Origin of the sequence: Streptomyces sp. MI02-7b (assembly GCF_033793585.1) — a bacterium.
Taxonomy (GTDB): Bacteria; Actinomycetota; Actinomycetes; order Streptomycetales; family Streptomycetaceae; genus Actinacidiphila.
In genome coordinates, this window is sequence record NZ_JARAWX010000004.1 from 1 (window position 1) to 56,840 (window position 56,840).

Consider the following 56,840-nt stretch of genomic DNA (forward strand, 5'->3'; position numbering starts at 1 on the left):
GACGGACTGCACGGCGAAGTCCACGACGGTCGTGGTCCCGCCCCAGGCGGCGGCCCGCGTCCCGGTCTCGAAGGTGTCCGAGGCGAACGTCCCGCCGAAGGGCAGTTCCATGTGCGTGTGCGCGTCGACACCGCCGGGGATGACGTACTTCCCGGTCGCGTCGACGACGCGGTCGGCCGACTCCGTCCAGCCCCGCGCGGCATCGGACTCGTGGGCGGCGAGTGCGGCGACCCGGCCCCCCTCGACGAGCACGTCGGCGTGGATCTCGTCGGCGGCGGTGACGACCAGTCCGCCGCGGATGACGGTGCGGCTCATGCTCCCACTCCTTCCATGGCTGAGGGCGGGGTCGCCGGTGACCCGATGCCATGTCGGAACGGCTCTACGCACGTAGACCCCGGCCGTGGGAAGAACGTACGACCCGTCACCCACGGTGGCAATACCGCTGCGCCGATCGTCGGGCCCGAGCCTTCTTCCGGTGACCGCCCCCAAGGCGAACGCTCACAATATGCCATGAAACGGATGCGGGAGGCAGGACATGAGCGGACGCCGCGCCCGGGCCCCGGGTGGTGAGTCGACGTCACATCCGGTGCCGTCCGCGGCCGATGGGAAGAGGTCCGGGCGGCGGCACGCCGCCCGGACCGGGAACGGACGGGGCGTCAGGCCGCCCCGCCGGCCGTCTCGCTCTGGGCCTGCTTGAGCGCGGCTTCCAGGATGGACGCGCCCTCCTCGGCCTCGGCGACGGTCAGCGACAGCGGCGGGGCGATCCGCAGCGCGTCGCCGGCGCGGCCTCCCTTGCCGATGAGCAGACCGCCCTCGCGGGCCGCCTCCATGACGACCCCGGCGGCGGCCGCGTCGGCGAGTTCGACGCCGAGCATCAGCCCGCGGCCGCGGACCTCGCGGACCACCGGCAGCCCGGCGGAGATGGCCTCCAAGCGGGACTTCAGCAGCCCGCCGACCCGCCGGGCGTTGCCCTGCAGATCGTGGTCGAGGAGGTACTGGAGGTTGGCCAGCGCCCCGGCGGTGGTGATGGGGCTGCCGCCGAAGGTGGAGATGGAGTTGGCGGTCAGGCAGTCCATCACCTCGGCCCGGGCGACGACGCCGCCCATGGACAGGCCGTTGCCGACGCCCTTGGCGAAGGTGAGGATGTCCGGCGGGCCGGAGCCCTCGTGCGCCTGCCAGCCCCAGAAGTGGTCGCCGGTGCGGCCCCAGCCGGTCTGCACCTCGTCGGTGATCCAGAGGATGCCGTGCCGGTCGAGCACCTGCTTGAAGGCGGCCAGCAGTCCGTCCGGGCCCGAGGTGAAGCCGCCGACCCCCTGCACGGGTTCGGCGATGAGGGCGGCGACCCGGCCGTTGGCCTGGCCGAGCACGTCCTCCAGGTCCGCGACGCACGCGGCGATGAACTCCGCGTCCGACAGGTGCGCGTACGGGCCGCGGGTGCGGACGCCGCCGTGCACGTAGAGCGTCTGCAGCGGCGAGAGGCTGGTCGGCGACCACGCGGTGTTGCCGGTGATGCCGATCGCCGAGAAGGAGCGGCCGTGGTAGCTGTTGCGCAGGGCCAGGATCTGGTTGGACCCGCGCAGGGTCGTGGCCAGCAGCAGCGCGGTGTCGTTCGCCTCCGTGCCGGAGGTGGTGAAGAAGACCCGCGCGTCCGGGATGCCGGACAGGGCGGCGATGCGCTCGGCGAGCTCGACGGCCTGGGAGCTCAGGTAGAGCGTCGAGGAGTGCAGGATCCGCCCGGCCTGGTCGCGGACGGCGGCGGTGACCTCCGGCAGGGCGTGGGCGGTCATGGTGGTGAGGATGCCGCCGAAGAAGTCCAGGTACTGCCGGCCCTCGGCGTCCCAGACGTGCCGGCCCTCGCCGTGGGTGATCTCGATCGGGTCGGCGTAGTAGGTCGCCAGCCACTGGGGCATGACGGCCTTGTGGCGGGCGTGGAGTGCGGCGTGCTGCTGTGAGCGTTCGGTCATGGTCATATCAACGATCACGCCTCCGTGAGGGTGCCGTAGGCGTCCGGGCGGCGGTCCCGGTAGAAGGCCCACTGCTGGCGCACCTCGGGGATCAGGTCGAAGTCCAGGTCGCGGACGATCAGCTCCTCCTCCTTGCCGGAGGCGGGCTCGCCGACGAACTGGCCGCGCGGGTCGACGAAGTACGAAGTGCCGTAGAAGTCGTTGTCGCCGTACTCCGGCTCCTGGCCGACACGGTTGATGGCCGCGATGAAGTACTCGTTGGCGACGGCGGCCGCCGGCTGCTCCAGTTTCCAGAGGTAGGCCGACAGGCCGCGATGAGTGGCCGAGGGGTTGTAGACGAGCTGGGCTCCGGCGAGGCCGAGGGCGCGCCAGCCCTCGGGGAAGTGCCGGTCGTAGCAGATGTAGACGCCGACCTTGCCGACCGCGGTGTCGAAGACCGGCCAGCCCAGGTTGCCGGGCTTGAAGTAGAACTTCTCCCAGAAGCCCTTGACCTGCGGGATGTGGTGCTTGCGGTACTTGCCGAGGTAGGAGCCGTCGGCGTCGATCACCGCCGCGGTGTTGTAGTAGAACCCGTCCTGCTCGATCTCGTAGACGGGGACGACCATCACCATGCCGGTCTCGCGGGCGAGGGCCTGCATCCGCCGCACGGTCGGGCCGTCCGGCACCGGCTCGGCCCAGCGGTAGTTCCCGGCCTCCTGCACCTGGCAGAAGTACGGGGCGTTGAACACCTCCTGGAAGCCGATCACCTTGGCGCCCTGGGCGGCGGCCTCGCGGGCGTGCGCCTCGTGCTTGGCGATCATCGACTCGGTGTCGCCGGTCCACGTCGCCTGAACGAGCGCCGCTCGTACGACATTGGGCATGACAGCTCCTTTGACGCGGTGTCACACCGGACCGGCGGGCTCGTCTACGCACGTAGATCCGGCGGTGGGAAGAACGTAGAGCCCACTGCCCACTGTGGCAATACCGGCGCCTTTACTCAACGAAGCCCGTCAGATTTCACGGCCGGACAGACCCGCTCGGCGCAGTGCTGCGACCACGTCGCGCCGCCGCGAGGCCGACACCAGGCCCGCGGCCTCCAGCAGCGGGCCGGTCAGGTCGGGGCGTTCGGCGGCGATCGCCGCCGCCGTCTCCGGGGTCCTGGCGCGCACCAGGGCGACCAGCAGTGTCACCGCCCGGTCCCGCAGCCGCGCCTCGCACAGGACCGCGGCGGTGCCCGCGACCTCGGCGGCCGGGCGCGCGGCGGCCTGGTGCAGCAGCGTGCGGCAGTCCTCGGCCCGGCCCGCGGTGTCCAGTGCCCCCGCGACGGTCGCCAGGTGGTGCGGGGGCAGGGCGGCGAGCTCCCACAGCAGGGTGGCGACGTCGGCGGCGAGCCCTGCCTGCTCCAGCGCCGCCGCGAGCTCCGGGATCCGCTCCGCCGGTCCCGCGGCCGCCTGGCTCATCAGCACGTACGCCTCGCCGCTGCGGCCCGTGCGGCGCAGCTCCGCCATACGGGCGGCGGTCGCCCACGCCGCGGCCCGGTGCTCCCGTGCCTCGCGCGCCTCGGTGGCGCCGGACTCCTCCCGCCCGTCCGCCGGCGCCCGCTCCCCCGCGGCCCCCGCGAAACGGGCGCCGCGCGGTCCTGCGTGTGCCGCGTCCTCGGGCGGGGCCGCGACGGGCCGGGATTCCCCGGCGGCGGCCTCCGGCGCGCCGGCGAAGCGTGCCCCGCCGTAGCGGGCGCCACCGCGCCTGCCCTCCTTGCGGCCGCGGACGGGGGCCTGCGGGGCCGGCTCGGGCGCGGGACGCTCCTCGCCCGTACCGGGAGCGGGGGAGGGCGGGGGCGCCGGCGCGCGGAACCAGTCCTCGGGGGCGGCGGGGCGCGCCAGGACGGCGTCGAGTCGGGCCTGGAGCTCGGCGCAGCGGACGGCGGCGCGCTCGCGGTCGTCTCGGGCCCAGGCGAGTTCGCCCGCCGTCCGCTCGGCCCGGTCGTGGTCGTGTCCGGCGCGGTGCAGCGCGTCGTCGAGGTCGCGTTCGCGCAGCGTCGCGTACTGGCGCTCGCGGAGCATCAGGTCCAGCCGGGTCCGCAGGGTCTGCTCGCTGCCGGGTGCCGCGTCGTACGCGGCGACCGCGGCCGCGTGGAGGCGCCGGGCGGGTGCGAGGACGCCTTCGCCGACGTGTCCGCCGCGCACCGCCGCGACGTCGTGGATGAGGGCGCGCACGACGTCCCAGGGGGGCACGTCGGCCCCCTCGAAGTAGGCCCGGGCCGCCTCCGGGTCGCGCCGGGCGAAGACCGCGTACCAGCCGGGGGACGCCCCCAGCGCGGCCGCCAGCCCGCGGAACCAGTGCGTGAACTCTCCCGCCGCGTCGCCTGCCCGGGTGCTCGCCCCGCGTTCCACGTTCGCTCCTCCCTGCCCGCCGCCGGGCGGCGTAAGCGTGTGGTCCGCCTGGCATTCGACACCAGTCCTGTTACGGGAGCGCTACAGGGAGTTTTCACCCGGGGTGCGGCAGGAGCGCGGGCGCCCGCGCACGCCCCCCGCGTCGTGTCGCCGCCCGCCGTCATCTTCCCTACGGCGGGCGGCATGTGCTGTTGCGTCAGGTGTCAGTGACGGCTGCTCCGGACCACCATCGCGGATCCGCCGCCGCGGCGTACGGGCTCCGCGGCGGCCAGCCACCGGCCGTCCGGCAGCCGCTGAATGCCGGTCGCCGCGCCGATCTCGGCGCCCTCCACCAGGTTCTGTCCGAGCGCCTTCAGCTGCGCCGCCGCGGGACCGGCCAGGAATGCCGCCTCTGCCTGGGTCGTGGCCGTGTTGCGCTGGCTGGCGCGCGGGGCCGCGATGGCGTCGACGAGCGGCAGGCCCCGGTCGACGTGCTCGGTCAGCACCTGCAGGACGGTGGTGATGATCGTGGCGCCGCCCGGTGAGCCCAGCGCGAAGTCGACCTTGCCGTTCTTGAGCACGATCGTCGGCGAGATGGAGGAGCGCGGCCGCTTGCCGGGGCCGGGCAGGTTGGGGTCGTGGACCGCGGGGTTCGCCGGTACGAAGGAGAAGTCGGTCAGTTCGTTGTTGAGCAGGAAACCGCGGCCGGGCACGGTGATGGCGCTGCCGCCCGTCTGCTCGATGGTGAGGGTGTACGCGACGACGCCGCCCCACTTGTCGGCGACGGTCAGGTGCGTGGTGTTCTCGCCCTCGTAGGTGGTGGGGGCGGCTGTGCCGCCCGCGCCGCAGGTCGCGGGGTGCGCCGGGTCGCCGGGTGCGAGCGGGCTGGTCAGCACCGCGTCGTCCTTGATCAGGCAGGCGCGCGAGTCGGCGAACCGCTGGGACAGCAGCCCGGCGGTGGGGACCTTCTCGAAGGCCGGGTCACCGACCCAGCGCCCCCGGTCGGCGAACGAGATCCGGCTCGCCTCCAGGAAGCGGTGCAGGTACTGGGCGTCGGACAGCCGGGACAGGCTGCCGGTGCGCTCCAGGATGTTGAGCGCCTCGCCGACCGTGGTGCCGCCGGACGAGGAGGGTGCGATGCCGTACACGTCCAGCCCGCGGTAGGCGACACGGGTCGGCTTCTGCACCTCGGCCCGGTAGGCCGCGAGGTCGCGTGCCGTGAGGTCCCCCGGCCGCACGACGCGTGTGGCGGCCGGGTCGACGGGGGGCTTGCGCACCGTCTTGACGATGTCGGCGCCGATCTCGCCGTCGTAGACGGCCGAGATGCCCTTGTGGCCCAACTCCTCGTAGGTGCGGGCGAGATCGGGGTTCTTGAGGGTGGAGCCGACGGCCGGCAGCCGCCCGCCGGGCAGGAAGAGGGCGGCGGTGGCGGGGAAGTCCTTGAAGCGGGCGAGATTGCCCTCGGTCTGGCTGCGGAAGGTGGCGTCCACGGTGAAGCCGTCGCGCGCGATCCGCTCCGCGGGCTTCAGCACCTCGCCCAGGCTCCGGGTGCCCCAGGCGTCGAGCGCCGTGTCCCAGGTCGCGGACGTGCCGGGGACGCCGACGCTGAGACCGCTGGTGACGGCGGCGTCGAAGGGCAGCGGCTGGCCGTTCTCGACGAAGAGCCGGTCGGTGGCGCTGCGGGGCGCGGTCTCCCGGCCGTCGATGGTGTGGACCTTGCGGTCCCCGGGGCTGTAGTACACGAAGTAGCCGCCCCCGCCGATACCGGAGGAGTACGGCTCGGTGACGCCCAGCGCGGCCGCGGTGGCGACCGCGGCGTCCACGGCGTTCCCGCCGCGCCGCAGCACCTCGATGCCGGCGGCCGAGGCGTCGGGGTCGACGCTGGAGACGGCGCCGCCGTAGCCGACGGCGAGAGGTGCCTTGTCCGGTGGGCCGTGATGGGTTGGGCCGCCGGGCGGGGCCGCCGCGACCGACAGGGCCGCGGTGGCGGTGACGGTGAGCAGCGACAGGATCCGTGCGGCGTGACGACGCATACGTGGACCTCCACTAGGGCGACCGTTCAGGCAGCGTAACCCGACCCCGGGTTCCTCGTCAGGAACACCTCAACTACCATCGCGGCCCATGAGCGACGACGTGCGCAACATCGTGCTGGGTCTGGCCGCAAGCGGCCTGAGCGCCGCACTGGGGTGGTTCGTGCGCACCTATGTGTGGCGCCGCCGGCTCCGCCGCAAGCAGCGCTTCTTCGGGCTGCCCGCCGGTTCCGAGTGCCTGCTGGTGGTCAACCGTGATCCGGGCGCACGGGAGTGGAGCGTGGCGCGGCACGACGTCTTCGCGCTCATCGAGCTCTCCGCGCTGATCAAGGAGTGCCGGGCCAACGCCGAGATCCTGCCGCACGACACCGCCTGGCAGGGCTTCGGCGCGCGGACCGAGTTCTGCATCGGCGGTCCGGTCTCCAACCACCGCATGGCGGCCCACCTGCGGTCGATGCTGCCGGGCGTCGAGGTCGGCAGGGAGAAGTCCGGCCCGGACCAGGGCGCGCTGACCGTGGGCGGCGAGACCTACCGCATGGACAAGGGCACCACCGAGTACGTCCTGCTGGCCCGGCTCGCCGCCGACGAGAACACCGGCAACAGCCGCCCGGTCTTCCTGGCCTCGGGACAGCGCGCGGTCACCAACCAGGCGGCGGTGCGCTACCTGGCACGCCACTACGGCCGGCTCACCCGCAAGTACGGCGTCAACGGGACGTTCTGCCTGCTGCTGAAGGTCGTCAACTCGCAGGCGTACGGGCCGGACGTCGTGGAGATCGTCTCGGACGTGACCCGGGCCGCGGTCACCCCGGTCGTCCGCCCGGAGGCCACGGCCGCGGCCGCGGCGGCGACCGCGACCACGGAATGATCATGTGACCACCGGGCCGGCCGCGGGTGCGGCCGGTCTCACCCGCGGACGTGCAGCCGGTCCAGGACCGCGGCGGCCATCGCCTTCTCGCCGAGCGCGTTGGGATGGGCGGGGGCGGCCGGGGCGGCGGGGGTCAGCGGCTCGATCCAGCGCACACCGGGGGCGGTGCACATGTCGTGCCCGACCGTCGGCGTGTAGGTGTCCACATAGGTGGCCCGGGCGGCCTTCGCGCGCCGGGCGAGCATCGCGTTGAGGCGCTTCTCGGTGTCCCGGAGGTACGCGAAGTCCCCGTCGGCGAAGGGCACGGCCGGCCGGCAGCCGACGCCGCTGTCGGGGAGCAGGTCCGGGTAGCCGACGACCACCACGCGGGCGTGCGGGGCGCGCCGGTGGACGGCGTCGAGCACGGCGTCGATCTTCGGTGCGGTCGCGTCGATCGCCGCGCGCAGCTGGTCGCTGCCGCCGGAGGAGTAGTACCGCTGGCAGGGGTTGCCGGTGGGGTCGCCGAGCGCCGCCCCGGCGCAGGTGCGGATGATGCTCCCGAAGCCGACGTCATTGCCGCCGATCTGGACGGTGACCAGGGACGTCCGACGGGACAGGGCGTCCAGCTGCGGCGGGTTGGTGCCCTGGGCCTGCCACATCTCGGCGGTGGTGGCGCCGCCGCAGCTCACGTCGGTGAGGACCGCGCCGCGCAGTCGCCCGGCCACCAGCGAGGGATAATTGCGGTCGGAGCGGGCACAGTTGACGTCCACCTGCGTGGGGATCAGCGGCCCGGAGGTGTACGAGTCACCGAGCGCCACATAGGCGTCGCGGTGGCCGTGCCCGTGCCCCGGCCCGTGGCCGTGTCCGTGACCGGCGCCGCCGTGCGCGGCGGCCGGCACCGCGCTCCCGGCCGTGAGCAGAAGTGCGGCGGCGGCAGCCGCGACACCCAGGATCGACGCACGTCCGACAGCCATCGGGCCCTCCCCCTGTCAACGCTGACGGTCCAGATTCGGCGCGGGACGAGGCGAAAGTCAATGACTGTGCAGGAAGTGCACACCACGGTGACCGCCGTCCGCGGCCCACGGCGCCCGAGGCGCGTCGTGCCACGTCGCGGTCGCGCCGGAGCGCGGCACGGCGCCCGGTGCCCGGTGCCACGGCAGTGGCCGTAACGCCGACGCGACGGGACCCGGGCGCGACAGGGGGACGCGGGAGCGCCGGAGCTACTGGCTCCCCGCGGTGGCGTCGGCGTGTCCCTCCCCCAGGACCTGCCCGGCCAGCGCGTCCCGCTCGGGCTTGGGGATGGCGGTCCAGCGGGTGCCGCGGATCGCGCCCTCCAAGGCGAACAGGGTGTGGCTGCGCGCGTCCTCGGGAAGGTCTCCGCGGATCATCGCGAAGGCACGTCCCGCTCCGAGGCGCCGCAGCTCGTCGGCGTCCGTCACGCCGACCCGGCGGAGGCGCTCCGCCAGTACAGCTCCGATGTTGGGCATCTGCTGCAGGGAGTCCATGCCCACATCATGCACCTCCCGACGCCCCGTCAGACGGCGATCTCGGCCCAGACACGCTTGCCGGCCGGGAGAAGCTCGGTGCCCCAGCGGAAGCTGAGGGAGGAGACCGCCTGCAGACCGCTGCCGTTCTCCGGGCAGGTGGGGGGCGGCCCGACGAGCCTCAGGCAGGGCAGCGCACGCGAGCCGTCGCGCACCGACAGGTGCACCAGGGACAGCCGCCGCCACAGCGTGATACCCAGGTGGCGGCCACCGGCGTGCCGCACGGCGTTGCCGACCAGTTCGGCGAGAACGGCTTCGGCGGTGCCCAGCAGGTGCCCGAGGCCCCAGGTGTCGAGAGTCGCCGAGAGGATGCGCCGGGCGTGCACGGCCGCCAGGTCGTCGCACGGGAGGAAGACCTCGTCGAGGAACGTGCAGGCACGCGGCGCGCCGGGAGGCTCGGCCCGTCGCTCCCGGGTGTCCACGCGGTCCGGGGGCGTCGCGGCCGCCTCGTCCGGGCCGCAGGCGGGGGCGAGGCTCAGGGCGGGCGGTCTCGCGGCCGGGTTCTCCCGCATGTGTCCACCTCACAGGTCTCGTAGGTGGCGCCGAGCATTCCCGTGAAGCCGCTGTGCACGCGATACCCCCGCGCTATTCTCACCACGACATACCCGCTGGTAACGCCGGTGCTGCCGTGGCGTGGACGGGAGGCGTGGATGTCGGAACCGGGTTCCGGCGAAGGGGTCGGGATACCGTCCTGGGCGTGGGAGCGGGACGAGATACGGGAGGCGCTGCGCTCCCGTGACGCCGGGGCGATCCTCCGCTTCGCCCAGCAGTTCGGAGGCGCCAGCCAGTCCCGCATCGCCGCCGCGACGGGGCTGCTGCAGGGTCGGGTCAACGAGATCGTGCGCGGGCGCCGCTCGGTGGTGCGCCTCGACGTCTTCGAGCGGATCGCGCAGGGTCTGCGCATGCCGGACCCCGCGCGGATGCTCCTGGGGCTCGCCCCGCAGCGTTTCAGCGGTTACGGCACCGGCGATCTGACGGACCATCCGCGTGTCGCGGCCGTGGCCCTGACCAAGTCGGAGGCGGCGGCCGAGATCCGCGACGCGGCCGCGGGGGCGGAGTCGGTGGACGTGGTGGGGGTCAGGGCCCTGGGACTGGTCGCGCTCGGCGACTCGCTGCTGCGCGGCCCGCTGACGGGCGAGGGCCGAGCGGATGTGCCGCATCTGCGACTGCTTCTGCTCCATCCCGAGAGCCCCGCGGCGGCGCGCATCGCCGAGGAGGTCGGCGAGACGCCGCGGTTCTTCGTGTCGAGCCTGCGGTTCGCCGAGGACATGCTTGCCGCGCTCGCCGAAGAGGGAACGATTCGCCTGGAGGTGTACCGCTACCGGACCACGCCGGTGTGGCGGCTGGTCCGGCTCGACGGCCTCACCTACGTCTCGGTCATCGGACGGCCCGGCGACGCGCGCGGCTCGATGGTCTACCGGCTCTCCGCCACCCCGCCGGGCTCGGTCCTCTACGGCTTCGACCGCTTCTTCGAGGCCATGCTCGGCGAGGCGGAACGCGTCATCTGACCTTGGGGTCGGCGGCCTACGGCTCCGAGGCCTCCGCGTACACCTGCGACAGTTCGGGGGTGCCGCTCTCGGCCCAGTCGTGGCCGGCCTCGACGACGTCCAGCTCGCGTCCCGAGGCGAGCATGACCACGGGGCGGCCGTTGGGCCAGATCTGCCAGGCGGCGCCAGGCACCGTGCGCACGATGACCGTGCCGAGGTAGAGCCCGGCGTCATTGCCGAGCCAGGAGAGCTCGTCGGGGTCGTCGCGCCAGCGCGGCTGCAACTGGTCGACCCTCCCCAGCGACGCCGGAGTGTCGTCGAGCGCGACCCCCTCGGACTCGGCACGGGCGCGCAACAGCTCGCATTCGGCGAGCAGTTCACCGACGCCCTCGGGGTCGTCCACGACCGGCCCCGTCAGGGCCGTGCCCACGACCTCACCGTACTTTTTGCGCCACTTGTCGAGGAACGAGATCTCCATGCAGGTCAGCGTATGCCGTCCGCACGAAAAGCCGGATGGTGACGTCGTACGCCTTCCTCAAAGTCTCGTGCACAGTCTGTGTCGAGTGCTCCCCTCGCGCGCACCGGCCCCAGGAGTGTTCGGCCGGATGCCCCGTATCGGACTCGGTCGGGTGATTCCCGCGGCGCCGCCCCCGGGCGGTGGCCCGTGCGCGGCCGGGCAGGAGCGGCAACGGCAAGCTGTATACGTTCCGTTGCCGCACAATACATAGCGTGAAGCCGCCCGGTGCGAGAAGGAGCACGGGATGTCTGATGAACGGGAGGCCGCCCTGCGGACGGCCGACCGCGCCTGGCGCCTGCTCGAGGAACTGGCGGAACGCGCGCCGGGAGCGGTGCGCCTGACCCCCGGCGCCGACGAGGGCGAGATCGACGGCTGGGGCGTGCCGCTGCCGCCCGAGGTGCGCCGCCTGGTGGGGCGGGTCCGCGCGGTCAGGATCGGCGGGCTGGAGGAGTACCGGCTCGCGCCGGAACGGGGGCTGGCCACGGGCGGCTGGGCGGTGGGGCCGCCCGGCTCGGCGCATCTGCTGCACGAGGCGGGCGAGGACACGCTCTTCGTCGACGTGGACGCGGGCACCGGCGCCTGGGGGCGGGTGTTCGCCACGACCGGGGTGTTCCAGGAGACCTGGGCCTATGTGGCGCCGTCCCTGGTCGCCTGGGTGACCACGCTCGCGTGCGCGGGGCTGGCGGCGCTGGAGCGCACGGGGACTCAGATCCTGGAAGGCCATGGCCCCTCGGCCGACAACGCCACCGTGCTGGAACGGCTGGCCGAGACCTCGCACGTGGTCTCCTACCGGCCCGACCTGCGCGGCGTCCCGGTCGCCGCGGCCCGCCGCGGCGCCGACCCGGAACTGGCCGCCGCCCTGGCCGGACTGCCGGACGAGGCGCTGGTGGTGGACCTGCGCGAGGTGGCCGCCCCGGCCACCCTCCACCTGCCCTGCCCGCCCGGGCCGCGCGGTGGCTGGGTGGAGTTCCAGCGCCGGCACGGCGGCCGCTTCGCGGTCGGGATGCCCCGCAGCGCTCAGACGTCGAGGTCGACGACCACCGGGGCGTGGTCGGAGGCGCCCTTGCCCTTGCGCTCCTCGCGGTCGACGTAGGCGTCGCTCACGGCCTTGGTGAAGGGCTGGTTCGCGTAGACCAGGTCGATGCGCATGCCGCGGTTCTTGGGGAAGGCCAGCTGGCGGTAGTCCCAATAGGTGTAGGGGCGGTCGTACTTGAGGGGACGGGGCACCACGTCGCTCAGTCCCGCCTCGCGCAGGCTCGCCAGCGCCTCCCGCTCGGCCGGCGTGACGTGCGTCATCCCCTCGAAGACGGTGGGGTCCCACACGTCCTCGTCGGTGGGGGCCACGTTGTAGTCGCCGAGGACGGCGAAGGGGCGCTCGGCCGCCGCGTCCTCGGCGACGGCGGTACGCAGCGCCTCGAACCAGCGGAGCTTGTAGGCGTAGTGGTCGTGGCCGACCTCGCGGCCGTTGGGCACGTACACCGACCACACGCGGACCGCGCCGCAGGTGGCCGACACCGCGCGGGGCTCCTCGACGTCCTCGTACAGCGGTCCGCCGGGCAGGCCGACGACGACGTCCTCCAGGCCGACACGGGAGAGCAGCGCCACCCCGTTCCACCGGCCGGTGGCGTTGACGGCGGTCTCGTAACCGAGGGCGCGCAGCTCGTCGAAGGGGAACTGCGCCTCGGCGCACTTGGTCTCCTGGACGCACAGCACGTCCGGGGTGCTGTCCTCCAGCCAGGCGAGCAGCCGCGGCAGGCGGGCGGTGATGGAGTTGACGTTCCAGGTGGCGATGCGCATGGCACCGAATCTACCGCCCGCCTCCGACAACCGGCCCCGCCCGCCTCCGCGCGGGGCGTCAGCCCAGCTCGACGCTGTCGCCGGGGGCCAGCCTGCCGTGCTCGGCACCGGCCACACCGGGGCCGTCGGGACCGAGCAGCCGGCCGTAGAGGGTCGCGGCCACATCGGTCAGCAAACCGTCGTGCACGTCGATGGCCCGGGCCGGCTTGAGCTCGCGCAGGTAGTCGATCACCTCGGAGACCTTGCTCCAGGGTGCCTGCACCGGCAGCAGCACCGTCTCGACGGAACGGCCCGGGACGGTGAGGGCGTCACCGGGGTGGAAGACGGACCCGTCGACCAGGAAGCCGACGTTGGTGATCCGCGGGATGTCGGGGTGGATCACCGCGTGGAGCTGTCCGTGCACCTCGATGTCGAAGCCCGCCGCGCTGAAGGTGTCCCCCTCGCCGACGGTGTGCACCCGGCCGGGGAACGCGGCGGAGACCTGGTCCGCGACGCTCTTCAGCGTCCAGACCTCGGCTGCGGGGTTGGACTCCAGAGCGGCGCGCAGTTGCTCCTCGGTGAAGTGGTCGGCGTGCTCGTGGGTGACGAGGACCGCCTCCGCCCCGGCCGCGGCCTGCGGCTCGGTGAAGGCCCCGGGGTCGATGACGAGCGCGCGCCCGTCCTTCTCCAGCCGGACGCAGGCGTGGCCCCTCTTCGTCAGTTTCATGACTCTCCTCCGCGGCGGTGATCCTTTGCATGGCCATCATGGCCGAGGCCGGGCGCACCGTCCTGGTGCGGGAAGTACCGGGATACGGGCGCCGCGCGCGGTCTCACTCCCCCGGGTGAGTCTCCTCCCGGATCACCTGGCGCGCCACCGTGAAGGCGGCGCCGGCGGCCGGAACCCCGCAGTGCACGGCGGTCTGGAGCAGCACTTCCTCGATCTCGGCGGGGCTCAGCCCGTTGCGCAGCGCCGCCCTGATGTGCGCGGCCAGGTCGTCGTGGTGACCGCCGGCCACCAGCGCGGTCAGGCTCACCACGCTGCGGGTGCGGCGGTCGAGCCCGGGCCGGTTCCAGACCTCGCCCCAGGCATAGCGGGTGACGAAGTCCTCGAAGTCCACGCCGAAACCGTCGGCCTGCTGCGCGGCCCGGTCGACGTGGGCGTCGCCCAGCACCTCGCGGCGGATGCGGTCGCCCTCGTCGTAGGCGCCGGGCCGGACGCCCGCGGCGGCCGCCGATCCGGCGAAGGGTGCCACCGGGGAGGGCGCCCCGGACAGCGGCGTGGTCATGGGCGCGACGGGCGCGGTGGGGGCCGGCGCCATGGTGTACGTGCCGGTCGGCTCGGACCACGGAGCCTCGAAGTGGCGGACCAGCAGTTCGGTCACCGCCGCGGGCTGCTCGACCGGCACCAGGTGCGAGGCGCCGGGGACGACCGCAAGCCGCGCGTCGGTGATCCCGGCCACCAGCGCCCTGGCGTCCGCCGGGGGCGTGACCGGGTCCTCGGAGCCGTTCAGCACGAGCGCCGGGACGGCGATCCGGTCCAGGTCGGCGCGGACGTCGTGGGAGGCGAGGGCCTCGCAGGCGGCGACGTAGCACTCGGGGTCGGTACTGCGCACCATCTGCACGGCCCAGTCGACGATGGCCGTCTGCGCGGTGCGGAAGCCGGGGGCGAACCAGCGCTCCGGGGCACTCTGGGCGATCTGGTCCAGCCCGTTGGCCCGGACGATCACGCCGCGCTGACGCCAGGCGTCGGGGGTGCCGTAGCGGGCGGCCGAGGAGATCAGCGCGAGGGCGGCCACACGGTGCGGGGCGCGCAGCGCCAGCTGGGTCCCGATGGCACCGCCGAAGGAGCAACCCGCGTAGCCGAAGCGCTCGATCCCGGCCTGGTCGAGAGTGCGCAGGAGCCGGTCGGCCAGTTCGGCGGTCGAGGCCGAGGGATCCGCGGGCGCGCCGCCGTGCCCCGGCAGGTCGTACCGCAGGACGCGCCATTGGCGCGTCAGCTCGGGCACCTGCCGGTCCCACATGTGCCAGGTGGTGCCGAGTGAGGGGCCGAGTACGAGGACCGGGGCGTCCTCGGGGCCGTCGAAGCGGTACTGGAGGGTCTTCGGGGTCTGCTCGTCGCTCACACTTGTCACGCTATCGAGCGAACGGCCGGGCGGTGCCACCGCCCCCCGCCCGGCCGATCCGGCACGGGCGTCAGGCGAAGTCCATGGTCGAGACGACGTAGACCACGGGCGCGTCCGGGCTCGTCAGGTCGACCGTGATGTCGTGGTCGGGCTTGTCGCCGTGCTGCTGGAGCCGCACCCCGGCCCAGTGCTGGCCGGAGCCGAAGGCCCAGCGCACGGTGCGCGCCTGCTTGGGGCTCACCGTCACCTCGCCGTCCTTGAGCGCGGCCCGGCTGCTCCCCACCTGGGCCAGGAACGTGTCGAGGCCGCCCTGGCTGGTGGTGAACTGCACATAGAGCGAGCTGGCCGCCCAGTTGTTGGTCTCCAGGTAGGCCACGGGGCGCGACCTGGCGGGAATCGGCACCTGGTAGATGCGGCGCTGCACCTTGGTGGGCCACAGGTAGGTGAGCGTGGTGGCCGCCGCCTGCTTCTGCTTCTGCTCGCCGCCGTCGCGGCTCTGCTCCGCGGAGATGATCACGTAGAAGATGGGCACGAGGACCAGCAGCGGGACGACCGTCCACTGCACCCAGCGGGGCGGCTTCCTCATGGGGGGACTGCTCACTTGCCGACAACCTTCGCGTAGCGCTCGTACCGCTCGACCCGGCGGCGGTTCGCACGCCGGAAGCGACGGGCGACCAGCCGTGCCAGGTCCGCGGCACCGACCATCCCGGCCTCGGGGCCGAGCTGGGCCTTGACGATACGCGCTTCGGGCCGGTAGCCGCGCCCGGTCAGGTGCCGCCGGAACGCGTCCCGGGCGGGGGCGATCAGCAGATCGTCGGCCGCGCTGACGCCGCCGCCGATGACGAAGCAGGAAGGGTCCAGGGCAGCGGCGAGATTGGCGATGCCGACGCCCAGCCACTGGCCGATCTCCTGGAAGAGCTCGACGCACATCGCGTCACCCTCACGGGCGAGCTCCGTGATGAGCGGACCGGTGATCTCCCGCACCTGGCCGCCGACCCGGTCGATGATCCCGTAGGCGACCGGCGAGTCCGCGGCCGCCAGCTCGCGGGCCTCGCGCACCAGGGCGTTGCCCGAGCTGTACTGCTCCCAGCAGCCGCGGTTGCCGCAGGCGCAGCGGTGGCCGCCCGGCACCACCTGCATGTGGCCGAATTCGCCCGCCACCCCGTAGCGGCCGCGCTTGACGTGGCCGTCCTCCAGGATGGCGCCGCCGATGCCGGTGCCGAGCGTGATCATGACGAGGTCGTTCTCGCCCCGGCCCGCGCCGAAGCGCCATTCCGCCCAGGCGGCGGTGTTGGCGTCGTTGTCCACCATGACCGGGACGCGGAGGCGCTCGGTGAGGCGGTCCTTGAGCGGCTCGTCCCGCCAGGCCAGGTGCGGCGCGAAGAGCACCCGGGAGCGGTCGGCGTCCACCCAGCCCGCCGCGCCGATGCCGACGGCGTGCACATCGTGGCGCTCGGACAGGTCCAGGACGAGCTCGGTGATGGTGTCCTCGACGACCTTCGGGCTCTTGCTCTTGTCCGGGGTCTCCGTGCGCAGCTTCTCCAGGATGTTGCCGTCCGCGTCGACGACGCCGGCCATCACCTTTGTGCCGCCGATGTCGATGCCGACGGTCGGCACCCGCGGGGCGGTGAGGTGCGAACGCCGCTCACGGCGGCCCACGGTGCTCAGGAGGGTGGAACTGCTGGAGGAACGCGCGGAACCTCCGCGGTAGGTGCGCTCACGGTACGTGCTCATCTGTTCACCGCCGCGGTTCCGGTCCGGGGCTGCTGCTCGGTCGCTCGCAAGGCTCGTCTCTCCGGCGGTCGGGGCTGGGTCCTCAGTGATTCTAAGTGCGGGCCCTCGACGCCCCCGGGGGGCCGCCCCTCGCGCCGCGCGACAAGGTGCTTCTGCCCCGCCGGTGCCCTGCCACTGCACCGGCGGGCGGGACGTCCGTCAGCCGGTGGCGCGGCGCAGCTCGTGGGTGAGGGCTTCGAGGTCGCTGCCCCCGGCCATCTCGCGGGTCAGGTCGTCCAGGGAGATGCCGTCCCTGGTGTACGCGCCGGACACCGCGCCGCGGCGCAGGAGGACGAAGCGGTCGCCGACGAGGTGGGCGTGGTGCGGGTTGTGCGTGATGAGCACCACGCCGAGGCCCGCGTCCCGCGCCGCGGCGACGTACTTGAGCACGACACCGGACTGCTTGACGCCGAGCGCCGCCGTGGGCTCGTCCAGGATCAGCACCTTCGCGCCGAAGTGGACGGCGCGCGCGATGGCGACGGACTGCCGCTGGCCGCCGGAGAGCGTGCCGATGGGCCGGTCCACGTCGGTCAGGTCGATGCCCATGCGCAGCAGTTCCGCGCGGGTGGTGGCGCGCATCATGGCGACGTCGAGCCGCTTGAAGGGGCCGCGCCCGACGCGCGGCTCCGAGCCGAGGAAGAAGTTGCGCCAGACCGGCATGAGCGGGACGACGGCGAGGTCCTGGTGGACCGTGGCGATGCCGCGGTCCAGCGCCTCGCGGGGCGAGGTGTGGCGGACCGCCTCGCCCTCGATCTCGTAGGTGCCGGTGTCGTGCGGGTGGAGCCCCGCGATGATCTTGATGAGGGTGGACTTGCCCGCGCCGTTGTCGCCGAGGACGCAGGTGATCTCCCCGGCGTGGACCTCCAGGGACACGTCCTCCAGCGCGCGGACGCTGCCGTACGACTTGCCGACACCGGTCAGCTTCACCAGGGCCGTCACTTGGCCGCCTCCGCCCGCTTGCGCACCCACGCGTTCAGCAGCGTCGCCAGCAGCAGCATGGCGCCGAGGAAGAACTTGAACCAGTCCGGGTTCCACTGCGCGTACACGATGCCCTTGCTGGTCATGCCGAAGATGAACGCGCCGACCGCCGACCCGATGGCCGAGCCGTGGCCGCCGGTCATCAGGCAACCGCCGATGACCGCGGCGATGATGTACAGGAACTCGTTGCCGACGCCTTCCCCCGACTGCACCACGTCGAAGGAGAACAGCAGGTGCTGCCCGGAGATCCACGCGCAAAGGGCGACGGCCGTGTACAGCCCGATCTTGGTGCGGGCGACGGGGACGCCGACCGCGCGGGCGGCGTCGGGGTTGCCGCCCGAGGCGAAGATCCAGTTGCCCGCGCGGGTGCGCAGCAGCACCCAGGTCGCGAGGGCCACCAGCGCGACCCACCAGGCGATGGTGACCTGGAGGTCCACGTCGCCGATGGTCAGGTGCGAGGCGAACAGGGCCCGGGCGGAAGAGAAGCCCTCCATGTCGGCGATGGACTTGGTGCTGACCGTGCCGTCGATGAGCTTGGTCAGGCCCAGGTTGGCGCCCGTGAGCATCAGGAAGGTGCCGAGCGTGACGATGAAGCTCGGCAGCTTCGTGCGCACGAGCAGGACGCCGTTGAGGAAGCCGATGGCGAGGGTGACGAGCAGCGAGACGGCGACGCCGACCCAGACGTTGGCCGTCATCTGGTAGCTGAACATCGACGACACCAGGGCGGAGCTGGTGACCAGGACACCCGCCGACAGGTCGAACTCGCCGCCGATCATCAGCAGCGCGACCGGGACCGCCATGATCCCGATGGTGGACGCGGCGTACAGGATGGTGCCGACGCTCTCGGGCCGCACAAAGGAGTCGGCGGACACCGCGAAGAACACGAAGACCGCGGCGGCGCCGACGACCGCGCCCAGTTCGGGGCGGCCCAGCAGGCGGTGGGTCAGCCGGCGCGGCGGCAGGAGGGTTTCCGCGCTCACCTGGTGCCCCGCTTCGCGTAGTCCTCCAGGGCCGCCGCGTCGTCCTTGGTGACGATCTGCGGGCCGGTGAGGACCGGCTTGCCGCCGCCGAGGACGTCGGCGTTGTAGCGGTGGAGCCACAGCAGGTCGATCGCCTCGTAGCCCTGCAGATAGGGCTGCTGGTCGACGGCGAAACCGATGGTGCCCGCCTTCAGTGCGGCGGCGACCTGGGCGTTGAGGTCGAAGGTGTCGACCTCCGCCCGGCTGCCCGCCTGCTCCTTGGCCTTGGCGGCGGTGGCGGCGAAGGGCGCGCCCAGGGTGACGAGGGCGTCCACCGAGGGGTCGGACTGGAGCTTGGCCTGGAGGGCGGACTGGACGTCGGGCATGTTGGTGCCGTTGACGTACAGGTTCTCCGTGGTGCCCTTGAAGGTGGTCTTCACACCCGCGCAGCGCTGCTCGTGGCCGACGTTGCCCTGCTCGTGCAGGACGCACAGGACGTGCTTCTTGCCGCGGCCGTTGAGCTCGTCGCCGACGGCCTCGCCGGCGATCGTCTCGTCCTGACCGATGTGGGCGAGGGCGCCGTACTCCTTGGACTCGGCAGAGCCGGAGTTGATGGTGACGACCGGGATCCCGGCCTTCTCCGCCTTCAGGACGACGTCCTTCATGGCCTCCGGCTTGGCGAGCGTGACGACCAGGCCGTCGACGCGCTGGTCGATGGCCGTCTGGACGAGCTGCGCCTGGTCCTTGCCCTGGTCGCTGTTGGAGTACAGGAAGGTGATGTTGTCCTTGGCGGCGGCCTGCTTGGCGCCCTTCTGGACGATGTCCCAGAAGGTGTCGCCGGCTCCCGCGTGGGTGACCATGGCGATCTTCCACCGCGGGGTGTCGACGGCCGAGCCATTGGCCCGCGCCTCCTTGGCACGCTGCTCCGCGCGCAGGCCGCCGGTGCTGCTGCAGCCCGCTATCGTCGCGCCGATGGCCACGGTCAGTAGCGCGCCGAGCACGCGCCTGCCGATGTTCGCCCTCTCCACCTGGGTGCCTTCCCTGCCGATCCTGGAAAGGACCCAGTATCCGTCACTCGGAGCAATGCTCTGCCCCAAGGGTGACGGACGACTCAGGCGCGCACGAGGAGCTGGAACTCGAATGCGTAGCGGGAGGCGCGGTAGATGTGCGTGCCGTACTCGACGGCCCGCCCGGTGTCGTCGTACGTCGTGCGGCTCATGGTCAGCAGCGCGGCGCCCGGGTCCTCCCCCAGCAGTTCGCCCTCCTCCACGGTCGCGGAACGGGCGCCGACGGACTGACGGGCACTGTGCAGGGTGATGCCGGCGGCCCGCATCATGCGGTACAGACCGGTCGCCTCCAGCCTGGCGGTGTCCAGGTCGATGAGCCCTGGCGGCAGGTAGTTGCACATGTGGGCCATCGGCTCGCCATGGGTGAGCCGCAGCCGGTGCAGGACGCGGACCTCGCTTCCCTCGGCGATGCCGAGGGCGGCGGCGACCTCGGCGGAGGCGGCCACGGCGTCGTTGCGCAGCACCCGGGTCGCGGGGCTCTGACCGGCGGCCTGGAGGTCGTCGAAGAGGCTGCTCAGCTCCAGGGGGCGCTTGACCTGGCTGTGCACGACCTGGGTACCCACACCGCGGCGGCGCACCAGCAGTCCCTTGTCGACCAGGGACTGGATGGCCTGGCGGACGGTCGGCCGCGACAGGCCGAGGCGTCCGGCGAGTTCGATCTCGTTGCCGAGCAGGCTGCCCGGGGCGAGCCGGCCGTGCTCGATGGCGCCCTCCAGCTGCTGAGCGAGCTGGTAGTACAGCGGCACCGGGCTCGAGCGGTCCACTTCGAACTCGAGCGGCGCGGACTCTGCTTTGGACACAGAGGGAGCGTATCCGCCGGTCTCGACCTCAGGAAACTCTGACATCACATTGTCCGAACATTTGAGTCCCGCGCCTTCTGGAAGGGCCCGTGGCCAGGGCGGCCACCGACCGGTGGTGTGCGGTGGGTGTGCCGGTGACCGGCGCGCGCCGGCCGTCGGCGCGCGCCGGCCGACGTCACAGGTGGCGGCGGCGGTCGGCGAGCCGGCTCTCGTAGTTCTTGCGGGCCGCCACGGCGGACTCGCGCGTCGCGGTCTCGGCGACCGGGACGTCCCACCACGCCTGCGCGCCGGGTGCGGTCGGCGCCGGGTCGGTCTCGACGTACACGCATGTCGGCCGGTCCGAGGCGCGTGCGGCGGCCAGGGCCTCACGCAGCTCGCGCACCGTTCCGGCCCGCAGGACGTCCAGGCCGAGGCTCGCGGCGTTGGCGGCGAGGTCCACCGGGAGCGGGTCGCCGGTGAAGGTGCCGTCGGCGGCGCGGTACCGGTAGGCGGTACCGAAGCGCTCTCCGCCGACCTCGGAGGACAGCCCTCCGATGGAGGCGTAGCCGTGGTTCTGGATGAGGACCAGGTTGATGTTGACGCCCTCCTGGACGGCGGTGACGATCTCGGTCGGCATCATCAGGTACGTGCCGTCGCCGACGAGCGCCCAGACCGGCCGGTCGGGAGCGGCCATGCGGACGCCGATGCCGGCCGGGATCTCGTAGCCCATGCAGGAGTAGCCGTACTCCAGGTGGTACTGGCGCGGGGAGCGGGCGCGCCAGAGCTTGTGGAGGTCGCCGGGCAGGGAGCCCGCGGCGTTGATGACGACGTCCTCGTCGCCGACGACGGAGTCCAGGGCACCGAGCAACTGGGTCTGGGTGGGCCGGACGGAGTCGTCGGGCGCGGCATAGGCGGCGTCGACGACGCGCTCCCAGCGCTCCTTGCCCGCGCGGTACTCGTCCTCGTACTCGGCGTCCACCCGGTGGCCCGCCAGCGCCTCGGTGAGGGCCTCCAGGGACGCGCGGGCGTCGCCGACGAGGGTGCGGGCGCCCAGCTTGTGGGCGTCGAAGCCGGTGATGTTGAGGTTGAGGAAGCGCACCCCGGGGGTCGCGAAGAGCGTCGAGGAGGCGGTGGTGAAGTCGGTGTAGCGGGTGCCGACCCCGATGACCAGGTCCGCGGTGCGGGCGAGGTCGTCGGCGACGGCCGTGCCGGTGTGGCCGATCCCGCCGAGGTCGGCGGGGTGGTCGTGGCGCAGCGAGCCCTTGCCGGCCTGGGTGGACGCGACGGGGATGCCAGTGGCGTCGGCCAGCGCCTTGAGGGCCGCCTCGGCCTCGCTGTGGTGGACACCTCCGCCCGCGACGATCAGCGGCCGCCGGGCCCCGCGCACCGCCTGGACGGCGGCCGCCAGTTCGGCGTCCTCAGGGGCCGGCCGGCGGACGTGCCAGACCCGCTCGGCGAAGAACTCCTCGGGCCAGTCGTACGCCTCGGCCTGGACGTCCTGCGGCAGGGCGAGCGTGACGGCGCCGGTCTCGGCGGGGTCGGCGAGCACCCGCGCGGCCTGCAGCGCGGCCGGGATCAGCGCCTCGGGCCGGGTGACCCGGTCGAAGTACCGGGAGACCGGGCGCAGCGCGTCGTTGACGGACACGTCGCCGGACCACGGGTGTTCCAGCTGCTGGAGCACCGGGTCCGGGACGCGGTTGGCGAAGGTGTCCCCCGGCAGCAGCAGCACGGGCAGCCGGTTGATCGTGGCCAGCGCGGCGCCGGTGACGAGGTTGGTGGCGCCGGGGCCGATGGAGGTGGTGACGGCCTGCGCCGACAGCCGGTTGAGCTGCCGGGCCCAGCCGACGGCGGCGTGCACCATGGACTGCTCGTTGCGGCCCTGGTGATACGGCATCACGTCCTGGTGCTCCAGGAGCGCCTGGCCGATGCCGGCCACATTGCCGTGGCCGAAGATGCCCCAGGTGCCGGCGATCAGCCGGTGGCGGGCCCCGTCGCGCTCGGTGTACTGCGCGGACAGGAAGCGCACCAGGGCCTGGGCGACCGTGAGGCGGCGGACGGACTGGGTCATCGGGACCTCTCGGAGGCTCGGTCTTCGGCGGGGGCCGCGTACAGGGGCAGTCTCGGATCGACGGGCTGCTCGGGCCAGGTGGCGCGGATCCAGGCGTGGTCGGGATGGTCGCAGATCAGCCAGGCGCGCTCGTCACCCGGGCCCGCCATGACGTTGAGGTAGTACATGTCGTGGCCCGGTACGGCCATGGAGGGGCCGTGCCAGCCGTCGGGGATGAGGACGACGTCGCCGTCGCGGACCTCGGCCAGCACATCGGTGTTGCGGCCGTTGCCCGAGGGCGAGACCCGCTGGTAGCCGATGCCCTCCCTGCCGTGCGCCGGCGCGATCTCGAAGTAGTAGATCTCTTCCAGCCGGGACTCGCCCTCCCGGTCCTCGTCGTGCTTGTGCGGCGGGAAGGAGGACCAGTTGCCGCCCGGCGTCAGCACCTCGACCGCGATCAGCCGGTCGCACTCGAACACGCCGGCGGCACCGAAGTTGTTGACCTGGCGGCTGCAGTTGCCGCTGCCGCGCAGTTCGACGGGGACGGCGGAGGCGGGGCCGTACCGGGCGGGCAGCCGGCGTCCGCAGCGCGCGCCGGTCAGCGCGAAACGGCCGCCGCGCTCGCTCACGAGGAGCACGCGTGCGTCACGGGGTACGTACGCGAAGTCGCTGACGCCGGCGAAGACGCTCTCGCGGCCCGCGAGCCGGAAGCTCTCGCCGTCCGCGTCGACGGTGCAGGATCCGGACAGCGGGAGCACGATCCACTCGCTGTCGCCGGTGGCGAACTCGTGCCGTCCGCCGGGCGGCAGTTCCAGGACGCGCAGCGACGAGTGGGTCCAGCCGGCGCGTTCCGGGTGGACGGCGACGGTGTACGGGCCGGCGGCGGCCTCGCCCGCGGCCAGATGGTTCTCGGTGCCGGTCATCTCGTGCGGCTCGCCTCTCTCGCGGTTCGTCCCGGTCCTCACAGCAGGCCCACGGCGGTGTCGACGGCCGTCTCCACGCTGCCCTCCGCCGGGTAGAGCAGCGACCGGCCCACCACCAGTCCCTGGACGGTGGGCAGTTGCAGCGCCTTGCGCCACTTGTCGTACAGCACGTCCTGGTCCTTGCCCACCTCGCCGCCGAGCAGGACGGCGGGAAGGGTGGAGGTCTCCATGACGGCCGCCATGTCGTCCACGTTCTCCGTGACCGGGACCTTGAGCCAGGTGTAGGCCGAGGTGCCGCCGAGTCCGGAGGCGATGGCTATGGACGTGGTGACGGCCGGTGCGCTCAGGTCGTTGCGCACCCGGTTGCCGGCGCGGCGGGACATGAACGGCTCGACGAAGACGGGGAGCCGGCGCTCGGCCATGTCGTCGATGGCGCGGGCGGTGGAGACCATGGTGGTCAGCGAGCCGCTGTCCTCGTAGCTGATGCGCAGCAGGAGTTTGCCGGCGTCGAAACCGAGCCGGGCGATGTCCTGGGCGCGGTGGCCGGTGAAGCGGTCGTCGAGCTCGAAGGAGGCGCCCGCCAGGCCGCCGCGGTTCATCGAACCCATGACGACCTTGCCCTCCAGCGCGCCGAGCAGCAGCAGGTCCTCCAGGACGTCGGCGGTGCCGAGGACGCCGTCCACCCCGGGGCGGGAGAGCGCGGTGCACAGGCGCTCCAGCAGGTCCGCGCGGTTGGCCATGGCGAACTCGCGGTCACCGACGGCCAGGGCGCCCCGGGCCGGGTGGTCGGCGGCGACGATCATCAGCCGGCCGCTGTCCCCTATCAGGGGACGGCGGACACGGCGGGCGGCCGCCTCGGCGATCGCCTCGGGGTGCCGGGTCCGCACCTTCACCAGGTCGGAGATGCTGATGCTCAAGGGGAGCTCGCTTTCGGGCTTTCAGGTGGGGGCTGGCCGCTCAGCGGCGGTCGAGGAGGTCGCGCACCTCGGACCCGGTGGGCATGGCGGAGGAGCAGGCGAGACGGGAGGCGACGATCGCGCCGGCCGCGTTGGCGTGGCGCATGATCTCCTCCAGGTCCCAGCCGGCCAGCAGCCCGTGGCACAGCGCGCCACCGAACGCGTCACCGGCGCCGAGGCCGTTGACCACCTCGACCGGGACGGGCGGCACCTCGGCCGAGGTGCCGTCGCGGTGCACGGCGAGCACGCCCTTGGGGCCCTGCTTGACGACGGCCAGTTCGACGCCCGCCTCCAGCAACGCCTCGGCGGCGGCGCGGGGTTCGCGGACACCGGTGGCCACCTCGCACTCGTCGAGGTTGCCGACGGCCACGGTGGCGTGGGCGAGCGCCCGCGCGTAGTAGGGCCGTGCCTCGGCGGGTTCCCTCCAGAACATCGGGCGCCAGTCGAGGTCGAAGACGGTGCTGCCGTTCCCGGCGCGGGCCTCCAGCGCGGCGAACGTGGCGGCGCGGCTGGGCTCCTCGCACAGTCCCGTCCCGGTCATCCAGAAGATGCGGGTGGCGCGGATCGCGTCGAGGTCCAGTTCCTCGGGGCGGATCTCCAGGTCGGGGGCCTTGGGCAGCCGGTAGAAGTAGAGCGGGAAGTCGTCGGGCGGGAAGATCTCGCAGAACGTGACGGGGGTCGGCAGACCGGCGACCGGGGTCACGAAGCGGTCGTCGACACCGAACTCCTTCAGCGCCTTGTGGCAGTACGCGCCGAACGGGTCGTCCCCGGTGCGGGTGATGACGGCGGTGGAGCGGCCGAGCCGGGCGGCGGCGACCGCCACGTTGGTCGCCGAGCCGCCGAGGAACTTGCCGAACGTCTCGACCTCGGGCAGCGGCACCCCCGTCTGCAGCGGGTAGATGTCCACCCCGATCCGGCCCATCGTGATCAGGTCGTACGGCTCGGTCATGGGCAGGGCTCCTCGTCGTCTCGCGAGCGGACCGCTCCGCGGCCCCCTCAGGTCTAACCGCGAGACCGGGGAGATGTCAACACTATGTCCTTACATACGAACGTTCAGACCGCGGGCTCGCACACGAGGCCGGTCAAGGTCGTTACGGTGTCGTTACGTCGAGATGAATGGATGTCTTAACAAAGCCTTGACAGCGCCTCCGGCGAGGGGTTTGCTCCCGTCAGCAACGCCACGGGAAACACAGGTCGGTCCCCTTCTCCCTCCCACCGCAGTGAGGTGCAGGAACATGGAACGCTCTCGTACCACCCGCAGGATCTCCGCCATCGCGGCCGTCTCCGCCGCGGCGGTCCTCCTCGCAGCCGGCTGTTCCAGCAGCTCGGGCGGCAAGAAGGCCGAGGAGTCCGCCGACAACGCCGCCGTCGGCAAGGCGGACACCCCCCGCATGAAGATCGCGATGGTCACCCACGCCGCCCCGGGCGACACCTTCTGGGACCTGATCCGCAAGGGCGCCCAGGCCGCGGCCGCCAAGGACAACGTCGAACTCGTCTACTCCGCCGATCCCAATGCCGCCACGCAGGCCAACCTCATCCAGAACGCCATCGACCAGAAGGTCGACGGCATCGCCGTCACCCTCGCCAAGCCGGACGCCATGAAGTCCGCGGTCGCCAAGGCGGAGCAGGCCGGCATACCCGTCGTCGGCTTCAACGCGGGCCTGGACGACTGGAAGGACCAGGGGCTGCTGGAGTTCTTCGGGCAGGACGAGAGCGTCGCCGGCGAGGCCCTCGGCAACAAGCTCAACGACCTCGGTGCCAAGCACAACGTCTGCGTCATCCACGAACAGGGCCACGTCGCCCTGGAGGCGCGCTGCGCCGGCGTGAAGAAGACCTTCAAGGGCACGACGGAGAACCTGTACGTCAACGGCACGGACATGCCGTCGGTCAAGGCCACCATCACCGCGAAGCTCAAGCAGGGCTCCGACATCGACTACGTGGTGGCCCTGGGCGCGCCGTTCGCGCTCACCGCCGTCCAGTCGGTCGCGGACGCCGGCAGCAAGGCCAAGGTCGCCACCTTCGACCTCAACAAGGACCTGGTCAAGGCCGTCCAGGACGGCGACGTGCAGTTCGCCGTCGACCAGCAGCCGTACCTGCAGGGCTACCTGTCGGTGGACTCGCTGTGGCTGTACAAGACCAACGGCAACTTCAGCGGCGGCGGCGTCTCCCCGGTCCTGACCGGCCCCGCGTTCGTCGACAAGGACAACGTCGAGTCGGTGGCGGGCTTCGCCGCGAAGGGCACCCGGTGATGCCGGTGTCCCCCGCGGCCGCCTCCGCCGCATCCCCTTCCTCTGCGGACGGCCGGACCAGCGAGCGCTCCCTGCCGCGCAGGGCCCTGGCCCGGCCGGAGATCGGCGCGCTGATCGCCGCCGTCGGCGTCTACCTGTTCTTCTTCGCGGTCGCGCCGTCGTTCCGCGAGGCGAGCTCCCTGGCGACGGTGCTCTACCAGGCGTCGGTGATGGGCATCATGGCGCTCCCGGTGGCCCTGCTGATGATCGGCGGGGAGTTCGACCTGTCGGCCGGTGTCGCGGTCACCACCTCCGCGCTGACGGCGAGCATGTTCAGTTTCCAGCTGAGCATGAACGTGTGGACCGGGGTCGTCGTGGCGCTGGTGGTCTCACTGGCCGTCGGCGCGCTCAACGGCTACCTGCTGATCAAGACCGGCCTGCCCAGCTTCCTGATCACCCTTGCCACCTTCCTGATGCTCCAGGGCCTCAATTTAGCCGTCACGAAGATCTTCACGGGGAACGTCGCCACCGACTCCATCAGCGACATGGACGGGTTCGACCAGGCCAGGAAGCTCTTCGCCTCCGAGATCGGCATCGGCGGCGTGCAGGTGAAGGTCACCGTGCTGTGGTGGCTGGGCTTCGCGGCGCTGGCCACCTGGGTGCTGCTGCGGACGAAGTTCGGCAACTGGACGTTCGCGGTCGGCGGCAACGCGGACAGCGCGCGTGCGGTCGGCGTGCCGGTGAACCTCACCAAGATCGCCCTGTTCATGGCAGTCGGCTTCGGCGCCTGGTTCACCGGCATGCACCTGCTCTTCTCGTTCAACGCGGTGCAGTCGGGCGAGGGCGTCGGCAACGAGTTCCTGTACATCATCGCGGCGGTCATCGGAGGGTGTCTGCTGACCGGCGGCTACGGCTCCGCGATCGGCTCGGTGATCGGCGCCTTCATCTTCGGGATGGTCTCGCAGGGCATCGTGTACGCCAACTGGAACCCCGACTGGTTCAAGTTCTTCCTCGGCGTGATGCTCCTGATCGCGACCCTCGTCAATCTGTGGGTCCGCCGCACGGCGACCAGGAGGTGAGGACCCCATGACCACCGAAGCGACCACGAAGGAACACGCCACCGGCACGCCGGTCGTCGAGCTGACCGGCGTGGGCAAGAGCTACGGCAACGTCCGCGCCCTGCACGGGGTCGACCTGGCCGTCCGGCCAGGGCAGGTGACCTGTGTGCTCGGCGACAACGGGGCCGGCAAGTCCACTCTGATCAAGATCGTCTCCGGGCTGCACCAGCACACCGAGGGCGAGTTCCGCATCGACGGCACGCCCGTACGGCTGAACACCCCCCGCGAGGCGCTGGACCGCGGGATCGCCACCGTCTACCAGGACCTGGCCACCGTCCCGCTGATGCCCGTGTGGCGGAACTTCTTCCTCGGCTCGGAACTGACCCGCGGCCCCTGGCCGGTGCGCCGCCTGGACATCTCCGCGATGAAGCGGACCGCGGACGAGGAACTGCGGGCGATGGGCATCGTCCTGGACGACCTCGACCAGTCCATCGGCACCCTGTCGGGCGGGCAGCGGCAGTCCGTCGCCATCGCGCGCGCCGTCCACTTCGGCGCGCGGGTGCTGATCCTGGACGAGCCGACCGCGGCGCTCGGCGTGAAGCAGTCGGGCGTCGTCCTCAAGTACATCGCCGCCGCCCGCGACCGGGGCCTCGGTGTCATCTTCATCACGCACAACCCGCACCACGCCTACATGGTCGGGGACCACTTCACGGTGCTCCGGCTGGGCACCCTGGAGCTCAGCGCGAGCCGTTCCGAGGTCACCTTGGACGAGTTGACCCACCACATGGCCGGAGGCGCCGAGCTGGCCGCACTCAAGCACGAGCTGTCCCAGGTGCGCGGCGTCGACGTGGAGGAACTGCCGGGAGTGGAGTACCTGAAGACCGTGAAGGGTCCGGAGGACGCCTGAGCCGGGTCCGGGAGAGCCCCACGAAGCCCTGGAAGGGTGGCCCACCGTGCGGGGGGCCGCCCTTCCGCCGCCGAGGGGTGGCCCGGCAGCCCGTCCCCTGCCTGACATGACGTCCATATGTCAGGACTAACTCTTGACGGTAGCCCCGTCGGCCAGCGAAGCTGCCAGCGGGACCGCGGGCTTCGCGGGCATCCGCACCGTCGCCGCACCGAGCACCACTTCCGAACCACCCGACCGGTCACCGCCGACCGGTGAGAGGAGCCCTCCTCATGACCGCCGCCTCCCCCGCCCTGGACCGGATCCGCGTCGGGTCCGCGCCCGATTCGTGGGGCGTCTGGTTCCCCGACGACCCGCAGCAGGTGCCGTGGCAGCGCTTCCTCGACGAGGTCGCCCGGTCGGGGTACGAGTGGATCGAGCTCGGCCCGTACGGCTACCTGCCGACCGACCCCGCCCGGCTCACCGAGGAGACCTCCGCCCGCGGCCTGAAGGTCTCCGCCGGCACCGTCTTTACCTCCCTGCACCGCGGCCCGTCGGTCTGGGACGCCACCTGGGAGCACGTCGGCCAGGTCGCCGCCCTCACGCAGGCCATGGGCGCCCGGCACCTCGTGGTGATCCCGTCCTTCTGGCGGGACGACAAGACCGCCGAGATCATCGAGCCGCACGAGCTCACCGCAGAGCAGTGGGGGCACCTCGCCTCCGGCATGGAGCGGCTCGGGCGCCAGGTCCGGGACACCTACGGCCTCGACATCGTCGTGCACCCGCACGCCGACACCCACATCGACACCGAGGAGCACGTCGCCCGCTTCCTCGACTCGACCGACTCCGGCCTGGTCAACCTCTGCCTGGACACCGGCCACTACGCCTACTGCGGCGGAGACAGCGTCAAGCTGATCGAGACCTACGGCGAGCGCATCGGGTACCTGCACCTGAAGCAGGTCGACCCGGAGATCCTGGCCGACGTCATCAAGAACGAGGTGCCCTTCGGGCCTGCCGTCCAGCGCGGCGTCATGTGCGAGCCGCCGGCGGGCGTCCCGGCCCTGGAACCGGTGCTGGCCGCCGCGCAGGGTCTGGGCGTCGACCTGTTCGCCATCGTCGAGCAGGACATGTACCCCTGCGAGCCCGACCGGCCGCTGCCCATCGCCCAGCGCACCCGCGCGTTCCTCCGCTCCTGCGGCGCCTGACGCCCCGCGCACGAAAGGGATGACACGCATCATGACGCAGCACGCACCCCTCGGTATCGCGGTCGTCGGGACCGGCAAGATGGGCGCCGACCACGTACGCCGCATCAACGACGTGATCAGCGGGGCCCGGGTGACGGCCGTCGTGGACGTCGACGCCGAGCGGGTCAAGGCCATCGCCGCCGGCATCGAGGGCTGCACGGCCTACACCGACCCGGCCGCCGCCATGGCCGCCGACGACGTCGACGCCGTCCTCATCGCCTCCCCCGGCTTCGCCCACGAGGCGGCGCTGCTGGCCGCCTTCACGCACGACCTGCCCGTGCTGTGCGAGAAGCCGCTCACCCCGGACGCCGCCTCGGCACTGCGCGTCCTGGAGGCCGAGCAGAAGCTGGGGCACCGACGGGTGCAGGTCGGTTTCATGCGGCGCTACGACGCCGAGTACCTGAAGCTCAAGGCCCTTCTCGACAGCGGTGAACTGGGCCGCCCGCTGATGGTGCACAACCGGCACCGCAACGCGAGCGTCCCGCCCGGCTACATGAACGCCAACCTCATCAACGACTCGGTCGTGCACGAGATGGACGTGACTCGCTGGCTGCTCGGCCAGGAGATCACCGCCGTCACCGTGCTGCGCCCCCGCCCGTCGTCGAACGCGCCCGAGGGCCTGGACGACCCGCAGTTCGTGGTCTTCGAGACCGACGGCGGCGCGATCGTCGACGTCGAGATCAACGTCAACTGCGGCTTCGGCTACCAGGTGCAGGCCGAGGCCGTGTGCGAGCGCGGCAGCGCGCGCATCGGCGAGGCCCACGACCTGCTCGTCAACACCGCGGGCCGCTGGGGCGGCAGCATCGCCCAGGACTTCGTGGAGCGTTTCGTCGACGCCTACGACCGCGAGGTGCAGGCCTGGGTGGACGCCACCCGGCGCGGCGAGGTCACCGGGCCGAGCGCCTGGGACGGCTACGCGGCCGCGGCGGTCTGCGAGGCCGGCGTGCGGTCGCAGAACGAGGGCGGCCGGGTCGAGGTCGAGTTGATCGAGCGCCCCGCTTTCTACCGCTGAGGGGCGGCGGCGCGTCCCGGCCGATCCGGATCGGGCGCGGGCGCGGCGGTTCCTCCCTGGCCGCCGCACCCGCGCCGCACCTCCCGTCTGTCCCCCGGAAGAAAGGCTCCCCGCTCATGCGCGTCGTCCTCGTCGGTGTCGGGCGTCTCGGGTCCTTCCACGCCGCGACCCTGCACGGGCACCCCGACGTCACCGAGCTCGTCGTCGCCGACGCCGACACGGCGCGCGCCGCGGCGACGGCCGACCGGCTCGGCCCCGGCGCCCGTGCCGCGTGCTCCGTGGACGAGGCGTTCGCCGCGGGCGCCGACGCCGTCGTCATCGCCTCCGCCACCGCCGCCCACGCGGAGCTCATCTCGCGCGCGGTGCGCGCCGGGCTCCCCACGTACTGCGAGAAGCCCATCGCCCTGGACCTGGCCTCGACGGTCGCCGCGCTGCGCGAGGTGGAGGAGGCGGGCACCGTCCTGCAGATGGGCTTCCAGCGCCGCTTCGACCCCGGCTACCGCGCCGCCCGCGAGGCCGTGCGGGCGGGCCGGCTCGGCCGGCTGCACACGGTACGCGCCATGACCTCCGACATGGCGCCGCCTCCGCCGGAATTCGTACCACTGTCCGGCGGCCTTTACCGTGACTGCCTCATCCACGACTTCGACGCCACCAGGTGGGTGACGGGACGTGAGGTCGACGAGGTGTACGCCGTGGGCGCCAACGGCGGGGCCGCCTTCTTCCGCGAGGCGGGCGACGTCGACACCGCCGCGGCACTGCTGACGCTCGACGACGGCACCTTGGTGACGGCGACGTCCACGCGCTACAACGGCGCCGGTTACGACATCCGCATGGAACTCGCCGGGTCGCTGGACCAGATCGCGGTCGGTGTGGGCGCCCGTACGCCGGTCACCTCGGTCGAGCCGGGCGCCGCACCGGGCGTGCCGGAGCCGTGGACCGGATTCGTCGACCGCTTCGGGGACGCCTACCGGGCCGAGATCGACGCCTTTGTACGGGTCGTCGCCGGGAAGGCCGTGAATCCGTGCGACGGGCGGGAGGCGCTGGCGGCACTCCTGGTGGCGGAGGCCTGCGAGGTCTCGCGTGCCGAGCGGCGCCCCGTCGCGATCGCGGAGATCGCCGAACTGGCCGCCGCCGGCGGGCCGGCCGCCTGAGGCACCCCGGTCCCGTGTCACCCGCCCGGGCGGGCCGGGTGGCGTCATCGGCCGCGACGGTGCTTGCTGGTCGTAGGTCGTTGCCGGGGTGCGTGCGTGCATGAAGGGCTCAGATGTCAGATACGGTCCGGGCCCTTCGCACACCACGTGCCGCCGGAGCGGTGGGCATCGCGTTCGCGATCCTGCTCGGCGCGGCCATCGTCCTGGTCCGGGTCGGGATCCCGGAGGGGCAGCACTACGCGGCGGGCGGCGGGCCGCTGGACGGCACCTCACGCCGGACGGTGCGTACCGCGCTCGCTCTCATCCCCTTCGCCGGGATCTTCTTCCTGTGGTTCATCGGGGCGGTGCGCGCGCACGTGGGGGACGCCGAGGACAGGTTCCTCGCCACCGTGTTCCAGGGCAGCGGGCTGATCTTCGTGGCGACCCTCTTCGGCGCCGCGGCCTGCGCCGGCAGCCTGCTGGCGACGGCCGACGCCGGGACGATGGGCGGCCCGCGACAACCCCAGTTGTGGTACTTCGGCGGGCACTTCACGTACAGCCTGCTGACGACGTTCGCGATGCGGATGGCCGCCGTGTTCGTGCTGTCCGCCTCCACCGTCGCGCTGCGCCTGGGCACCTTCCCGCGCTGGCTGGCGCTGCTGGGCTACCTGGTCGGCCTGACGCTGCTCTTCGTGGTGCCCAGCGTGGCGTGGGCGGAACTGATCTTCCCCATCTGGGCGTTCGTGGTGAGCCTGCACATCCTGGTGGCCGGCTTCCGGCGGGAGGCGCGGGCGCGGCTCGACGGCCAGGGCGAGCGGGACGGCCGGGACGACATCACAACGGCCCGCTGAGGACACGGGCGGGGCGCGGGCCGGGGCGGGGCAGGGCAGGGCGCGGCGCAGGCCGGGCGGGTGCGTGGGCCGGGCTAACGGCTTGAGGCCGGCACACGGATGCGGGCAGCATGCGGTGCGTGGCTCCTGTGACGATTCCCGCGTCCCTGCCCTTCGTGCGCAGCGTGAACGGTCTGCCCGGCGGCGCGCAGTGGCTGGCGCGGCTGCCCGCCCTCATCGAAGACGTCCGCGAGCGCTGGGCGCTGCGGCTCGGGCAGCCCTTCGGCGGCGGAAGCTGCTCGTGGGCGGCCGAGGCCTGGCTGCCGGACGGGGAGCCGGCCGTCATCAAGGTGGGCTGGCCCCATCCGGAGGCGGAGGGCGAGGCGGCCGCCCTGCGGCTGTGGGACGGGCGGGGTGCGGTACGGGTGCACCGGTACGACGCGGGGCGGCACGCCCTGCTGCTGGAGCGCTGCGTACCCGGCGGCGGGCTCGGGGAGGCGGACGCCCTCACGCCCGAGGAGCGCCTGCTGACCGGCGCCGGGGTCCTGGCCGAACTGTGGCGGGCGGCCGCGACGGTGGACAGCGGGTTCGACCGGCTGGCGGACGTCACGGCGGGCTGGGCCGTCCTCGTCGAGGAGCGGATGACGCGGCATCGGCCGCCCTTCGACCCTGGCCTGGTCGCCCTCGGCGTCCGGCTGCTGCGCGAACTGCCCCGTACCGCGGCCCGGGAGGTGGTCGTCCACGGTGACTTCAACCCCGGCAATGTGCTGGCCGCGACACGCCGGCCCTGGCTCGCGATCGACCCGAAGCCGATGACCGGCGACCCCGCCTACGACCCGTGGCCGTTGCTGGAGCAGATCGACCACCCCTTCGCGCATCCCGCTCCGGGGCGGGTGCTGGCCAGGCGGTTCGCCCTGGTCGGCGACGCGCTCGGGGAGGACACGGCCCGGCTGGCGGCGTGGGCGGTGGCCCGGCGGGTGGAGACCGCGCTGTGGCTGACCGAGCACGGCCGCCCCGGGGACTGTGTCGGCGTGATGCGGGAGGCGCGGACGCTGGCGGACCTCGCGGGGCTGTGAGTCCGCCCGGTCATGCGGTGGTGCGCCGCAGCAGGAGGGTGACGAAGCCGAACGTGCCCCGGTAGCCGTGCAGCCACTCCGTGCGGTGCCGGGCGGCCGCGTCGAGCGCCTGGCCACTGTCGGGGTCGGCGGGGTGGTCGAGCGCCCAGGCGGCCAGGGAGCCGGTCCAGGACCACTCGTACGCGTCCCACTCCTGCCGTGTGCTGATGTGGCCGTACACGGGGGTCCAGCCGTCGGCGACGACACGGTCGACGGTGGTGGGCAGGTCGTCGAAGTCGCCCAGCATCTCCACGAGGGCGGGCGTGGGTTCCTCCTCCCAGAAACCGTCGCCGACGAGGACGTGGCCACCGGGAGCCAGGTGCTCGCGGACGGCGGACAAGGTCGCGGCCAGGCCGCCGAAGGCGTGGGTGGCACCCACGCTGAGAACCAGGTCGAAGGGCGAGGCGGAGGTGTGGAGGCGGGCGTCCTGCTCGTGCAGGACCATACGGCCGGCGACGTCGAGGGCGGCCGCCGTCCGGGCCGCCGTGTCGAGGGCCGCCGCATCGATGTCGACACCCTCCGCCGTCACCTTCGGGTGGTCGGCCAGGGCGCGCAGCAGCCAGGCTCCTTCGCCGCAGCCGAGGTCCAGTACGCGTTCGTCGCCCCGGCGCAGCGCGCGGTCGAGCAGGCCGCGCACGGAGGCGTCGTCGAGCGGCGCGGCTACGGGATGGTCGCTGTGGGCGATGCGGGAAATCCGTCGGCGGTCCATCGGCGCAGCCTTCCAGGCCCGCCGTGTCACCGCATCCGGTTAATTCCCGCCGCGCGGGCAACGCGACGGAGCGGAATCGTGGTGTGCCATTTCAGAGGGGGTCGGAGGACCCAGGAGGGAACGAACAGCCCGTAGGGATCAAAGGGGCAGAGGGACAAAGGGGGGACGACGGACATGGCGAACACGATCGATGCCGGGACGGACGCGTACCGCTCCGCGGGGCGGGAGTCCCGGAGCCACCGCGGACGCTCAGCCGAAGCGCACCGGCAGGCGGCGGACACCGCGGATGAGCATGCCCGGCAGCCACTGGAGGGCATCCGGTTCGATGTCCAGTGCGAGGCCGGGGCAGCGTTCGAGCAGGGAGCCGATGGCGATGCGGCCTTCGAGGCGGGCCAGGGGCGCGCCCAGGCAGTGGTGGAGGCCGTGGCCGAAGGCGACGTGACCACGCGCGTCACGGCGGATGTCGAAGCGGTCGGGCTCGCTGAAGCGGTCCGGATCGCGATCGGCCGAGGCGAGGGCGACGAGCACGGGCTCCCGGGCCGGGAGGACGGTGCCGGCGATCTCCACGGGCTCGGTGGTGAAGCGGTAGGTGGCGGTCTCGACGGGGCCGTCCCAGCGGAGCATCTCCTCGACCGCGCCCTCCAGGAGCCCCTGGTCGGCACGGAGAAGGGCGAGTTGGTCCGGGTGGGTGAGCAGGGCGCGGACGCCGTTGGAGATGAGGTTGACCGTCGTCTCGTGGCCCGCCACGAGCAGCAGGAAGGCCATGCCGCTGAGCTCCGACCGGGACAGCCGGTCCCCGTCCTCGGCGACGGTGCGGATCAGGGCGCTCATCAGGTCGTCGCCGGGCGCGCAGCGCTTGTCCTCGATCAGCTCGTCCAGATAGGACGCAAGTTGCTCGAACGCTGCTCGCTCGGCCTCGGGACCGGTCGGCGCGACCACTTCGTTCGACCACGCGCGGAACGCCGCGCGGTCCAGGTCCGGGATGCCCAGCAGCTCGCAGATGACGGTGATCGGCAGCGGATAGGCCAGGGCCTCGACGAGATCCGCCCGGGTGCCGGGCCCGCTGAGCACGGCGTCCAGCAGGCCGTCGGTGATCTCCTGCACCCGGGGGGCCAGTTGATCGATCCGCCGGGCGGTGAACTCGCGGGCGACGAGCTTGCGCAGCCGTGTGTGCTCGGGCGGATCGGAGGCGAGCATGTGCCGCCCCATGAGCTCCTCGTCGTAGGAGAGCCAGCCGAGCGCGCGGGCGTCCTTGGCCAGGCGGGGGTCGGTCAGCGCCGCCCGTGCCTGGTCGTGGCCGACGATCAGCCACAGCTCGCCCTCGGGTGTGCGCACGCGGTGCACCGGGCCGAGCTCGCGGAGCCGGGCGTAGACCGGGTAGGGGTCGGCGGTGAATTCCGCGCCGAGGGCCGTCAGGTCAACCGTGTCCATCCCTGCACGGTAACCCGGGGGCCACCCGCTCCGGGCGGTGCCCGGCGGTCCGGCGCCGTTTCCCGGCCACGGCCGTCCGCGGCGGCTTCGGGGACCATCGCGCCGCGGGCACCTACGGGAGCGCTGCTTCGTTGGCCCCATTGCCCACGCCGACGCGTGAACAGAGAAACCGAGGAGTTACCCCGTGGCCTTCTGGGACCGGCTCAAAGACACCACTGCCACCCTGCAGACACAGCTTGTCGCCAAGAAGAACGACCTCAAGAGCGGCGCTTTCCGCGACGCGAGCATGGCGATGTGCGCCCTGGTCGCCGCGGCCGACGGCACCATCGACCCGTCGGAACGGGCGCGGGTCGCCCAGCTCATCACCACCAACGAGGTGCTGCAGAACTTCCCGGCGGCCGACCTGCAGCGGCGCTTCGACGACTACCTGAACAAGCTCACCGCCGACTTCGAGTTCGGCAAGGTCAGCGTGCTCCAGGAAGTCGCCAAGGCCAAGAAGAAGCCGGCCGAGGCGCGTGCCGTCGTCCAGATCGGCATCGTCATCGGCGGCGCCGACGGCAACTTCGACAAGACCGAGCAGGGCGTCGTCCGCGAGGCCTGCTACGCGCTGGACCTGGCCCCCGCGGAGTTCGATCTGTAGCAGGCGGCTCCCAGGCCGTGCCCACCGCCGCCACGGCGGGCCGGCCGGGTGTCAGACGATCACGGCGAGGACTGCCCCGAGGGCGCCGAGCGCACCCAGCACCAGGAGGGTCAGCACGAAGCCCGTCCTGCCGAGCGCGTCCGTCATGCGCCTGACGGAACCCTCCAGGAACGACTGCCCGTTCTGCCGGTCCCACTTCGCGTGGACGGGCCGGCCGACCCGCGCGCCGAGCGCGTGCAGGGGACGTACCGCCAGCAGGGACTCACTGCCGAGCAGGGAGGTGACGATCAGGAGCGGCCGGGCGCCGGAACCGACCAGACGGGCCCCGTCCAGGCCGGACCCGGGCTGTGCGCAGCGGTGTTCGAGGTCCGCGAGCATGCCGGCGGCCGCCACGCGGCCGGCCGGGGAGTCGGGGAGGAGCCGGATCTCGTTCGGGCCCGGCAGCGGCACCGCCTCCGGCGCGCACGCGCGGGCGCGTTCCAGCAGGGCGTCCCAGCCGGAGGCGTCGACGTCGAAGCCCGCGGTGCCCGCCGGGTGGCCGTGGGCCACGGGCAGGTCCCGGTCCATGCCGCCGGTGAGGAACAGCCGGGCGACCGCGAGCAGTTCGGGCGGCGGCTGTCCCTTGTTCCCCACCCCGGGGCCGGTACCGAGCAGCAGCAGCCGGATGGGACGGCGCATGTGGTCGCCGGAGTCGTCCCCGGTGCGCAGCCCGGTCAGCAGAAGGACCCACAGGGGCCGGCCGCCCGCGCCGTCCTTGAGGGCGTACAGGAGGAGGGACGACTTGGTGTCGTCGACGAGGTCGTTGACGGAGCGGCCGGCGCAGCCGCGCAGCAGCACCTCGGGGTCGGCGCCCGGGGCCCCGCCCGCGGGCAGCCAGGTGTAGCCCTGCTCGGGGAGCCGGCCGCGCGAGTGGAAGGACCAGGCGACGGTCACGCCCGGCCCCTGGCGGCCACGGCGGCCGGGCTCAGGTGCGGGTGCTCCTGGACCACGTGGACCCCGTCGCGTTCGGAGCCCGCCTTCGCGAACGCCGCGACGGCCTCCTGGAGAGCGAGGTCCGTGCCGAACACCTCGTCGACCGCCTCCCGCCAGAACCCGCGCCTGCGGCGGTACTCCCCGAGGACGAAGCGCAGCGCGTACCGCAGCGGCTGGTCGGTGTCCACGGGGCGGTACGGGGCGCCCGGAGTACGGCTGCGGTAGTGGAACTGCACGCCGCCGCCCGGTGTTTCCTTGATCGTGGAGAAGACGATGGAGCCGGTGGTCTGCACGGGCGTGATGACGCAGCCCACGCGCGGGCGGACATCGGCGTGGGCGATGTAGTCCAGCAGCGGGCGGTAGCCCTCGCGCACCCGTTCCATCAGGGCCTCGGTCCCCTGGCGGGTGGCGACCCAGCGCTCGCACTTCAGCGGCACGATGATCAGCAGGCGCGGCCGCTGCTCGTCCTCGACGAGCAGTTCCTTGATCCGCTCGTACATCAGGTGCGGGAGGTTGATGCGCTGGTGGTACTCGCCGTCCAGAGCCATGAGCGCGGGCGTGTCGACGGCGAGGACCACGACGGGGCTGTCGTGGAGCGAGGCCCGCACCTTGCGCCCCACCGGGCTGCTGTCGAGGTCCCGCAGCACCTCGCCCGCGTAGTCGGTGAAGCACATCCGGAAACGCGGCTTGCGGCCCTTGCGGCCGACCGCGATCTCGTAGCGGTGGACGTCGGTGGTCGTGGTCTGCTCGATGCCGCCGCGGACCTGCACGGAGCGGGAGAGCGACTCCAGCACCGAGACCGCGTCGGTGAGCTTGGCGGCGGTCTCCCCCACCGGGGTGAGGTCGAGGTCCGTGGCCCCGGTGACCGAGGGGTACTGGACGTACATGGAGGCCAGCAGGGACGTCTTGCCCGCTCCTGAGGGGCCGAGCATGCCGACGTCGAGTACGTGGCGGCCGGACTCGATCATGCCGCGGCCTCCTTCCCGGCGGCCGCGCCGCCCCCGGTACCGGCGGTGGTGCGGGACCCCAGCGACCGGACGGCCTCGGACCAGCGCCGCAGGTGCGCCGCGTCCTCGGCGAGGGCCGCGAACCGGCCGGGCCAGATCTCGGCCCGTACGTCCTGGTAGAACACCCGCCACTCCTCCTTGGTCCCGGCCGCCGAGATCACCCGGTCGTGGAACTCCTCCACCAGGGAGAAGACCGCCGCGCTCGGTTCGGCGAGCACCTTGTTCAGCTCGCCGCGGCAGGCGAACAGTGCCTCGTCGTAGGCGACTTCCAGCATCTCCCGTACTTCCTGACCGCTGGGCGCCCGGTCGTGCGGGAAGGGCATGGTGGGGCTGTCGGCGTGCAGCCCGTCCAGGCAGGTGCGCACCCGGTGCTGGAGCATGCCGCGGTACGACAGCTCGAAGCCGGCCAGCAGTTCCAGCGCGTAGCGGATCTCGCTGCCGCCTTCCTGCCGCACGCGGGGGATGCGCTCGGCGGTGCGCAGCAGGAACTCCCGGCCCTCCGCCCCGCCGAGTCCGGCCAGACCGCCCAGGCTGCCCGGACCGCGCAGCACACCGGCGACCTCCTCCTGCATGCGGCCGGTGCGGGCGTGCAGGGCGACGTCGCACTCCAGGAAGCGCCGGGAGAGCCGGGCGCGGGACTCGTTGAGGTACTTGGCGTAGGCGACGCTGAGGCCGCCCTCGGCGTCGGCGCGCGCGGTCAGCTGGGCGACCGTGGGGTGGCCGGGGTCGTTCTGCGCGGCGTCGAGGATCTCCTCGACGGCGTCGGCGAGCAGGCCGTCGGTCAGGTCGCGGTCCTCGCGCAGGCTCCGTACGAGAGCGGCCAGGGCGTTGGCCATCTGCTCGTAGGTCTGCTCGAACAGGCCGTTGAAGGGCAGGAACCAGATCTCCGATGGCTGGGCCAGGTCGGCGAGCCGGCCCGCCCGGTCGGCCAGCCGTGCGGTGCGCTCACGCAGTTCGGCCAGTTTCTCCGCGCGTTCGGCCAGGTGCTGCTCGTCCAGCTCGTCGAGGTGGGCCACGAGGTGGTCGAGCACGCCGTCGGTCATGGCGGCGACCTCCTCCGGCCGGGCGCAGTCCACGATGTGCGCCGCGGCGACCTGGAAGCGGGAGGCCGGCAGCCACTCGTCGACCATCTTGCGGGCGTTGGCCGTGTTGTCGCCCGCGGGTCCGGTGACCCGGTTGACCACCAGGAAGGAGCAGCGCGCGAGTTCGGCGCCGGGCAGCCCGTCGCGGACGTGGTCGTAGAGCTGGTGGTCGTAGGTGTCGACGCCGTCGCCGAGCGGGTCGGGGCGGCGGACGAAGACCACCACGTCGATCTCGTCCCGCAGCGCGCCCACGATGCGCTGCGCGTCCTGAAGATTGGTGTCGCCGAGGCCCGGGAGGTCGATCAGCGACAAACCGGTCCAGTCCTGCTGCGCGAAGTGCGTGGTGATGCGGACGTGCCGGACCGCGCGGAAGGCGTGGTAGCGCTGCTCGTCCTGCTCGTCGGACTGGGCGACGAACTCGCGGATGCGCTCCGGGCCGATGGGATGGGGCGAGCTCGTCGTCAGGTAGTGGCGGTACTCCGGCAGCGCGGTGTGGAAGGCCGCCAGGTGCCCGTAGCGGCTGCCCTCGACGGCGCTGTCGCCCTCGGGCGCCGGGGGGAGGGGGCGGGCGAACTCCGTCAGGGTGGTGGGGGCGGGGCCCAGGCCGAGTTCGGCGTAGTAGGGCGCGATCACCTCGTGGAGGAAGGAGCGTTCGGTGTGCAGGAAGACCTGTGCCCGGGTGGGCGCGCCGTCCTCGTGGCGCAGCACGCTGGTCACGCCGGTGCAGAAGCCGCCGTCACCCGTGGGCACTTCCCGGTCCGACAGTCCGGTCAGGCTCCTGATCATGCGGCTCTTGCCCTGCCGGGCCCGCCCGATGACGCCCACGTTGAGGGTGGCGCGGCGGAAGCGCGACGCCGCGGCCTCCATCACGGCCGCCTCGGTGGGCAGTTCCTCCAGGAGGTCGCCCAGTTCGGCGCCGAGGGCCAGCAACCGGTCCTGTGCCTCGTCGGGCACCAGGGCCAGCATCTCGGTGCGGAGCGCGTCGAGTTCGCGCAGCCGGTCGAGCGTGTCCGTCGCCCACGCGTGGGCGCCGTCCAGCCACTCGGCCCGCCGGGCCCGCCGGAGCCGGATCTCCTCGATCCGTTCGGCACGTGACATCGTCTCCCCCGTCCCTGGACGCCTGCTCCCCTGCTCCCCCGGACGCTGCCGATGATGTCACCGAGGCAGCGGAAGCGTCCGGTGTTTGCCGGAGCCGATCGCGCGGGGCGACGGGAGCGGCGCCACCACTGGACGGTTTCCCGGCGCACACCGCGTGGACCGGACGTGCGTGGCCGCGGGGTGAGGGCCGACCGGTGGACAACGGCCTTCAGGCGTCCGGACCAGGGAGGAGACCGGGACGGCGCGACGAACGCCGCCGGATCATGACCACGCGCGCCGCATGACGGCCGCCCCGGCGGGAATTGCCCCCCACGGCTGCTACAACCCTGGGCGAACACCGCGTGTCTTCTGGGTGACAGAACACCGGGCGTTTCCGGCAGGACACCACCGACCGCGGGCGATCGACGCGGACGCGAGAAACGCCGGGGCAATCCGGGAGACCAAGGAGGTTCTTCGGTGCGTCACATCAAGAGCGCGGCCCTCATGGCCGCAGGACTCCTCGCCCTCGGCGGCGGCGCCCTGTTCACGGCACCCGCCGCACAGGCGGACGTGCCCTTCCCGTCGATCGGATGGCAGCAGCACAACTGCGACTTCGACGGCAACGGACACGACGACGTGCTGATCGGCGCGCCCGGCGCCACCGTGTCCGGGGCCAAGGGCGCCGGGTACGTCACCGTGCAGTACAGCGGGTCGGGTGGCCTCAGCACCACCAGGAGATCCGTCCTCAGCCAGAACACCTCGGGCGTCGCGGGCGCCGCCGAGGCCGGTGACGGCTTCGGACGGGCCGTGGCCACCGGCGACCTGGACAACGACGGCTACGACGACGCGATCGTCGGCATTCCCGGCGAGGACGTCGGCACGCTCACCGACGCAGGCGGCGCCGTCGTCTTCTGGGGGTCCTCGACCGGACTGCACGGCGGCGACAGCACCTGGCTGCAGGACCCCGCACAGCCGCGGGCCGGCGCGAACTTCGCGCGGGCCGTCGAAGCCGCCCGGTACTTCGCCCCGGATCCCTCGGTCCCCGACGCCGACCCGCGGGACAGCATCGCCGTCCTGGAGAACGACTCCCTGCTGTTCTTCACCGTCGAGCCGGGGACGGCCGCCGCGCCGCGCCTGCAGCGGGCGGGGAGGGGGGTCCGTGCCCTCGACCGGACGGCGCAGGACACCGGCGTCGCCCTGCGAAGCCTCAGCCACGGCAACTACAACGAGGACTCGTGGGCGGACCTGGCGATCTCCGGGGTGACCACCGGCGACCAGCCCGGAATCGGCGTCACGCAGGTGCTGCACGGCGCGCCCGCTGTCGAGAATCTCGGCGACGGAGGGACCTTCCGGGGCGGGCCCGCGGTCGTCTCCAGCGACTTCAACCACGACGGTCAGGACGACCTGGCCATCGGCGACACCGGCGCGGGCTCGGCGCTCGGCGGCTCCGTCTCCGTCTACCTGGGCAGGGGGGACTTGTCGGGCCTCGACCCCGTCCCGGCGCAGACGTGGACCCAGGACTCGGCCGGTGTCCCCGGCGTCGCCGAGGCCGGCGACCGCTGGGGCGCCGAGTTGTCCTCCGGCGACACCAACGGTGACGGCCGCCCCGACCTCGCCATCGGTGCCCCCGGTGAGGACATCGGTTCCGTCGCCGACGCCGGCGCGGTCTGGACCCTGCGCGGCGCACCGGGCGGACTCACCGCCACGGGAGCGCGCAGCTTCGACCAGAACAGCGCCGGTATCCCGGGCACGGCGGAGACCTCCGACCGCTGGGGCGCCCAGATCCGGCTGATCGACGCCGACAAGGACGGCCGCTTCGGCCTCTTGGCGGCGGCCCCGGGCGAGAACACGAACGACGGTTTCGTCTGGGTCCTCCCCGCGTCGGCGTCCGGGCTGGTCGCCAAGGGCTCGTGGACGTACGACGGTGCGGCCCTCGGCGCGTCGTCGGCCAACGCGCAGTTCGGCACGGCGGTCGACGAGTAGCCCGAGGCCGGAGGCAGGGTGTGACGCGGCTCGCGGGAGGACCGGGTGCCGCGTCCGCCGGCCGCGCCACGTGCGGGATGCTCACGTCGTGGACGGATCGTCCCGATGTCCGGCCCGACGGTCGCCGCGATGCCCGTCCGGGAATCCGGTGAACGTCTCGTGGACGTCCGCCGCGGCGGTTCGCCGCATGTCGGCACACGCAAGCAGGAGTCGGCGGACACCGGCACCCACCCCGCGGGACAGCGGCCCGGAGCGGCCGCTTGAAGCTCGGGCAGGTGTTTCCGCGGGGCTTGCGCCTGCTGTTCGTCGAGGACCACCTACCGCCCTCGCTCCGGACGGGTACGTCGCGGCCCAGGTCTTCCGGCGGTGCGACGGGCCCGTCCATGCGGCGGCGAGCCGCTGTGTGCTCAGTGCCGGCGCGGCTGTCGAGCTCGCCTTGGCCGACGCCGGCGGACACGAACCGGACCTGGGTACGGAAGCGGGGGCGCCTGCGGCTCCCGGGCCCTCGGCGTCGGCGAAGAGGCCGGTGCCGACCGTAGACTGCCGGTGGCCGTGCTCACGGCCACGGGGCAGGTCAACCACCCGAAGGATCAGGGGCACCGGTCCTGTGCGACCGCCACCGGGCTCCGGTCACCGGGCAGGGCGCGCTCCACGGTCCGCAGGGGATCACGCCGCGCCGCCGGCCGCCACCGGCTAGGCCGCGCCCTCCGCGGCGGCGCGCAGGGCGTCCAGGACGGGGCACAGCAGCGGGTGGTCCTCGGCGCCGCGACGGACGGCGGCGAAGACCCGGCGGGTGGCGACGACGTCGTGGACCGGACGGACGGCGACCCCGGACAGGTCCATGTCGCGCAGCGCCGTGCGCGGGACGAGGGCGACGCCCGCACCCGCCGCGGCGAGGGCGACGACGGCGCGGAAGTCGTCGGAGGAGTGCTCCAGGCGCGGCTGGAAGCCGGCGTACTCGCAGGCGAGGACGACCACGTCGTGGCAGGGGTTGCCTGGGTAGGGCCCGATCCATGTCTCGTCGGCGAGATCGGCGACGCGGACGGTCGCGGTCGCGGCGTCCGCGAGCGGGTGGCCGGCCGGCACCACCGCGTCGAAGGGCTCGGCGTACAGCGGGACGCGCGCGAGCCGCTGGTCGTCGGCGCTCGGGGCGCCGCGGTACTCGACCGCGACGGCTATCTCGGCGCGGCCGTCGAGCACCATCGGCAGCGACTCGTCGCCCTCGGCGTCGCGGACCCGTACCCGGATGCCCGGCGCCGTGCCGCGGAGCGCCGTGATCGCGGGGGCGAGCACGAGCGCGATGCCGGTGGCGAAGGAGGCGACGGTGACCTCTCCGGCCGCGCCGGAGGTGTACGCGGCCAGCTCGGCCTCGGCCCGCTCCAGCTGGGCCAGGACGGCGTTGGCGTGCGTGAGCAGGATCTCACCGACGGGGGTGAGCCGGACGCCCCGGCCGCCGCGTTCCAGCAGCCGGTGACCGGTCTCGTTCTCCAGCGCGGCGAGCTGCTGGGAGACCGCGGACGGCGTCAGGTACAGCGCGGCGGCCGCGGCGGTCACCGTCCGGTGGTCCGCCACGGCCCGCAGGGTCCGCAGCCGTCGTGCGTCAATCACCCATTCATCCTGCCAGGGCCTCGCGCGAGGCGATGAACGCGGCCACCGCCTTCTCGACGTCCGCGGTGGAGTGCGCGGCCGACAGCTGCACGCGGATGCGGGCCTTGCCGTGCGGCACGACGGGGTACGAGAAGCCGATCACGTAGACGCCGCGCTCCAGCAGCAGGTCGGCCATCCGGCCCGCCTCCGCGGCGTCGCCGATCATGACCGGCGCGATGGGGTGGTCGCCGGGCAGGATCTCGAAACCGGCCTCGGTCATGCGGGTGCGGAACAGCGCGGTGTTCTCCGCGAGGCGGGCGCGCAGCTCCTCGGAGTCCTCGATCAGGTCCAGGACCTTCAGCGAGGCGGCGGCGATCACCGGAGCGAGCGAGTTGGAGAACAGGTACGGGCGCGAGCGCTGGCGCAGCAGCGCGACGATCTCCGCGCGGGCGGCGACGTAGCCGCCGGAGGCACCGCCGAGCGCCTTGCCGAGGGTGCCGGTGAGGATGTCGACCCGGTCCATCACGCCGTGCAGCTCGTGGGTGCCGCGGCCGCCGGGGCCGGTGAAGCCGACGGCGTGCGAGTCGTCGACCATGACCATGGCGTCGTAGCGGTCGGCGAGGTCGCAGATCTCGCGCAGCGGGGCCACGTAGCCGTCCATCGAGAAGACGCCGTCGGTGACGATCAGGCGGCGGCGGGCGTCGCCGGCCTCCTTCAGACGGGCCTCCAGCTCGGCCATGTCGCGGTTGGCGTAGCGCAGGCGGCGGGCCTTGGACAGCCGGATGCCGTCGATGATGCTGGCGTGGTTCAGGGCGTCGGAGATGACCGCGTCGCGCTCGTCGAGCAGGGTCTCGAAGACGCCGCCGTTGGCGTCGAAGCAGGAGCTGTACAGGATCGTGTCCTCGGTGCCGAGGAAGGCCGACAGCCGCGCCTCCAGCTCCTTGTGGACCTCCTGCGTGCCGCAGATGAAGCGCACGGACGCCATGCCGTAGCCCCAGCGGTCCAGCGCCTCCTTGGCGGCGGCGGTGACCTCGGGGTGGTCGGCCAGGCCCAGGTAGTTGTTGGCGCAGAAGTTGAGCACGTCACCGGGGCGGCCGCCGGACGTGACGCCGACCGTCGCGCTCTGCGGTGTGCCGATCACGCGCTCGGGCTTGAACAGGCCCGCCTCGCGGATCTCGTCGAGGGTGCCGCGCAGGTCGTCGCGGACGGAGTCGAACATGGGGGTCTCCCGTGGGGTTTCCGGGCCGATCGGAGTGTTGGGGCGGGGCGGCACAGCCGGTCGCCGCGGAGGTTCGAGATCCTCCGCGGCGCGCACCGAGCCACAAGGAATCAAGCAGTCCAGTCGAGGACGATCTTGCCGCAGCGGCCGCCGGCGGCCTCGTCGAAGGCGGCGTCGAAGTCGCGGTGGGAGTACCGGCCGGTGACCACGGGCGCGAGGTCGAGGCCGCCCTCCAGCAGGACGGACATCGCGTACCAGGTCTCGAACATCTCGCGGCCGTAGATGCCCTTGATGGTGATCATCGAGGTCACGATCTTGGCGAAGTCGACCGCGAACTCCTGCGACGGCAGGCCCAGCATCGCGATGCGCCCGCCGTGCGTCATGTTGTCGATCATGTCGCGCATGGCCTCGGGACGGCCGGACATCTCCAGCCCGATGTCGAAGCCCTCGCGCAGGCCGAGTTCGCGCTGTCCCTCGGCGATGGTGGACTCCGCGACGTTCAGGGCGAGGCTGACGCCGATCTTGCGGGCGAGGTCGAGGCGGTATTCGCTGACGTCGGTGATGACGACGTGGCGCGCGCCGGCGTGCTTGGCCACGGCGGCGGCCATGATGCCGATCGGGCCGGCGCCGGTGATCAGTACGTCCTCGCCGACCAGCGGGAAGGACAGCGCGGTGTGGACGGCGTTGCCGAAGGGGTCGAAGATCGCGGCGATGTCGAGGTCCACGGGGACGCGGTGCACCCAGACGTTGGACGCGGGCAGCGCCACGTACTCGGCGAAGGCGCCGTTGCGGCCGACGCCGAGGCCGATGGTGTTGCGGCACAGGTGGCGGCGGCCCGCGAGGCAGTTGCGGCACTTGCCGCACACCAGGTGACCCTCTCCGCTGACGAGGTCGCCGGTCGTGATGTCGGCGACGTCGGAGCCGACGGCCGCGACCTCGCCGACGAACTCGTGGCCGAGGACCAGCGGGGTGCTCACGGCCTGCTGGGCCCAGCCGTCCCAGGAACGGATGTGCAGGTCGGTGCCGCAGATGCCGGTCCGCAGCACCTTGATGAGGACGTCACCGGGGCCCATCTCGGGCTCGGGGACGTCCCGCAGCCACAGGCCGGGCTCGGCCTTCTCCTTCACCAGTGCCTTCACTCTTGCGACTCCTGCCGGCAGACGATGTGGCCCGGTCCGCACGGGGGAACGCGGACCGGGCACGGAAGGGACCCGGGGCGGAGCGGCGGTGCCCGTCGGCGCCTGCTCGCGCGGTGCGCCGGGCACACAGCAATCTGCCCGGCTTCGGGCGTTCAGTCCATCGATCTTTTCTTAAGCTCGGCAACAGCGCAGCTTCACGCTCGCCCGTCAGGGGGGCGCGGGGCGGCTCAGCGGGGGGCGAGCGCCGCCAGTTGAGCGACGATGGCGTCGGTGTCCTGGAAGGTCAGCCCGATGCGGGCGACGTGCTTCCAGCGCACGATCCCCTCCGCGTCGACGATGAAGACCGAGCGCTTGAGGCCGAGTCCGGGCATCGAGATGCCGTAGGCCTTGACCACCGAACGGTCGGTGTCGGCGAGCAGCGGGAAGCGCAGGTCGCGCTTGCGGGCGAAGTGCTCGTGGCTGTCGAGGTCGCTGAGGTTGATCCCCCACACCGTGGCGCCGAGGTCGCGGAAGCGGTCCAGGTCGGAGGTGTAGGAACACAGCTGCTTGGTGCAGACGGCCGAGTCGTCGCCGGGGTAGAAGGCGAGCACGACCGGGGCCCCGCGCTGTGCGGACAGGGAGTACTCGCCGCGCTCGGCGCCGGCGTCGGTGAGCAGCACCCCGGAGAGGGTGAAGTCGGGGGCGGGGGCGCCGATCTCGGGCACGGCCATGGGTGGGGGTCCTCTCGTACGGCGGGGCGGGCACGGTGCGCGGCCGGGGCGGCGGCGCCCGGACGGCTCCGGGTGACACGGAAGTACAGGCAGAGACAGAACGTTCGTTCTTGCCGGGACACTACGCGCGCCCGTCCGCTACCGTCAAGGACATGAGCGCCCCGCCCGTCGCCCCACTCGCCCCCTCCGAGGCCACCGTGCCCGCCGACGCCCCGCCCCGCGAGCGCATCCTGGCCACCGCGTCCCGGCTGTTCTACGCCGAGGGCATTCACGCGGTGGGCATGGACCGGATCGTCACCGAGGCGGCGACCACCAGGGCCACGCTCTACCGGCACTTCACCGGCAAGGAACAGCTCGTCCTGAGCTACATCCAGACCACGGACCGGCAGATCCGCGCCTACACCGAGGGCGCCCTGCACGGACTCGGCGCACGGGAGGCGCTGCTCGGCGTGGCCGGCGCGCTGGGCGACCAGCTGTGCGCGCCGGGGTTTCGCGGCTGCCCCTTCCTCAACGCCGCCGCCGAGTACCCGGACCCCGCCGACCCCGTCACGCGCGCCATCGTCGCCCACCGCACCTGGCTGCGCGAACTGGTCGAGCGCCTGCTGGCCGAGGCGGGCGCGCCGGAGCCGGCCGAGGACGCCGCGACGCTCATGATGCTGCGGGACGGCGCGGCGATGACGGCCGCGCTGAGCGACCCGCAGACCGTGCGGGCCGCCCTGGACCGGGCCCTGCGCAAGGTCCTGGAGGCCGCCGGGGTGGTGTGAGCGGCACCCCGCACCGGCAGCAGGCACGGCAGTGCCGGCGGGCGATTCAGCCCGCGTGGGTGGAGAACAGACCGCCCGTCGGGCCCTGCTTGTCGCCGCCCTGGGCCTTCTTCAGGGCGTTGGCCAGGCCCTCGATGGTCATGGACTGCAGGATGACGCGGCCGTTGCCCTCCAGCGTGGCCAGGGACAGGCCCTCGCCACCGAGGACGGCGTTCATGATCCCCTGGCGGTTGAGGCCGCCGATGCGCTGCACGCCGTAGCGGATGCCCTCCTCGAAGGCGACGATGCAGCCGGTGTCGACCTCGATGCGGCCGCCGAAGTCGGCGGGGTTGAGGTCGATGAAGTTGCCCGCGCCCGCGATGATCACCGTGCCGCGGCCGGTGAACTTCTCCAGGATGAAGCCCTCGCCGCCGCTCATTCCGCTGCGGCCGCCCTGGAAGGCGATGCCGAAGTCGACGGTGGACTCGGCCGCCACGAAGGCGTCCTTCTCGGCGAACCAGGCGCGCGAGCCGTCCAGCTCCAGGGCCCGCATCTCGCCGGGCAGGACCCCGGCGAAGCCGACGGTGCCCTCGCCGCCGCTCGCGCTGAAGTACTGGAAGGCGATGCTCTCGCCGGCGAGTACGCGCTGACCGACCTGCATCGCGGTGCCCATGGCCTGGCGGAGCATGCCGCCCATGCCGCCCCCGCCGCCCTGGGCCTGCTGCTGTCCGCCGCCTCCGGGCCCGGCGAGCCGCGTGTCCATGCTCACGTTCGCGGTCTTGAAGAGGAACTTGCCGGCCTCGCAGTAGACGGTCTGGCCGGGCTGGAGGGTGCACACGGCCATCTGCATGGCGTTGCCGACGATCTGCTGCTTGAGGGTCACCGCGGTCTCCGGGTCTTTCTGGGGGTGTGCTGCTCAGTGTGCTGCTTCAGGCGGACGTCCCTGACAACGACCGACCCGGACGATTCGGTTCCGCCTGCTCCTCGGACCGCGCCGCGGGGGCGGGCAGCCGGCCACCGGCGTCCAGGAAGCGGGCGAGCGGCAGGGTGGCGGCGCCGACCGTGACCGCGTCGGGGCCGAGCAGTCCGAGCTCGATCGAGGTCTGGGCGCACGGGTGGTGCAGCGCGTACGCGGCCGTGGCCTCCCGGACGGCGGGCAGCAGCCGGGGACCGATCATGAGACCGGTCCAGCCGGCGAGCACGATCCGCTCGGGGTTGAAGAGGTTGACCAGGTCGGCGATGCCCGCGCCGAGGTACTCCGCGGTCTCGTCGAGCAGTTCCACGGCCGTGCGGTCGCCGGACTCGGCCGCGGCGACGAGCGCGGCGATCGCCGCCTCCTCGCTGACCCCGGCCGGGGCGGCCGCGCCCCAGCGGTCGATGAGCGCCTCGGCGCCGACGTAGGCCTCCAGGCAGCCGCGGGCCCCGCAGCGGCACAGCCGCCCGCCGACCTGGAGGGTGGTGTGGCCCCACTCGCCGGCGCTGCTGCTCGCGCCGCGGTACGGCTTGCCGTCGGCAACGACGCAGGCGCCGACCCCGGAACCGAGCAGGGCGATCACCGCGTTGCGCGCGCCGCGGCCGGCCCCGAACCACAGCTCGGCCTGGCCGAGGGTCTTGGCGCCGTTGTCGATGTGGAGGGGCAGGTCGGTGCCCTCGGCCAGCAGCGCGCCGAGCGGGACGGCGTCCCAGCCGATGGTCTGCCCGTGCACGACGGCGCCGGCTCCGCCCGCGTTCTGCTCGACGATGCCGGGCACACCGACCCCGACGCCGAGGACGTGCGCGGGGTCGACGCGGGAGTCCTCCAGGACCGCCGAGAGCCCCTCGAGCATCAACTGCACGACCAGGGCCACATCGTGGCCGCTGTCGGCCAGCGGCCGTTCGGTGGAGGACAGTTCGGTCAGCGCGAGGTCGAACAGGGTGACCCGCACCCCGGTCTCCCCGACGTCGACCCCGATGACGAAGCCGTGCCGGGGTGCCACCTTCAGCATCACCCGGGGGCGGCCGCCGTCGGACTCGACCGAGCCGGCCTCCTCCACGACGCCGTCCCCGATGAGCTCCGCGACCACGTTGCTGATCGACCCCGTGCTGAGACCGGTGTCCCTGGCCAACTCTTGACGGCTGAGGGGGCCTTCGAAGTAGAGATGGCGCAGGATCGCCGAACGGTTGCCCCGCCGCAGGTCACGGACGGTGCGCTTGCTTCGGTCTGCCATGGTGACTCCCTCCCCGGTGAATCTATCGCTGCGCCAAGTCTTGACGCCAGGTTTTCTCAGACGTTAAATCACGCCTTGAATTAAGGCGTGACGCTCTTCACATCCCGAAGCCATCACCCCCTGAGAGGGTCCCCGGTCATGCACATCACCCGTACGACGGCCGCCGCCGCAGTCGCGGCCGCGCTCATCGCATCCGCCACCGCCTGCGGCGGCGGCTCCTCGACCGACGGCAGCGGCGACGGCGGCTCCAAGACGCTCACCTACTGGGCCAGCAACCAGGGCAGCAGCCTGGAGAACGACAAGGAAGTCCTGGAGCCCGAGCTCAAGAAGTTCGAGAAGCAGACCGGCATCAAGGTCAAGCTCGAGGTCGTCCCCTGGTCCGACCTCCTCAACCGGATCCTCGCCGCCGCCACCTCCGGGCAGGGCCCCGACGTGCTCAACATAGGCAACACCTGGTCCGCGTCGCTGCAGGCCACCGGCGCGCTGCGGCCCTTCGACGCCAAGGCGTTCGACGCCATCGGCGGCAAGGACCGCTTCGTCGGCGCGGCGCTCGGCGCGACCGGCGCCGAGGGCAAGGACCCCGCCGCCGTCCCGCTGTACTCGCTCGCGTACGGGCTGTACTACAACAAGAAGATGTTCGCCGACGCGGGTATCGCCGCGCCGCCGGCCACCTGGGACGAGCTCGTCGCGGACGGCAAGAAGCTGACCAAGGGCGGCAAGTACGGCCTCGCGGTCGAGGGCGGCAACCTCTCGGAGAACGTCCACCACGCCTTCGTCTTCGGCAAGCAGCACGGCGCCGACTTCTTCGACGCCTCCGGCAAGCCGACCTTCACCACCCCCGAGGCGGTCGCGGCGGTCAAGCAGTACATCGACTTCATCGCCAAGGACAAGATCGCGGCCCCCGGCAACGCCGAGTACGCCGCCAACCAGTCGGTCGCCGACTTCGCCACCGGCAAGGCGGCCATGCTGCTGTGGCAGGCCGCGGGCTCCTCGCTGAAGTCCCACGGGATGAAGCCCGAGGACTACGGCGTGGCCCAGGTGCCGTTCCAGACCAAGGGCGCCACCGGTGACACCGCCGTCAACTCGATGGTCGCCGGCATCAACCTGGCCGTCTTCAAGAAGACCAAGAACGTCGACGGCGCCCTGAAGTTCGTGAAGTTCATGACCAGCGACGACGAGCAGAAGATCCTCAACGGGACCTACGGCTCGCTGCCGCCGGTCAAGGCCGCCCAGTCCGACCCCGCCTTCTCCACCCCGGACCTGAAGGTGCTCGCCGACGCCCTCGCCAACAGCGCGGCGCCGCTCCCGCAGGTCGCGAACGAGAGCCAGTTCGAGACCACCGTCGGCACCGCGATGAAGGACCTCTTCGCCGAGGCCGCAGCCGGGCACCCGGTCACCGACGACACCGTCAAGGCCGCCCTCGAGAAGGCCCAGCAGCAGATGCCGGCCTCGTGAGCGTGAAGCAACCCATGACCACCACCGTGCCGCCCGTACGGCACAGCTCGAAGTCTCCTTCCTCCGGCGGCCGGCGGGCCGCCGGGGGAAGGCCCCGCAGGCGCCTGCTCTCCGCGCGGGTGCGTCGCGGCTCACTGCCGTACGTGCTGCTGCTGCCCGCGCTCGCGCTGGAGCTGCTGATCCACCTGGTGCCGATGGTCGTCGGCGTCGTGATGAGCTTCAAGGAGCTCACGCAGTTCTACATCGGCGACTGGTCGGCGGCGCCCTGGAAGGGCCTGGACAACTACCGCGTGGCGGTGGACTTCAACGCGCCCGTCGGCAAGGACCTGCTCAACTCCTTCGTCGTCACGTGCGAGTTCACCCTGCTGGCGGTGGCCCTGTCCTGGCTGCTCGGCACCGCCGCGGCGATCCTCATGCAGGACACGTTCCGGGGCCGGGGACTGCTGCGCGCGGTCTTCCTCGTCCCGTACGCACTGCCGGTCTACGCGGCGGTGATCACCTGGTCGTTCATGTTCCAGCGGGACACCGGCATGATCAACCACGTCCTGCACGACCAGCTGCATCTCACCGACGGCAAGCCCTTCTGGCTGATCGGCGACAACAGCTTCTGGGCGCTGGTGACCGTCTCCGTGTGGCGCCAGTGGCCGTTCGCCTTCCTGTGCCTGATGGCCGGACTGCAGAACATCCCGCGCGAGCTGTACGAGGCGGCGGCGATGGACGGCGCCGGCATCTGGCAGCAGATCCGCCGGATCACCCTGCCCTCGCTGCGGCCGGTGAACCTGGTGCTGGTGCTGGTGCTGTTCCTGTGGACGTTCAACGACTTCAACACGCCCTATGTGCTGTTCGGACGGGCCGCGCCGGACGCCGCGGACCTGATCTCGATCCACATCTACCAGTCGTCCTTCGTGACCTGGAACTTCGGCTCCGGCTCGGCGATGTCCGTGCTCCTGCTGCTCTTCCTGCTCGTCGTGACGGCGCTCTACCTGCTCGTCACCTCCCTGAGGAGGCAGGATGACTGACCACCGCAGCCCCATGGCCTCGCCGCGCTCCTTCGTGTGGACCCGGCGGATCGTGCTGACGCTGCTGGCGGCCTTCGCGCTGGCCCCCGTCTTCGTGATGGTGGTCTCGTCGCTGAAGCCGCTCCAGGACGTGCAGGGTCCGTTCCGCTGGTTCCCGAGCGGCTTCACACTGCGGCCCTACGCGGACATCTGGCACACGGTGCCGCTGGCCCGCTACTTCCTGAACTCGCTGATCGTGGCGGGCGGCGCGACCGTCGCCTCGGTCACGGTGGCGGTCTTCGCGGCGTACGCGGTCAGCCGCTACCGCTTCGCGGGCCGGAAATTCTTCACGGTGACGATCCTGTCCACCCAGATGTTCCCCGGCATCCTCTTCCTGCTGCCGCTGTTCCTGATCTTCGTCAACCTCGGGAACGCCACCGGCATCGCGCTGTACGGCAGCCGGGGCGGCCTGATCCTGACCTATCTCACCTTCTCGCTCCCGTTCTCCATCTGGATGCTGGCGGGCTACTTCGACTCGATCCCCCGTGACTTGGACGAGGCCGCCCTCGTCGACGGCAACGGCCCGCTCGGCGCGCTGTTCCGGGTCGTCGTCCCGGCCGCCGTGCCGGGCATCGTCGCGGTGTGCGTCTACGCCTTCATGACCGCGTGGGGCGAGGTCCTCTTCGCCTCGGTCATGACCAACGACGCCACCCGCACCCTCGCCGTCGGCCTGCAGGGCTACGCCACGCAGACCGACGTGTACTGGAACCAGGTGATGGCCGCCTCGCTCGTGGTGAGCGTGCCCGTGGTCGCCGGTTTCCTGCTGCTGCAGCGCTACCTCGTCGCCGGCCTGACGGCCGGCGCCGTCAAGTGAGCGCCGGCCCCCCGTTCCCCCCTCCGAAAGGCAGTCCGTGACCTCCGACCTCAGTGCGCTCCCCGCCGGCTTCGTGTGGGGCGCCGCGACGGCCTCGTACCAGATCGAAGGCGCCGTGGCCGAGGACGGCCGCGCGCCCTCCATCTGGGACACCTTCTCCCGCACCCCCGGCAAGGTCGCCGGCGGCGACACCGGCGACACCGCCTGCGACCACTACCACCGCTGGCCCGAGGACATCGGCCTGATGCGGCGCCTAGGCCTCGACGCGTACCGCTTCTCCATCGCGTGGCCGCGGGTGATGCCGCAGGGCGGCGGCCCGGTCAACCCGGAGGGCCTCGCCTTCTACGACCGGCTCGTCGACGGGCTGCTGGAAGCCGGGATCACCCCCTTCCCCACGCTCTACCACTGGGACCTCCCGCAGGCGCAGCAGGACCGCGGCGGCTGGCCGGAGCGCGACACCGCGCTGCGCTTCGCCGAGTACGCCTCCGTGGTGGCCGAGCGCCTCGGCGACCGCGTCACCCACTGGGCGACCCTCAACGAGCCGCTGTGCTCGGCCTGGATCGGCCACCTGCAGGGCGTGATGGCCCCGGGCCTCACCGATCTGACCGCCGCCGTGCGCGCCTCGTACCACCTGCACCTGGGTCACGGCCTGGCCGTGCAGGCGCTGCGTGCCGCCGTCCCGCAGGCCCAGATCGGCATCGTCAACAACCTCAGCCCCAGCGAGCCCGCCTCCGACCGGCCCGAGGACGTCGCCGCCGCGCTGCGCGCCGACGGCCACACCAACCGCTGGTGGCTGGACCCGATCCACGGCCGCGGCTACCCCGAGGACATGCTGAAGCTCTACGGGGTGGAACTGCCGGTCCACGACGGTGACATGGAGACCATCGCCGCCCCACTGGACTGGCTGGGCCTCAACTACTACTTCCGTGACATCGTTGCCGACGACCCCTCGGGGCCCGTCCCGCACACCCGTGCCCTGCGCATCCCGGACGTCCGCCGCACCGCGATGGACTGGGAAGTGCACGCCGAGGGCCTGGAGCGGCTGCTGATGCGGCTGACCGAGGAGTACGGCGCGCAGAAGATCTACGTCACGGAGAACGGTTCGGCCTACGAGGACCACGTCGGCCCCGACGGTCAGGTCCACGACCCCGAGCGCACGACCTACCTGGAGGAGCACCTGGCGGCCTGCGCCCGCGCGGTGCGCGCCGGCGCCCCGCTGGCCGGCTACTTCGCCTGGTCGCTGCTGGACAACTTCGAGTGGGCGTACGGCTACGCCAAGCGCTTCGGGCTCGTCCACGTCGACTACGAGACCCAGCAGCGCACCGTCAAGGGCAGCGGCCGCCGCTACGCCGACATCATCGCCGCCCACCGCCGCCGCGCCCGCAGCGCGGCCTGACCCCGGGCGCACCGGCGCCCGTCGATCTCCCTCGCACGCACCTCATGTCCTTCCCCACAAGGAGCACGCGATGCGACAACACCCCCACATCAGACGGATGATCGCCGTTCTGGCGGCGGTCGCCGCGGCCTTCGCCGCGTTGACCGCCGCCGGCCCGAGTGCGGCCGCCGCCACCGCCGTCCAGGTCACCATGACCACGACCTCGGACGGCAAGACGGTCGTCAAGGGCCTGCAGGCCCAGACCCCGACCGCCTTCGAGGCGGGTGACGGCAGCGGCGGGACGGTCATCACGGTCGATCCCGCCGCCCGTTACCAGCCCTTCGAGGGCGGCGGGGCGTCCTTCACCGACAGCGCCGCCTGGCTGATGAACTCCTCCGGCGCCCTGTCGGCGACCACCCGCGACGCCACCATGCGCAAGCTGTTCTCCCCCACCGACGGCATCGGGCTGGGCTTCCTGCGCAACCCCATGGGCGCCTCGGACATCGCGCGCAGCCACTACACGTACGACGACACCTGCTGCGACCTGGCCGACTTCTCGATCTCCCGGGACCTCGCCGACGTGCTGCCGCTGACCCAGCAGGCGCGTCAGCTCAACCCGGACCTGAAGATCATGGCGGTGCCGTGGTCGGCCCCTGCGTGGATGAAGGACAACGGCAAGCTGACCCAGATGGGCAAGCTGAAGCCGGAGTTCTACGACATGTACGCACAGTACTTCGTGAAGTACCTCCAGGCGTACGAGCAGCGCGGGGTCCACATCGACTACGTGTCCGTACAGAACGAGCCCCAGTGCTGCGGCGCCGACAGCTCGTACCCCACGATGGAGTGGACGGCGGCCACGCTGCTGGACTTCACCAAGAACCATCTCTTCCCCGCCTTCCGGTCGGCCGGGATCACCACCAAGGCGCTGATCCACGACTGGAACCACGGCGACTGGAACACCACCGGCGCGGGACAGCTCGCCGACGCCGCGCTGCGCGGTGACCCGTTGTTCGGCGGTGTCGCCTGGCACGGCTACGCGCCGACGCCGCCGAACTACGCGCTCGGCAGCACCGTCCAGAGCCAGTACCCGGGCGTGCCGCAGTACGAGACCGAGCACTCCGGCGGCACCTGGGTGGGCGACCAGCAGCTGGAGGACCTGCGCGACATCACCGGCTTCACGCGCAACTGGGCCCGCTCCTACGTGAAGTGGTCGCTGGCGCTGGACCAGGCGATGGGCCCGCACGCGGGCGGCTGCGGCACCTGCACCGGGCTGATCACGGTGCACAACGGTGACGCGCGCAGCGGCCAGGTCGACTACACCGTCGAGTACTACACGATGGGGCAGCTGACGAAGTTCGTCCGCGCGGGCGCCGTGCGGATCGGCAGCAACGCCACCGACCCGGTGTGGAACACCGCCTTCGTCAACAGCGACGGGCAGCGGGTGCTGGTCACCCACAACTCCTCGTCGTCCACCCAGCAGGTCACGGTCCGCGAGGCCGGGCAGCACTTCTCGTACAGCCTGCCGTCCCGCGCGACGACCACCTTCACCTGGTCCGGCGCGCCGACCGGCGGGACCGGGGACGGCATCAGCACCTCCGCCTGGTACCAGGTGACCGGCGCCGGGTCGGGCAAGTGCGTGGACGCCAAGGACCGCGGCACCGCCAACGGCACGGTCGTACAGCAGTGGAGCTGCGTCGCCGGGCAGACCAACCAGCAGTGGCAGTTCCGCGCGACCGACAGCGGCTACTACCGGGTGGTGAACCGCAACGCGGCCGCCACCGAGCAGGTCTGGGACGTCACCGGCGGCTCCACGGCGACGGGCGACTCCGTCCCCGTGCAGACCTGGCAGTGGTCCTCGGGCACCAACCAGCAGTGGAGACCGGTGCTCCAGCCGGACGGCTCCTACGTGTTCACCGCCCGGCACAGCGCCAAGTGCCTGGACGTCGCCGCCGCCTCCGCGGCCGACGGGGCCCGGCTGCAGCAGTACACCTGCAACGGCACCGCCGCCCAGTCC

The 56,840-nt window shown here is 72.5% G+C and carries 53 protein-coding genes (1 of these 53 running past the window's edge); 20 read left to right on the forward strand and 33 right to left on the reverse strand.

The genetic code is table 11. The features are described from left to right. The 5 genes from PV364_RS06990 to ggt all read right to left on the reverse strand — a co-directional run. The coding region (locus PV364_RS06990; RefSeq protein ID WP_319658833.1) for an amidohydrolase family protein at nt 1-315 on the reverse strand (315 nt) is incomplete at its 3' end. Nucleotides 316-656: 341 nt separating this feature from the next. Then, entirely contained in the window at nt 657-1,964 is a 1,308-nt protein-coding gene (locus PV364_RS06995) for an aspartate aminotransferase family protein (protein WP_319658834.1), read from the reverse strand. Between the two features lie 14 nt (nt 1,965-1,978). Further along, entirely contained in the window at nt 1,979-2,824 is an 846-nt protein-coding gene (locus PV364_RS07000) for a nitrilase-related carbon-nitrogen hydrolase (RefSeq protein ID WP_319658835.1), read from the reverse strand. Between the two features lie 129 nt (nt 2,825-2,953). After that, complete coding sequence (locus tag PV364_RS07005; protein WP_319658836.1) at nt 2,954-4,336, reverse strand: hypothetical protein; 1,383 nt, start codon at nt 4,334-4,336, stop codon at nt 2,954-2,956. 203 nt (nt 4,337-4,539) lie between these two features. Then, the gene (gene ggt, locus PV364_RS07010) at nt 4,540-6,348 is read right to left on the reverse strand and encodes a gamma-glutamyltransferase (RefSeq protein ID WP_319658837.1); all 1,809 of its coding nucleotides are present in this window, start codon (nt 6,346-6,348) and stop codon (nt 4,540-4,542) included. A gap of 88 nt (nt 6,349-6,436) precedes the next feature. Here ggt and PV364_RS07015 point away from each other — a divergent pair, with 88 nt between their 5' ends. After that, nucleotides 6,437-7,210: a hypothetical protein gene (locus tag PV364_RS07015; protein ID WP_319658838.1), complete on the forward strand. Its 774-nt coding sequence runs from the start codon at nt 6,437-6,439 to the stop codon at nt 7,208-7,210. Nucleotides 7,211-7,248: 38 nt separating this feature from the next. Here PV364_RS07015 and PV364_RS07020 read toward each other — a convergent pair whose 3' ends face one another. The 3 genes from PV364_RS07020 to PV364_RS07030 form a co-directional block, all read right to left on the reverse strand. Then, nucleotides 7,249-8,163, reverse strand: coding sequence for an SGNH/GDSL hydrolase family protein (locus PV364_RS07020; protein WP_319658839.1), 915 nt, complete (start codon nt 8,161-8,163; stop codon nt 7,249-7,251). A gap of 246 nt (nt 8,164-8,409) precedes the next feature. After that, nucleotides 8,410-8,694 (reverse strand): TfoX/Sxy family DNA transformation protein, encoded by a 285-nt coding sequence (locus PV364_RS07025; RefSeq protein WP_319658840.1) that lies wholly within the window; start codon nt 8,692-8,694, stop codon nt 8,410-8,412. 29 nt (nt 8,695-8,723) lie between these two features. Beyond that, a complete protein-coding gene (locus tag PV364_RS07030) occupies nt 8,724-9,245 on the reverse strand; it encodes an ATP-binding protein (RefSeq protein WP_319658841.1) in 522 nt (173 codons plus the stop codon). A 138-nt stretch (nt 9,246-9,383) separates the two neighbouring features. Here PV364_RS07030 and PV364_RS07035 point away from each other — a divergent pair, with 138 nt between their 5' ends. Then, the gene (locus PV364_RS07035) at nt 9,384-10,241 is read left to right on the forward strand and encodes a helix-turn-helix domain-containing protein (protein ID WP_319658842.1); all 858 of its coding nucleotides are present in this window, start codon (nt 9,384-9,386) and stop codon (nt 10,239-10,241) included. Nucleotides 10,242-10,257: 16 nt separating this feature from the next. On the opposite strand, the gene PV364_RS07040 is transcribed toward PV364_RS07035, so the two are convergent. Next, entirely contained in the window at nt 10,258-10,698 is a 441-nt protein-coding gene (locus PV364_RS07040; RefSeq protein WP_319658843.1) for a DUF6278 family protein, read from the reverse strand. Nucleotides 10,699-10,981: 283 nt separating this feature from the next. On the opposite strand from PV364_RS07040, the gene PV364_RS07045 reads away from it, so the two are divergent. Beyond that, nucleotides 10,982-11,830 carry a hypothetical protein gene (locus PV364_RS07045; RefSeq protein WP_319658844.1) on the forward strand — a complete coding sequence of 283 codons (849 nt, stop codon included), beginning with the start codon at nt 10,982-10,984 and terminating at the stop codon, nt 11,828-11,830. On the opposite strand, the gene PV364_RS07050 is transcribed toward PV364_RS07045, so the two are convergent. The 13 genes from PV364_RS07050 to iolC form a co-directional block, all read right to left on the reverse strand. Continuing rightward, nucleotides 11,755-12,534: an exodeoxyribonuclease III gene (locus PV364_RS07050; protein ID WP_319658845.1), complete on the reverse strand. Its 780-nt coding sequence runs from the start codon at nt 12,532-12,534 to the stop codon at nt 11,755-11,757. The genes PV364_RS07045 and PV364_RS07050 overlap by 76 nt on opposite strands. Before the next feature lie 58 nt (nt 12,535-12,592). Continuing rightward, nucleotides 12,593-13,240: an MBL fold metallo-hydrolase gene (locus PV364_RS07055; protein ID WP_319658846.1), complete on the reverse strand. Its 648-nt coding sequence runs from the start codon at nt 13,238-13,240 to the stop codon at nt 12,593-12,595. Between the two features lie 103 nt (nt 13,241-13,343). After that, nucleotides 13,344-14,636: a 3-oxoadipate enol-lactonase gene (pcaD, locus tag PV364_RS07060; RefSeq protein WP_319658847.1), complete on the reverse strand. Its 1,293-nt coding sequence runs from the start codon at nt 14,634-14,636 to the stop codon at nt 13,344-13,346. Nucleotides 14,637-14,706: 70 nt separating this feature from the next. Then, a complete protein-coding gene (locus PV364_RS07065) occupies nt 14,707-15,222 on the reverse strand; it encodes a hypothetical protein (RefSeq protein WP_319658848.1) in 516 nt (171 codons plus the stop codon). Between the two features lie 11 nt (nt 15,223-15,233). Next, entirely contained in the window at nt 15,234-16,370 is a 1,137-nt protein-coding gene (locus tag PV364_RS07070; RefSeq protein WP_319658849.1) for an ROK family glucokinase, read from the reverse strand. Between the two features lie 198 nt (nt 16,371-16,568). Beyond that, nucleotides 16,569-17,348, reverse strand: coding sequence for an ATP-binding cassette domain-containing protein (locus PV364_RS07075; protein ID WP_319658850.1), 780 nt, complete (start codon nt 17,346-17,348; stop codon nt 16,569-16,571). Beyond that, nucleotides 17,345-18,367 (reverse strand): ABC transporter permease, encoded by a 1,023-nt coding sequence (locus PV364_RS07080; RefSeq protein ID WP_319658851.1) that lies wholly within the window; start codon nt 18,365-18,367, stop codon nt 17,345-17,347. The genes PV364_RS07075 and PV364_RS07080 overlap by 4 nt, the downstream gene beginning before the upstream one ends. After that, on the reverse strand, nt 18,364-19,374 hold the full coding sequence (locus PV364_RS07085) for a sugar ABC transporter substrate-binding protein (protein WP_319658852.1): 1,011 nt from the start codon (nt 19,372-19,374) through the stop codon (nt 18,364-18,366). The genes PV364_RS07080 and PV364_RS07085 overlap by 4 nt, the downstream gene beginning before the upstream one ends. 83 nt (nt 19,375-19,457) lie before the next feature. Then, nucleotides 19,458-20,213 (reverse strand): GntR family transcriptional regulator, encoded by a 756-nt coding sequence (locus tag PV364_RS07090; protein WP_319658853.1) that lies wholly within the window; start codon nt 20,211-20,213, stop codon nt 19,458-19,460. Nucleotides 20,214-20,388: 175 nt separating this feature from the next. Then, entirely contained in the window at nt 20,389-22,260 is a 1,872-nt protein-coding gene (iolD, locus tag PV364_RS07095; RefSeq protein ID WP_319658854.1) for a 3D-(3,5/4)-trihydroxycyclohexane-1,2-dione acylhydrolase (decyclizing), read from the reverse strand. After that, entirely contained in the window at nt 22,257-23,162 is a 906-nt protein-coding gene (gene iolB, locus PV364_RS07100) for a 5-deoxy-glucuronate isomerase (RefSeq protein WP_319658855.1), read from the reverse strand. Before iolB ends, iolD begins: the two co-directional genes overlap by 4 nt. Nucleotides 23,163-23,200: 38 nt before the next feature. Then, entirely contained in the window at nt 23,201-24,079 is an 879-nt protein-coding gene (locus tag PV364_RS07105) for a deoxyribose-phosphate aldolase (protein WP_319658856.1), read from the reverse strand. A gap of 40 nt (nt 24,080-24,119) precedes the next feature. Beyond that, nucleotides 24,120-25,067: a 5-dehydro-2-deoxygluconokinase gene (iolC, locus tag PV364_RS07110; RefSeq protein WP_319658857.1), complete on the reverse strand. Its 948-nt coding sequence runs from the start codon at nt 25,065-25,067 to the stop codon at nt 24,120-24,122. 286 nt (nt 25,068-25,353) lie between these two features. On the opposite strand from iolC, the gene PV364_RS07115 reads away from it, so the two are divergent. From PV364_RS07115 to PV364_RS07150, 8 genes are all read left to right on the forward strand, one after another. After that, nucleotides 25,354-26,367 (forward strand): sugar ABC transporter substrate-binding protein, encoded by a 1,014-nt coding sequence (locus PV364_RS07115; RefSeq protein ID WP_319658858.1) that lies wholly within the window; start codon nt 25,354-25,356, stop codon nt 26,365-26,367. Then, the gene (locus PV364_RS07120; protein WP_319658859.1) at nt 26,367-27,425 is read left to right on the forward strand and encodes an ABC transporter permease; all 1,059 of its coding nucleotides are present in this window, start codon (nt 26,367-26,369) and stop codon (nt 27,423-27,425) included. The genes PV364_RS07115 and PV364_RS07120 overlap by 1 nt, the downstream gene beginning before the upstream one ends. 7 nt (nt 27,426-27,432) lie before the next feature. Next, nucleotides 27,433-28,311, forward strand: a complete 879-nt coding sequence (locus tag PV364_RS07125; protein ID WP_319658860.1) for an ATP-binding cassette domain-containing protein — start codon at nt 27,433-27,435, stop codon at nt 28,309-28,311. A 269-nt stretch (nt 28,312-28,580) separates the two neighbouring features. Next, on the forward strand, nt 28,581-29,492 hold the full coding sequence (locus PV364_RS07130) for a sugar phosphate isomerase/epimerase (RefSeq protein ID WP_319658861.1): 912 nt from the start codon (nt 28,581-28,583) through the stop codon (nt 29,490-29,492). 31 nt (nt 29,493-29,523) lie between these two features. After that, nucleotides 29,524-30,543: a Gfo/Idh/MocA family oxidoreductase gene (locus PV364_RS07135; protein WP_319658862.1), complete on the forward strand. Its 1,020-nt coding sequence runs from the start codon at nt 29,524-29,526 to the stop codon at nt 30,541-30,543. A 116-nt stretch (nt 30,544-30,659) separates the two neighbouring features. Next, a complete protein-coding gene (locus tag PV364_RS07140) occupies nt 30,660-31,694 on the forward strand; it encodes a Gfo/Idh/MocA family oxidoreductase (RefSeq protein ID WP_319658863.1) in 1,035 nt (344 codons plus the stop codon). A 113-nt stretch (nt 31,695-31,807) separates the two neighbouring features. Further along, nucleotides 31,808-32,524 (forward strand): hypothetical protein, encoded by a 717-nt coding sequence (locus tag PV364_RS07145; RefSeq protein ID WP_319658864.1) that lies wholly within the window; start codon nt 31,808-31,810, stop codon nt 32,522-32,524. A 119-nt stretch (nt 32,525-32,643) separates the two neighbouring features. Then, nucleotides 32,644-33,579, forward strand: coding sequence for an aminoglycoside phosphotransferase family protein (locus tag PV364_RS07150; RefSeq protein WP_319658865.1), 936 nt, complete (start codon nt 32,644-32,646; stop codon nt 33,577-33,579). Nucleotides 33,580-33,589: 10 nt separating this feature from the next. Here the strand turns inward: PV364_RS07150 and PV364_RS07155 are convergent, their stop codons facing one another. Together PV364_RS07155 and PV364_RS07160 are read right to left on the reverse strand one after the other, a co-directional pair. Then, a complete protein-coding gene (locus tag PV364_RS07155; RefSeq protein WP_319658866.1) occupies nt 33,590-34,327 on the reverse strand; it encodes a class I SAM-dependent methyltransferase in 738 nt (245 codons plus the stop codon). Nucleotides 34,328-34,576: 249 nt separating this feature from the next. Beyond that, complete coding sequence (locus tag PV364_RS07160; protein WP_319658867.1) at nt 34,577-35,758, reverse strand: cytochrome P450; 1,182 nt, start codon at nt 35,756-35,758, stop codon at nt 34,577-34,579. A 184-nt stretch (nt 35,759-35,942) separates the two neighbouring features. Between PV364_RS07160 and PV364_RS07165 the strand changes: the two genes are divergently transcribed. Beyond that, on the forward strand, nt 35,943-36,398 hold the full coding sequence (locus PV364_RS07165; RefSeq protein ID WP_319658868.1) for a tellurite resistance TerB family protein: 456 nt from the start codon (nt 35,943-35,945) through the stop codon (nt 36,396-36,398). A gap of 51 nt (nt 36,399-36,449) precedes the next feature. On the opposite strand, the gene PV364_RS07170 is transcribed toward PV364_RS07165, so the two are convergent. From PV364_RS07170 to PV364_RS07180, 3 genes are read right to left on the reverse strand one after another with little or no spacing between them, the layout of a single operon-like run. Beyond that, nucleotides 36,450-37,331, reverse strand: a complete 882-nt coding sequence (locus PV364_RS07170) for a hypothetical protein (RefSeq protein ID WP_319658869.1) — start codon at nt 37,329-37,331, stop codon at nt 36,450-36,452. After that, nucleotides 37,328-38,338 (reverse strand): TRAFAC clade GTPase domain-containing protein, encoded by a 1,011-nt coding sequence (locus tag PV364_RS07175; protein ID WP_319658870.1) that lies wholly within the window; start codon nt 38,336-38,338, stop codon nt 37,328-37,330. The genes PV364_RS07170 and PV364_RS07175 overlap by 4 nt, the downstream gene beginning before the upstream one ends. Then, the gene (locus PV364_RS07180) at nt 38,335-40,557 is read right to left on the reverse strand and encodes a hypothetical protein (RefSeq protein WP_319658871.1); all 2,223 of its coding nucleotides are present in this window, start codon (nt 40,555-40,557) and stop codon (nt 38,335-38,337) included. Before PV364_RS07180 ends, PV364_RS07175 begins: the two co-directional genes overlap by 4 nt. Before the next feature lie 456 nt (nt 40,558-41,013). Here PV364_RS07180 and PV364_RS07185 point away from each other — a divergent pair, with 456 nt between their 5' ends. Beyond that, nucleotides 41,014-42,519: an FG-GAP repeat protein gene (locus tag PV364_RS07185; protein ID WP_319658872.1), complete on the forward strand. Its 1,506-nt coding sequence runs from the start codon at nt 41,014-41,016 to the stop codon at nt 42,517-42,519. Between the two features lie 105 nt (nt 42,520-42,624). Then, nucleotides 42,625-42,783 carry a hypothetical protein gene (locus PV364_RS07190; RefSeq protein WP_319658873.1) on the forward strand — a complete coding sequence of 53 codons (159 nt, stop codon included), beginning with the start codon at nt 42,625-42,627 and terminating at the stop codon, nt 42,781-42,783. Between the two features lie 429 nt (nt 42,784-43,212). On the opposite strand, the gene PV364_RS07195 is transcribed toward PV364_RS07190, so the two are convergent. The 4 genes from PV364_RS07195 to PV364_RS07210 form a co-directional block, all read right to left on the reverse strand. Beyond that, nucleotides 43,213-44,127: a LysR family transcriptional regulator gene (locus tag PV364_RS07195; RefSeq protein ID WP_319658874.1), complete on the reverse strand. Its 915-nt coding sequence runs from the start codon at nt 44,125-44,127 to the stop codon at nt 43,213-43,215. Between the two features lie 4 nt (nt 44,128-44,131). Next, nucleotides 44,132-45,325 (reverse strand): glycine C-acetyltransferase, encoded by a 1,194-nt coding sequence (locus PV364_RS07200; protein ID WP_319658875.1) that lies wholly within the window; start codon nt 45,323-45,325, stop codon nt 44,132-44,134. Between the two features lie 110 nt (nt 45,326-45,435). Then, nucleotides 45,436-46,464 carry an L-threonine 3-dehydrogenase gene (gene tdh / locus PV364_RS07205; protein ID WP_319658876.1) on the reverse strand — a complete coding sequence of 343 codons (1,029 nt, stop codon included), beginning with the start codon at nt 46,462-46,464 and terminating at the stop codon, nt 45,436-45,438. A gap of 227 nt (nt 46,465-46,691) precedes the next feature. After that, nucleotides 46,692-47,174, reverse strand: a complete 483-nt coding sequence (locus tag PV364_RS07210; protein ID WP_319658877.1) for a peroxiredoxin — start codon at nt 47,172-47,174, stop codon at nt 46,692-46,694. A gap of 152 nt (nt 47,175-47,326) precedes the next feature. Between PV364_RS07210 and PV364_RS07215 the strand changes: the two genes are divergently transcribed. After that, on the forward strand, nt 47,327-47,938 hold the full coding sequence (locus PV364_RS07215) for a helix-turn-helix domain-containing protein (protein WP_319658878.1): 612 nt from the start codon (nt 47,327-47,329) through the stop codon (nt 47,936-47,938). 46 nt (nt 47,939-47,984) lie between these two features. On the opposite strand, the gene PV364_RS07220 is transcribed toward PV364_RS07215, so the two are convergent. Then, a complete protein-coding gene (locus tag PV364_RS07220; protein ID WP_319658879.1) occupies nt 47,985-48,800 on the reverse strand; it encodes an AIM24 family protein in 816 nt (271 codons plus the stop codon). A 46-nt stretch (nt 48,801-48,846) separates the two neighbouring features. Continuing rightward, complete coding sequence (locus PV364_RS07225) at nt 48,847-50,124, reverse strand: ROK family transcriptional regulator (protein WP_319658880.1); 1,278 nt, start codon at nt 50,122-50,124, stop codon at nt 48,847-48,849. Between the two features lie 138 nt (nt 50,125-50,262). On the opposite strand from PV364_RS07225, the gene PV364_RS07230 reads away from it, so the two are divergent. From PV364_RS07230 to PV364_RS07250, 5 genes are all read left to right on the forward strand, one after another. After that, complete coding sequence (locus PV364_RS07230; protein WP_319658881.1) at nt 50,263-51,579, forward strand: sugar ABC transporter substrate-binding protein; 1,317 nt, start codon at nt 50,263-50,265, stop codon at nt 51,577-51,579. 14 nt (nt 51,580-51,593) lie between these two features. Then, a complete protein-coding gene (locus tag PV364_RS07235; RefSeq protein WP_319658882.1) occupies nt 51,594-52,598 on the forward strand; it encodes a sugar ABC transporter permease in 1,005 nt (334 codons plus the stop codon). Next, a complete protein-coding gene (locus PV364_RS07240) occupies nt 52,591-53,451 on the forward strand; it encodes a carbohydrate ABC transporter permease (protein ID WP_319658883.1) in 861 nt (286 codons plus the stop codon). The genes PV364_RS07235 and PV364_RS07240 overlap by 8 nt, the downstream gene beginning before the upstream one ends. Nucleotides 53,452-53,488: 37 nt before the next feature. After that, on the forward strand, nt 53,489-54,847 hold the full coding sequence (locus tag PV364_RS07245) for a GH1 family beta-glucosidase (protein WP_319658884.1): 1,359 nt from the start codon (nt 53,489-53,491) through the stop codon (nt 54,845-54,847). 70 nt (nt 54,848-54,917) lie between these two features. Next, nucleotides 54,918-56,840 carry the 5' portion of an RICIN domain-containing protein gene (locus PV364_RS07250; protein WP_319658885.1) on the forward strand. It continues 24 nt past the right edge of the window, so the window shows 1,923 of its 1,947 coding nt (coding positions 1-1,923); it begins with the start codon at nt 54,918-54,920; its stop codon lies off the right edge, out of view.

Bases quoted from the DNA above. Each gene is read 5' to 3' on its own strand.
- PV364_RS07030 (WP_319658841.1), bottom strand. From the start codon at position 9,245: ATGCGGGAGAACCCGGCCGCGAGACCGCCCGCCCTGAGCCTCGCCCCC.
- PV364_RS07040 (WP_319658843.1), bottom strand. From the start codon at position 10,698: ATGGAGATCTCGTTCCTCGACAAGTGGCGCAAAAAGTACGGTGAGGTC.
- PV364_RS07130 (WP_319658861.1), top strand. From the start codon at position 28,581: ATGACCGCCGCCTCCCCCGCCCTGGACCGGATCCGCGTCGGGTCCGCG.
- PV364_RS07000 (WP_319658835.1), bottom strand. From the start codon at position 2,824: ATGCCCAATGTCGTACGAGCGGCGCTCGTTCAGGCGACGTGGACCGGC.
- PV364_RS07120 (WP_319658859.1), top strand. From the start codon at position 26,367: ATGCCGGTGTCCCCCGCGGCCGCCTCCGCCGCATCCCCTTCCTCTGCG.
- PV364_RS07180 (WP_319658871.1), bottom strand. From the start codon at position 40,557: ATGTCACGTGCCGAACGGATCGAGGAGATCCGGCTCCGGCGGGCCCGG.
- ggt (WP_319658837.1), bottom strand. From the start codon at position 6,348: ATGCGTCGTCACGCCGCACGGATCCTGTCGCTGCTCACCGTCACCGCC.
- PV364_RS07210 (WP_319658877.1), bottom strand. From the start codon at position 47,174: ATGGCCGTGCCCGAGATCGGCGCCCCCGCCCCCGACTTCACCCTCTCC.
- iolB (WP_319658855.1), bottom strand. From the start codon at position 23,162: ATGACCGGCACCGAGAACCATCTGGCCGCGGGCGAGGCCGCCGCCGGC.
- PV364_RS07020 (WP_319658839.1), bottom strand. From the start codon at position 8,163: ATGGCTGTCGGACGTGCGTCGATCCTGGGTGTCGCGGCTGCCGCCGCC.
- PV364_RS07035 (WP_319658842.1), top strand. From the start codon at position 9,384: ATGTCGGAACCGGGTTCCGGCGAAGGGGTCGGGATACCGTCCTGGGCG.
- PV364_RS07140 (WP_319658863.1), top strand. From the start codon at position 30,660: ATGCGCGTCGTCCTCGTCGGTGTCGGGCGTCTCGGGTCCTTCCACGCC.
- PV364_RS07045 (WP_319658844.1), top strand. From the start codon at position 10,982: ATGTCTGATGAACGGGAGGCCGCCCTGCGGACGGCCGACCGCGCCTGG.
- PV364_RS07200 (WP_319658875.1), bottom strand. From the start codon at position 45,325: ATGTTCGACTCCGTCCGCGACGACCTGCGCGGCACCCTCGACGAGATC.
- PV364_RS07160 (WP_319658867.1), bottom strand. From the start codon at position 35,758: ATGGACACGGTTGACCTGACGGCCCTCGGCGCGGAATTCACCGCCGAC.
- PV364_RS07240 (WP_319658883.1), top strand. From the start codon at position 52,591: ATGACTGACCACCGCAGCCCCATGGCCTCGCCGCGCTCCTTCGTGTGG.
- PV364_RS07125 (WP_319658860.1), top strand. From the start codon at position 27,433: ATGACCACCGAAGCGACCACGAAGGAACACGCCACCGGCACGCCGGTC.
- PV364_RS07175 (WP_319658870.1), bottom strand. From the start codon at position 38,338: ATGATCGAGTCCGGCCGCCACGTACTCGACGTCGGCATGCTCGGCCCC.
- PV364_RS07235 (WP_319658882.1), top strand. From the start codon at position 51,594: ATGACCACCACCGTGCCGCCCGTACGGCACAGCTCGAAGTCTCCTTCC.
- PV364_RS07065 (WP_319658848.1), bottom strand. From the start codon at position 15,222: ATGAGGAAGCCGCCCCGCTGGGTGCAGTGGACGGTCGTCCCGCTGCTG.
- PV364_RS07025 (WP_319658840.1), bottom strand. From the start codon at position 8,694: ATGGACTCCCTGCAGCAGATGCCCAACATCGGAGCTGTACTGGCGGAG.
- PV364_RS07135 (WP_319658862.1), top strand. From the start codon at position 29,524: ATGACGCAGCACGCACCCCTCGGTATCGCGGTCGTCGGGACCGGCAAG.
- iolC (WP_319658857.1), bottom strand. From the start codon at position 25,067: ATGACCGAGCCGTACGACCTGATCACGATGGGCCGGATCGGGGTGGAC.
- PV364_RS07050 (WP_319658845.1), bottom strand. From the start codon at position 12,534: ATGCGCATCGCCACCTGGAACGTCAACTCCATCACCGCCCGCCTGCCG.
- PV364_RS07145 (WP_319658864.1), top strand. From the start codon at position 31,808: ATGTCAGATACGGTCCGGGCCCTTCGCACACCACGTGCCGCCGGAGCG.
- PV364_RS07225 (WP_319658880.1), bottom strand. From the start codon at position 50,124: ATGGCAGACCGAAGCAAGCGCACCGTCCGTGACCTGCGGCGGGGCAAC.
- PV364_RS07055 (WP_319658846.1), bottom strand. From the start codon at position 13,240: ATGAAACTGACGAAGAGGGGCCACGCCTGCGTCCGGCTGGAGAAGGAC.
- PV364_RS07155 (WP_319658866.1), bottom strand. From the start codon at position 34,327: ATGGACCGCCGACGGATTTCCCGCATCGCCCACAGCGACCATCCCGTA.
- PV364_RS07215 (WP_319658878.1), top strand. From the start codon at position 47,327: ATGAGCGCCCCGCCCGTCGCCCCACTCGCCCCCTCCGAGGCCACCGTG.
- PV364_RS07015 (WP_319658838.1), top strand. From the start codon at position 6,437: ATGAGCGACGACGTGCGCAACATCGTGCTGGGTCTGGCCGCAAGCGGC.
- PV364_RS07190 (WP_319658873.1), top strand. From the start codon at position 42,625: ATGTCCGGCCCGACGGTCGCCGCGATGCCCGTCCGGGAATCCGGTGAA.
- iolD (WP_319658854.1), bottom strand. From the start codon at position 22,260: ATGACCCAGTCCGTCCGCCGCCTCACGGTCGCCCAGGCCCTGGTGCGC.
- PV364_RS07230 (WP_319658881.1), top strand. From the start codon at position 50,263: ATGCACATCACCCGTACGACGGCCGCCGCCGCAGTCGCGGCCGCGCTC.
- PV364_RS07115 (WP_319658858.1), top strand. From the start codon at position 25,354: ATGGAACGCTCTCGTACCACCCGCAGGATCTCCGCCATCGCGGCCGTC.
- PV364_RS06995 (WP_319658834.1), bottom strand. From the start codon at position 1,964: ATGACCGAACGCTCACAGCAGCACGCCGCACTCCACGCCCGCCACAAG.
- PV364_RS07070 (WP_319658849.1), bottom strand. From the start codon at position 16,370: ATGAGCACGTACCGTGAGCGCACCTACCGCGGAGGTTCCGCGCGTTCC.